Consider the following 46,069-nt stretch of genomic DNA (forward strand, 5'->3'; position numbering starts at 1 on the left):
AATTTTGATACATAAATAGCGCTCCTTTCTGATTGGGTTTTGTCACTTTAATCATATCAAGGAACGCTATTTTTGTGTACCCTAAAACGCAAAAAAGGTGGGATAAAAGCAGATTAATTATCTACTTATGTCCCAACCTCGAATTAATTATGAAATTGATTCAATTAAGGATTACAAAAGAAATTTTTTATAATATAATTGGAGTACAAAGGAAGGTGTTTAGTGTGAAAAGAACTATTTATTTAATTTTAGGGTTTGGTCTTTTAGTTTTTCTCTCTGCTTGTTCTGAAAACAAACAAGAGTTGATAGGTAACAATGTTTCAATTTCCAGTAGTTCAAAAAAGAAAGAATCAAAAACCTTTAGTTCGGATTCGTCTAGTATGAATTCGTTGAAGGACGGTAGAATACCAATAGACTCTTCGAGTAAAAGTAATACTGAGCAATCTGGTTCAATTCAAGCCAATAGTGAAAGTAGTTTAAGTTCATACTCCGATGAACAAATAGAGTATTCACGAGTATGGTTAGTTAAAGGTCTGCAAACTGATATTGATGAATTAAATGTATTAAAAATACCTGCTGGTACACTAATAAATCCCTTAGATGAAAGCAGTTCTAAGTATCCTACAGACGTAATTCAATTAAGTGGCTCTCGTTTAGTAGATGGTTCGATTACTTATAAGAGTAATGGGGATGGGTCAATTACCACATATGAAATTCCTTCACGTTGGGAGTCTAACGTTCCAGACAACATAGAGAAGAGTTATATGAGTAAACTTACTCAAAGTATGATTGATAATGGTCAAACAATTATAATTCCTGTAGGAAATCCAGACGAAGTTATCAGGTTAATTAACATTGAAAATATTCACTGAGATTTTTGTGGATTAATCAAATGACCTAATTTTATATTTATTTCCGATAGTTTAACGACATTTCTACCACTTAAAAAATGTCATCGGCCTATTGATATTGTGATAACTAGGAGACTCTAGAAAGAGGTTGTGACAAACACTCATGAGGGCTATAGCCCCCACCAAACAGAATGAAAAAGAAAGTGATCTACTACTAGTATATCAAGAGTTTCAACAAAAAAGGGAAAGAGCCATTTTTAAACCTCTAATTCTAGTGGTAAAACAACTTGATCCATGTTATAATTTTGATACATAAATAGCGCTCCTTTCTGATTGGGTTTTGTCACTTTAATCATATCAAGGAACGTTATTTTTGTGTACCTTAAAACGCAAAAAAAGGTGGGATAAAAGTAATTTAATTATCTACTTATGTCCCAACCTCGTTTATTTTTGTACATCTATTCTTATGAGGTAAACATCAAATATTGAAATTCCTTTCTGAATAAGATCTGAAGTGAAAATCTGAAGGAGGGAAAAGGAGTAAGAGTTTGAAGAAACTTAATAAATCGTTAAGCAGGCCGTGGCTAAGCTTCTGTCTTTAAACAATGACTTTGAGCTAGAAAAAGATTTAATGTTATAATGTATAGGATGAAAATTCCCAACCTATTACTATACAATATATAAATTAGGTTACAAAGAAAAGGTAGTAACAAATAATTTTTTTTGAATGTAAGCAATTAAATACTTCCACGATTTAATATCTGTGACACGTTCAAGGTAAAAGAACTCAGCATTGGATGAATTAGTTTAAGAACAATCAGAAATAATTAAATCCGCATTACTTGGATTGTTAATGAAAGTTATCAGCGCTGGATTAAAAAAGGCTAACAACTTCTGTTGTATCATACTTTCACCGCGTATGTTCATAGAGAAATGCGTACAAATAGTGAGTCTTTCTTTTTTTTGACTATTGAGAATGAGTGTTGTTAAAAAAAGTTCAACTTGTTATATTTGGGGGGCAATGGATATTTTAGATGAAATTGTGACAAAAATGAGGATATTTGGTCCATTGTCACTCCTTGCAGTTGTAATTTTTTAGTGTGAAAAGAGAGTCATTCGTGAGTGTTGTAAAGACAGTTGGAAGGTCTGTTTTTGAGTAATCAGCATAGACGTAAAAAAGGACATATTGATACAAGAAAGAATATCTCTGAGTAGACAATAAAGTTAAATTGAAGGTCGTAATGGTTTCTGAAAGAAGAGCCTCACTTCGCTTAATGAGTGGATCCATCGTAAGCAACTGTTGGGAAATTCGATTAATACTGTCTACAGAGTCTAGACCAGAGACAGTAAAACGTAGAAAAAAGTTGAGAAATAATTTTTCATGTATCAACTCTGTCGGATTGATTTGTGAAGAAAAAGAATCCAATACGTGCCCTAGATCATTTACTGATTGAAATACTGTCATAATATCACGAATATATTCATCCATTTGGATATATTTTTTTCTATTTAGGACTATATAAAGGGTAATACTCATGAAATAATCGACTTGCTTTTTTTGATGAAAGGACATACGACGGTATTGGATAAGTTTGTTCGTCTATCATTTGAATGTAATCTCTTTGTTTCATTTTTAGAAGGGGCCAATCTAATCCTTTATAAGTAAACCAATGAAAGTAATAAATAAAGACACGTAGATCCTTTTCTTCGCCTTCAAAATTAACAGACTCTGTAGAGGTAGAAAAATTAAGGGAGATATTGAATTTTTTTAGAATTTTCTGTATTCGCTGTAAATACTTATAAACGGTTGATTGCCCCATAAAAAGAGAATCGGACAGTTTAATTACAGTCGGATATTTTAGAGTTATTAACAACTTGATAAGGTTGAATTCAACTGATTCGTTTACATAGAATTAATGTAAGGAAGTGAAGAAGGGGAGAAGATTAAAACAATATGTCCTTCTTCTTTTTTTATTAGGATTTCTTCACTCTGAAAGGCAGAATGGATGTCTGTCTGTAATTCTTTGATATAACGTGTAAGAATGTCTTTGGATACGCCTAATTGTTTAATAAAAAGGTCGACATGAGCTTCTTTATGAACTAATAGGTAACGAAAAAATAGTTAGTTTGTTTTTTGAAATAGGTGTGATAAACAGCATACCTAGCGCCCCTTTTTCTTTTTAAGCTCAAGTATAGAAGGGTTATTAGTTGTTGTCCAATAATTTGCTAATAATAAAACATGGAAGTGATCAAAACAGGTGACGATGCGGAATCTGACGCAAGTTAATATGGTGATAGATGGAGCATATTGATACGCGACACACTCGAGCAATTTCAGAAACAGGTATGGTTGAGTATGAGTACAAAGAGAACGCTTGTTCTAATTGCTGATTGTCTAGAGAGGGACGCCCAAGTCGAATACCGTTTTTCTTTGCGATGTTTAAGCCGGAGGTTATTAATTCTTTGCTGATCTCTGTCTTCATGTCAAGAAAAGCTTCTAGGATGTTAGAACCCATTTTTCCCATAGTGGGGATAATATCAAGATTATCTTGGATGCTAATAAACCGCCCATTTTTTTTGAGAAAACGTATTAACTAATAAAATAAGTTGCTTGGGATTTGCCACTAAGCAGACTAATTTAGCAATGATGAGTGTGTCTCCTGACTGTAAGAAATTTAATAATTCGTCACAATCGTTATCTTGTTTGTTCATTGTTAGTTTATGTTCTTTATGAATGTCGTCTACTCCGTATTGTTCTAATATTCTGACTTGCGTATCAAGTGGTAAATGTAAAAGATGACTGCAGGCATATCCAATAACTGTCATATTGATTCCTCCCATAAACTGTATGCTCAGAATTATATCTGAGAAATAGCACCCAAAATTCTCAAGTTGTGAGGAATAACTACAGCAACATGAGAGAATACACTGATAGATCAAGGGATTACCCTAGGTCAGTTCGACAGGGAATTCCTCTCTTTTTCAAGTTGTAGTAAATGGTAGGAGCGGATATGTGGCATTGTTTAGCAATATCATTAACCGCTATCTCTGTCTCCTGATAAAGCTTAATCGCTTGGTTGACTTCTTTTGTTCGCTTAGGACGCCCTAATACAGTGCCGTTCTGTCTGGCTGCATCTAGTCCTGCGGTTATACGCTCTCTAATTAATTCGGCCTCCATTTCAGCGAAAGCACTCATGACAGTGAAAAAGAACCGACCCATCGAAGTAGAAGTATCAATATTGTTTTGAATACTGACAAAATTAATACCACGTTCACTGAAGCTTTCTAGTAATTGTAATAGCTGCCGAGTATTGCGTGCCAACCGGTCAAGTTTAAAAATTACAAATGTATCACCAGGAACTAAAGCATCTAAGGCTTTAGTGAGTTCAGTTCGCTGAGTCTTTCGTCCACTTTCAAATTCTTTATAAAGTGAATCTACTCCATAAGCATGTAGTGCTTTTTCTTGAGAATCAAATTTTTGGTTGTGGGTACTTACCCGCATATAGCCGATAGTTGTCATTGATGAGGCTCCTTTTTGTTTAATAATAGAAATCAGTGAATCGGTAGTTCAATAAAAGAACATAATCAATAAAAAAATGCCTTTTATAGGAATGTAACTACCATAGAACGAGAGGAGTCAATTATTTTTACAATGTTCAAAATAAGCTGAAAAAAAGTCTTGACAATTCCTATACGTCTATAATAAACTATAGTTTTTTACACATTTAAATAACTGACGTTTTCTTATGCTCTTTTACCTAACAAATCCCAATTTAACGGGATTCTGTTTTTTGAAAAAAGAGCTTTTTTGCGTTTTTCTTGTGTGAACAACTAACTATAGTTTATTAGACATGCTGATTAGCGCTATATTAGGCTTTTCGGAGGACCAGGAAATGAAAAAAATACGGAGCTGAGCATGTTGTGTGTAAAGTCGAAAATGTGTATGTCGTCTTAAGTCAGTTGCCGTTTTGAAGCGTCCAGATGTTTATAAATGGTAAGAGGGTTAGAAAAAAAGCTGTCTCAAAAAGTTTTTCTAGTAGGGACGTATTAGTAAAAGGGAAGGAATGGGAAAAGTGCGGCGAAAAAAGAAACAAAGACGTTCGTTGTCAACGCATAAACAACGGCGCTCGACTCCTAAAGTGATACCGAAAAGTCCCGCTAAGCACCTATTAAATCTTGTATGGAATGTTGTGTTTTATATTTGTGTTATAGGGGTTTTTATAGGGGCATTACTATTTAATTTTAATGACTCACCTGATAAATCGTTTTATGGTTACCGATTTATGACGGTTAAAACTAATTCGATGGCGCCTAATCCAAGTAAACCAAAATTAAAAGGTGGATTTGTGGCAGGTGATTTGATTGTAATTAAGCAAGTTGAACCAGATTTGTTAGTTAACCACGATATCATTACCTTTTATCCTGTAAAAGGGAACAAAAAGGCTTACTTAACTCATAGAATTATTGAGGTTGATACCCCTACTTTGAATGACGAAGGCGAAGAGATTTTAGGGCTAACGACCCAAGGTGATGCTAATACAGGAAAAGATATGCCGATTCAAAAATCACAGGTGGTGGGTAAAGTAACTGGGCATGTGCCAGGGATGGGCTTAGTGATTCAATTTATCCGGGATAAAATAGTGGTCGTGTTGGTTTTAATTATCGTATTATTTGCGTTTAGCTTGACATTGAAATACTACTTAGGTATTCCGAAAGTTGAAGAAAGAAAACGCCGAGCACGAGCTTAAGACAAACGATTAATTGTAGTATATGAAGGTTCCGTTAGGAATCGTTAATATAAAAAAAGAAAACTATAGGAGGTTTTTTTCGATGAATTTTTACGGAAAAAATAAGCAAAAGAAGAAAAAAGCTGTCGTAACACTGGCAGCACTTGCAGTTATTGCAATGATTGCCGGGACATTTGCCTGGACATCATATGTGGATTGGAAAAAGAACCACATGCAATCGCGTGGGTTTGAATCAGGAGAGGTTACTATTACGGAGGTATTCCCGAAATCGGAAATCACACCAGGGGCAAAGATTCAAAAGGAAGTGAGTGTCGTAAATTCATCTGATAGCAATGTTTTTGTTCGCTTGTCATTTGAAGAGATGCTACATAAATTAGCCGACGATGCTGAATTAAAAGATTATGCGTCTTTAACAGCTGCAGGTTTCCCAGTTATTATTGACCCATCTGAGTATGTCAAGGAAGGGACTTTGTGGTCGGATATAACAGCTAGATTGAGAATTGATGGTGTTGCACCAACATCAGCAGTAGCTGAGGATGTTGGCTATAAGTTATATGAGAATGATGGTAATGTTGTTTTGATGTATGTTAAGAAAGCATCAGTAGCGTCTTTTCCAGCTAAGTTTGAGTTTAATAGAATAGGATCAAAAGTTCCCGTTTTCTCAGGTTCGTTTGATGCTGATGATGCGCAAATAGCTCAAAAAATCTCAGGGCAAGCAACAAAACAAGCAGACAATACTTATAACTTTACGACGACCGCTGAGGCTGAGGGTAAGTTGAAATATTATGGTTACGGTGTAGGGCTTGGAGCAAAAGCTGAAAGTAACTGGGCTGGGGACTCAATCAAGCTAGATGATAAGACATTAGCTGCTTCAAAGCCAGCTATAAAAGATGTAAAACAATCAGCGCTTGATAACGAGCTAGCATTTGAAATGACTACAGTGGGAACAGATGAAACCAACATTGGTGCGCAAGATTGGTACTATAACGCAGGCGATGGATACTTTTACTACACTAAGAAGTTAGAACCGACTACTTATACTAAGTCTACGTTACTTGCATCGGTTGCGATTCCTAATAATGACACATACGGTATCTCAAGTTACGATTTGTGGATTGGGATGGAGGCTATTCCTTCTTACTTAGCAGCAATGAAAACGGGAGTTGACAAAGCTCAAGAGGGTAAAGGTTCAGGCGGTTGGGGCTTAACAGATGATAGTGCCGTCTATAAATACTTTGCAACTATAGCAGATCCGGAGTAAGTTCTAGTTAAGTAATGGAGGAACGTTGATGATTAAAAAGAACAGTTATCTGTCTCTTTTTATCCTTATCAGTTTGTTCTGTCTCTTCGGTCGTAGTCCCTCTGTTTTTGCAACAGAGGGACTACCGCCAGGAGTGATAGTCGGGGATGATAACGGATTACAAGTGGGAGAAGATGGTAAATATTTTATTGAGCATACAGATATTAAACCGGGACTGACGTTTGAGAAAAGTATTTCAATTAGTAATTACGCCCAAAAGGAAGGGGCATTTACTTTACGTTTAGACATGAAGGCGGATCAAACCAGTGGAGAGGTTAATTTGCTAGAAGCGATTAATGTCAAATTGGTATTAGAGGGTGACCTTATTTATGACGGTAATTTAGAGGGCGTTTCGGTGACAAAGAAAAAGAAATTGCCACTTGAGCTGGGAGAATATCCAACAGGAACGACCCGTACCTTGACTGCGACTTTCAGTGTGTCAGATGAGTATCCTGAAAGCATGTGGAAAAAAGTCAATGATGCAGAATTTTATTGGGTATTTTATGCTAGTAATGAAACGGAACCAACAGTTGATTCTAAAGAACCAAAACCAACTCCTAACCCAAAAATCAAACCAAAACCATCACCTTATTTACCACAAACAGGGGAAGAATGGCGCTGGGCATTGATTGGCGGAGTAGTTGGTTTAATGATGACTATCATCATTTTGATTATTGCGAAGAAGCGTCAAGCTAAGCGAGTCGACTCATGATGATCCGTTTACTCCTATCATGAGTTGAGTGGAGGACTTTGTTAGAAATGTCATTCATTCAATTGATGATAGGAAGGGAGGAGCAGTGTGGCTATAAAACAGCGAAATATGAAACGGAAAGGGTTATCTTTACGAGAAAATAAACGATTTTTTGGGCTATTCATGGGGTTATTGAGTGTGGTGTTAATTATCAATGCGACCTTTGCTTGGACGAGTTTTGCCAAGTGGCGTAAAAATCATATGCAAGGTAATGACGAGCTTCTTGTACCTGAGATTGAGGTTAAAGGGGAGTTTGGTGGATTATTAACTCATCAAGCATCACTATCGCCTCAAATAAAAGTGGTCAATACAGGGCCCATACCTGTGTTTATTCGAGTTAGTTTGAAGGAAGTGCTGTTGACATTAGAAGTGGATACGATTGATCAGACAGGGAACGGTCACTTGAAAGAGTACTCGTCATCAGGAGAGAAATCCGATGTGTTGCTAGAGTATCCGTCAACATGGAAAATTGATGGGCGTTTTACGCCTGATGAGGTGACCTATTATCAGACGGAAAAACTGTCGACGTATCTTTTCCGAAAAAATCAAGAGGGCCGACCAACGGATTTGACATTCATTAATTATAAGTGGGGCACAGGGGACTGGTTGTATCAAGAACAAGGTCCAGAAAATACAGGGTATTATTACTATTCTAAAGTTGTTGAACCGGGAGAAGCAACCACTGTGTTATTGGATCAAATAGAGTTGACTGCCGATGCACCGAACCGCTTAAAAGGTAGCTTACACCGAATCGACGTTAATGCAAAGGCTGGTGAAGTAACAGATGGCGTCTTTGGAGAGTGGCAGATTCCAGAAATAAAAGGCAATGCAGTATATGAGGCCTTTGAACATGAGTTGTCAACACGCTAAGGAAAGAGAGGAAAGACAGTGAAGCGAAAGAAATTCCCAATAAAAACAACTATCGCAGTGGCATTAGGACTTTATCTGATGTGCCTGAGTGTGACCTTCCCCGAAACCAATGCGTATTTGACTGAATCCGATCTTAAGCAGACGAAAGAACAAGTGGGAGATCTCTATGTGTCGTTAAAAGATTCAGGAAAGGGTGGCATAATATCCCTACCTGCGGATCAAGAGATTAAGCGACAAGTCAGTGTTGAAAATAAAGGAACAGAGGCGATGTTTATTCGTGTGATGATTCATCCTGTCTTAACAGATGCTATAGGCCGTCAAAAAGCTGTGAGTGCAGCAGATATTATAGTTGATTTAAATCAGACCGACTGGATTGATGGTAAAGATGGGTATTACTATTATTTGAAAAAATTAGGCATAGAAGCTTCTGGTGAGACTGCTTCGATTTTTACAAAACTACAGGGGAGTTCAACGATGGTTGCAGAAGATCAATTAAGATTAGTGATGAAGGTTGAGGCAATTACAACAAAAGGTCATACTTATCGTCAGGCTTGGTGGCGAGGTGATACCCCCGTTGAGGCCGAAGCTCCGTCTTACCAAGTGGACCAGATTTTGGCTGGGCTAAAGGATTAAATAATTGAGAAGCTTATGTAATGAGTGAGTATCATGATGAGTTAAGGAGAGAAAAGAAATGAAGATTGGCTACAGTAAGAAAACTTCGTCAGTTATAAAACATCAGTTAGTTGAGTTCGGAGCTGAAAAAGTGATTCAAGAAGGTAGCAAACATCGAGGAAGTTGGACTACACGTCCACAATTTCAACAATTGTTAACAGAATCTCAAGCAGGGGATTGTCTGTTAATTCAATCTTTGGATGATCTTAGTCCTTTACCTGATGAGTGGTTAGCCATTTTGGAAGCTATTGACTCTCGTGGTCTTCATTTATCTGTGATGGAATATTCTGAATTATCAATTAGAGAGTGGCGTCAGTTGATGAGGTGGACGATTAAGAGTGCTCACTCAGCCGGAAAAGGCTTAAAAATAGTTTCAGTAGGACAGGAAAGTAGCGAAGATAAAGTGTATTATCGTGCTTTTTCTAAAAGTGAGAGTGGAAGAAAGGCTTATTGGGAAATGTTTAATGCGCTATTACAGAACTACTCATTGAGACGAACAGCAAAGCTCTATGATGTTTCTCAGGCAACTGTTTACCGCATCAAACAACAACTAACGCAAGTTAAGCATATTAGTTGGTTGGTGGGGACTTTTTTAGTGACCTTGGTTAGTCTACAGATAGCTCGTAGTTATTCAGACAGTTGGTGGTTACAACTAATAATCGGGGCTGTGGCGACAGGGTCAATTATTTATTTTACTTACTCAGATACAAAAGAGGAATAAAAAGCTAGTTCAATTAGTGTGTAGTTCATTTTCGTAGAGTTATTACTAAAAAAAGTGTCTTTACTTCTCTTTAAATTTAATGAACGAATTAGTTACTATTTTATTGTGAAATGAGAGGCGTGATGGTTAATGGCTATTTATGGGTATGTTAGAAAAGGTTTTCCAATGAATGAAACGGCGCAATTGGAAAAAATAATGAAGTATGAATGTAACGAACTTTTTTTTGAAGCGGAATCTTTATTCGAAGAGGTAGAATTGACTAAACTGCTTGAAAGATTGACAACCAAAGACACAGTAGTGGTTATGAGTCTGCAGGTATTTGGTAAGTGTTTACGTCAGCTTAAATCGATGATTGAGTTATTTGAAGAAAAAAGGATTCGTCTGATTAGTGTAGAAGATCACTTAGATACTGAATCAAATTGTTTTTTTTATCCATTTTTTGAGTTACTAGCAAAAAACGATACTGAATGTAAAAGTGAGAGAATGAAACAAAAAATCATGAGGGCACGTCAAATAGGCAAATCAATCGGCCGACCAACATTAGATGATGAAACGATTGATCGGATTTCATTTTTGTATCATCAACAAAAATGGTCAATGAGACGAATCGCAAATGCGTGTGAGGTTTCATTAGGGAGTGTCTACAAATACACACAGCGAAAAGAGCTCCAGCAAATGAAGTAGAGGCTAAGTTGGTTTGTAAGAAGAGTAAAGAACTACTAGCTTGATGATAGGAAAGAGAGGCCGATGAGAATGTATATGAAAAAACAGACCTTAGTCAGAATAATAGTGTTATGTATTCTCTCCTTAGTCGTTATAATTATTGGCGGTTATAGTAGTAAATCGAATGTATTGATGGCTAAACCAGAAGCTGGAAATGCTAAAAACCCAGTAATAATTGATAAAAGTACTGCCAATGAATACAAGATTCCGTTTGATGCAGAAAAATTATTGGATAATAATCTTCAAGGGAAGTCGGCCTATGCGACCTATGTGAATGGAGATCAATACACGCCGTTTATATTTCCTACAGAAGATATTTGGGCGGAGCGAAGTGAAAAAACAATCCAATCAATCCCGTTTGTGGCAAAAACGAAAACTGGTAATGTATTGATGGTGCAGATTCATTCAAATTTGACGGCTGCTTATTTCAATAATGCAGAAGAAACATCAGAACTAATATTAGTTTCACCTTCTGGAAAAGTCGTGCAGCAAAAATGGCTAAGTGAATTAGTAAGTAGCTATTCAAATCCACCAGTTATTGATGAAAAAGGCTTCCCTCAAAGTTTAAATTGGGGAAGGCCTGGTTATGGTGTTGCTCCGTTACATCAAATAGTGGATCGAGATTATTCTATTGATGGTTTTTTTAAGATAAAAGGTTTGATTGAGGAAGTGGATGGCTCATATACAATCTATGGATTTGGAAAGGTTGGAATAGGAAGAGATAGCAGATTTTCGACAGCATTCAATAAATATGAAATGGTAATGATTAATATTAGTGACCAGCTTCAACTTCAAGATTTTGAAATCTTAAACACCGTAGTATTTGATAGACCTGAAGATGGATGGGGAATGACCGACTCAGGGAAGCTTCATACTGGATTTTATGGAGAAGAAGTTTTAGGACTATCTAAATATAAGTTTTATAGTAAGTCTAAGCTTGAGGATAGTTTATCAACTGAGAAGCCCTATATGGAGTTAGAATCTTCGAATTGGAAAAGACGGCTCCCTGCTGAAATAGTATCTAAACTTCAGAAAATACTTCAGGATGGGGATTCAACTCAAAAAGCTGGAGCGACTGCCTTGACATCTTACTCTAGGGTGAAACAACTTTTCCAACATCAAACGAGTGTTCAGTATGGAACAGAATCAATAGAGGCTTTCGGAATAATAGATCCTACAGATATGCCTTTAGAAAGTGTTACAATCTGGGATAGAAACGGACGCGTATTAAATAATATGCCTGCGGATTATAGGGAAACAAATACTCTTAGTACGAAGGGGAATAAGATGAAAGTAACATTTTTTCCTAGTGCTAACTCTAATGATAAAATCTATTTTAACATGATTTCTCCTTGGAGTAGTCGTCTAGTTGTTTACGATATTAAAAGTAATAAATTTACTATTAAACAGCTAGGAATTGGAGATCAACTTTTTATTACTAGAAAAAATGATGAACTTCTATTCTTTGGTCAAAGCAATGATTTATCTAATATTGATGCTTCATTAACTGGTAGCGGATTAGTAACAGGGACTATGGATGAGAATTGTAATATAAAGAAAATTGTAAGTGATGAAACGATAACCGGTTTTTCGCCAGTTTCGATGCTAAAGATGAGTGAGGACCGTTACTTTTTAAACATGAAATTGATTGGAAATAATCATACATGGATTCCTAATGAAACGAATCGTGGTTGGGCAGAGAGAGTAACGACTAAGTATAGTCAGCCAATGCAGGAATTGCCATTCTTGGAAACTGGCGTTGCTTGGGGCTATTTTAACGTGGTACAAGATTGGGCACCAGCAATTGATCAACCTAAAAATAACATTGTTGTTGATACGTCAGACCCAGATTGGTCAGATTCAACAAAGGATCAAGAGGGCTGGACAGTCAAAGATCGTTGGCTAATTACCGGGGAAAAGGGAGGAACCTTTGCTTCTCCAAAAGCCATCAAGATGTATGATTTTGCAGATGATAAGTACCATGGCAACCCCAAAGTAGACTCAGAAAAACAGATCAATCGTAACCCTCTTAAAACTGATCAAGCGATTGATTGGCAAGGGCTAGGATTTGAAAAAGAAGATCGTTATGGAGCCAATCTAGTGACGTATTTTGCAACAGATAGTCAAAAACAGGTCACCAGTGTGTCCAGACCCGTTAATAAAGTCAATGATCAGGTTGATTATGATGATTCCCATGGTTTAGGAGCGGAAAACTTTGATTTAACGTATGTATTGGCTAAGTCAATTAGTGAAGAAGAACTAAAAGAAAAGGCTAAAGCCTTACTATGGCGGTTTTCTGATGGCAAGGCGTTAGATTTAACAGATATTTCATTAGACATGGAGCAATTGAAAGCCATACGTGCTGTAACCGAAGCGTATAAGAATAAAGAAATAAGCGCTGAATTTCCTGGATTTGTGGACTTCTCTGAGCTTATCAAACCTTATCCGTTGACGCTGACTGCAACGGTTAAAGATCAGGGCGGTGGAGTGGTTAGTGAGCTGAAACGAACGGTGACGGTATTTATCACTAATGACACCACTCTGGTTGATCAAAAAAATAACACCGTTATATATGGATTTAATTTCAGGTATCCATTGAAAAAGGCTGGTAGTTTAACTGACACACAAATAAGCGAGTTAGCCCATGCAGCTGCCTGGTCATACGATAATAAGTGGGGGGAAGGGATCGCTGCCACTCATTTGACAACGAATCGTCAAACAGCGTTTAATCCAACGGATGAGCGATTATCAGGGCTGAATTTTGCCCGTAAGCCTAGAAGTGATTATGCGTTAAACTTGAGCGTTAAAACGGTCAAGAATACGTCAGTGAGTGTTGAACTTTATTCAGAGCTAGTAGGGCTGCATCTTCGTCAAATTGTACTTAAACCTCACTCACAATTAGTCGTTCCAACGGAAGGGTATTTCAATCTGATTAATGTTCCGACGCTTGAAAGGAAAATTACGCCATACGAGGACCCGCAATGGCCAGAAGAACCAACCCCCTTGCCAGAAGAAGAGGTCGGTCAAAATATTCCTACTGTATCAGAATCAGGAGTGGACGAACAAAAGGTGGCATATAGTCAGATTGAACTACCTGTTGGTTATGGTTACTATGCCTATCAAGTTACCGTTGTTATCCCCGAATATTATGACTATGCGGGGTATATGTTGACTGAAAAGGAAAATGAACCAGCTTCGATAGCTCAGGGGACACCTTCAATAGATTATAGTGATCAAAAAGATGATTACTGGTTGACCGTCTATATTAAGCCAAGTCTTCCGTCGATTGATTCGCCACGTTTTTATGGCTGGAGCTATAATCATCCATAAAAACGGTGACTGAAGAGTAAACCGAGAAATGATAAAAACTTCTTTCTTTTTTTGTTAGAGGTCAGTCTAATGCCACTATATAAGAAGTTATTTATATAGTGGCATTTATTGTCTAGTTGAAGTGTTATTAAGTCAGCTTAAGGAAATCGCTGAGTGGCATCATAGATTAATTTAATGGTGAAGAGGGGAATAGAAAAGAGATGGAAAGAATGAAAAAATTTAAGTGGCTAATGATCGTGTTAGGTTTATTTATGGTAGGGCTATGTTTATATTTTGTCTGTCAAAGCGCCCTTTTTTCAACTAAGGACGAGGTGACTAAGAAAAACCATAAGGTGGAGCAAGTTCGCGAAACACGCACAAAAGTACACTCAAATAAAACCGAGATATTTATTGAAGATCAAGAGGGGGAAGAGCCGTGAATAGGATTAAAAAAAGCCGAAAAAAATGGCGGTTGCTATATTTTACTGCTGTGTTGTTGTTAGCAAGTGTCGGGCTATTTGTGTATAAATCTCAGCTGGAACAGATAAAGGCTGCGACATTGGTAGATGAAATCAGAGAGAATGTAATTGTTAATGGGTTAGTGATCGATGAGTTTAAAACAGGTACTGCCTACCCCTTAAACGATAGTAAATATGAGGGGATGCCAGGATATGATACATCATTGGATGATGAAATAGTCAGAAGTAATGATTTTGTGACGTATAAGCTTAAAGCAAGTGTAAGCGCGGTAACTGGCACCTATGAAAATGTAACTGTTCGAGTAGAAATTATCTACCCAAACGCGATTCAAAATGGTCGTGGGGTAGTTAACTCAGATACTGGTACTAGTTGGAGTGTGAATAATACCACCAAGGAGTTTACACGTGCATTCAACTTGTCTTACACGTCGACAGGACAATCAGCAGAAGGGGCTGCAAGGGTTGGATTTCCTTATGCACCAAATGGTTTAGAGTTTCAACCTAGAATTAGAGCGGCAGTGACAGGGGCAAATGGTGTCGCGATTCCTGCTGGTAGATTAGTGTGGACTGAAATAACTGAAGCAAAGGTCCCAAAAGTTAAAACATCAGCATCGCTTAACTTGATTCCAGTAATTGATCCGAGAAATACTAGTGAAACAGCGAATGATGCAAACTTTTCAACCTTCCCTAAAATTACAGGAATTACGGATAAGAGTGATCCGTATTATCAAGGGTTAATCAAACATGTCGCTGTTGGCTTGCGTTATGAAGCGCTGGAAGGGAATAGAGATCTAAAGCCACCACCAGGTTACTCTAAGCTTCACCTAACACTTTTAGGGCAAACTTATCCAGATACCAAAGAGAATGCTGGCCCTTATAAAGTAAAAATAAATTTTTCCACTAGCATTGAAAATAATCAAGGACTAGTGAATGATACACAAAAAGTCTACCGAATTGGTAATTATTTAGGGGATTATGACTCAAAAACGGATTTTGACTCTTATAAGTGGGATGAGAGTGGTAAAGATAAAGATATCCAGCTACCTAAAGTTAATGCCGCGGCATATCGACTTCAGTATCCTACAGCATTTGATAAGCAATTTGGTGCTACTTATTATAAAAGTCCGGCTCTAACAGAGGATGAAGAGGGGAAGGGGAAGTATTCAATTGAATTTGAGGTCAAAAGGACGCCGAATATTTCTGGATTTTATGGTGTTATTACGGCGGGCTTGATGATGTATGTCCCAACTACTGACTATCAAGATTTTTTAAAGTATAAGATGGAAGCAGAGAGCTTCAGTATAACTGGTTCGGAAACGGAACAAACAAAAAATGAGATAGATGAGACTGAATTAACTGAACCTAACCAAGGGCTAACCAAGGGTGAATGGAAGTATGTGAAGCCCGAGTGGGGAGAATCAAAGCTAACCTTTGTTACTCGAATTTTAGGACCAGTAGTGAAAAATAATGCAACAAATAATGCTCTACTGGGTTTTTATCATGATTGGTCTGCAAAGTATGTTTATACACCGCATTTTATTGTTAAAGCCCCAAAAGGAGTACCTATCACAGCTCTGGGAGAAGATGCTCTTCCTTTTTATTCGGATGGTCTATCGAAACGGCCTGCTCATATCCGTGTGGGGAAGCTGAAAGCTGAAAATAATGATGATTATTCGGCTAAAAAGCTATTGAGCTATACCGAGGAAGATTATGATTGGACAGATGTGGCTGTTGGAGGAGATACCTTAGGTGGAGAATATTCAGCGGCTATGTATTACTTTGAAGAAGAGGACATGGTTTCTTCAGAACTCAATACGAGGGAGTTAAACAGGTACATTCGTCTTAATAACTTAGAAGAAGGGAATTTTGTCAATAAGGATAAAAAAGAAGAATATACGTTAGCTTTGTATGCATATGGCTACACAGACGAAACAAAGCAAAAAAAGATAGAGACATATAACCCCAGTGAAACTAACCCGGATATTCAAAACTATCAGTCGCGACAATGGGGGATTGAAGAGAAAAATGGGGTTCGACAAGTTGTCGAGACGCAAAAGCAACAGCCATATAATGTCTGGGAATTTCCGGTAGTTAGTAATATATATAGAGCTCATGCGACAAACTTTTATCCATATCGTCAAGGTAGCCTTAACGTAAGTATGGCTCAGGTGAATGGTACGTCATTTGGTCGTGATAATTCTAATCCTATTCTCGGGGCCGGAATAAATTACGCCGCTTTGGAAAAGGTTGGTAATTACCCGTTCAAGATGTCAGTTACGTTACCTAAGGGGCTATCCTATGATCCAAGCACGAAAGAATTTACCTATCCATCTGAAGAACTGGCGACATTTGATAAAGAGCCTGTCATCACTAAAGACGAAAAAGGAAAAACAACAATTGTGTTTAAAGGGACTTTTAAGAATATACCAGCGGAAAAAGTTCAGGGGTTTAGGGTAGAGTTTGGGACAAGTATTGACGAAAAAGCGCTCGATTATGGTGTATCTGGCCAAAATGTTATTTCGACTTTAAGGTGGGATACGTCATTAGAAGTAGAGACTGGTGAGCAGATGGTGACTAAAGGACTTACTAACAACAGCTTAATGAGATATTCGGTTCTGCAGCTCTGGGGATTGAAAAAGACCGTGGATAAAAAAGTGATTGAAAATAACGGAACTATTCAATATGATTTAGAATCGGATAATTCGGCTGACACAGACATGGTTGATTTTCGGATACTAGATGTTTTACCAAATGACGGTGCTATTAACAATGATTTCTCTGGAGATTATGTAAAAAGTATTGATATTGTGTCTAATCGAAAAGACATTGATATTTATTACGCGGATGAAACAAATAAAGTGGAGCGTGGGACAAATCCGAATGATATAGATGTGACAGATGGCACTTGGACTAAATATAATTCTGGAGAATTACCAAAGGGAACAAAAGCAATACTAGGAATAGTGAAAAATCCAATTAAGAGTTGGGTTCAAGGCTACGAGCAGATTACCATCCGAATTAGAATGGTAACAAGTGGTAATCGAGGGAGTAATACATACTATAACTATGCGACTGCTAACTCAAAAAACGGGAATAATATTGTTAAAAGCTCTAGTGTTGAAACAAAAGTAATCAGGAGAACTATTACGGGTCTGGCTTGGTTTGATTCCAATTATGATGGAATTAAACAGACTGATGAGCCAATTCAAGCGAACACCCCTGTCCATCTTTATAAAAAAGGTGATGATGGTAAGTTGACAGCTATTACTAAAAACTTGAATGATGAGGATTTAACAACGTATGTAACAGATAGTCAAGGTAATTATAAATTTGATTATTTACCTTATGGCACGTATGTGGTTGGATTTGATGTGAAATCGCTGTTGAATCAGGATTATTTCATTACTAAAGAAGATACTAACCCACCCAATGAGCAAGAGATAACGAATAAATTTTCACCTTCGCGTATGGAAAATGATGATTTCATTAGTAAGGAAGTCTCGTTGCCTAAAGCAGAAGATTCTCAAAACAATCCTGAACCAACTATTCCCAATATTAATCTGGGGTTGACTCATGCGACCAATCTAACGGTAGAAAAAACTGTTTTGGATGATAAAGGGACAGATATCAATGGGAAAAAAGTAAAAGTGGGGGATAAAGTCACCTACAAAATTGCTGTTAAAAATCTACAACAGCATTCGATTGTTAAGAATATCACTGTAACAGATACGCTAGTAGAAGGGCTTGATTATTTGCCTGGGACTTTAAAGTGGCACCAAGCGAGTGGCAAGACAGTTAATTTACCTGATACTCATTTTAGCAATAAGGAATTAAGTGTTGAGGTTGGAGATTTATTAGGGCCAACGGAGTCACTGGTGATAGAATTTGAAGCGAGTATTAATAAAAAGGCTTCGGGTTCTGTGGTAAATATAGCTTATGCTGAAGGAGAGCACATTCAAGTAAGTGATAAAAAATCTTCTGAGGTAGCCAATGATGTTCCACCGTTACCTAAGTTGACGAAACTAGTTGACAAACCTAAATCGCACTACGGCGATACCGTTCTATTTACAATTATGGCGGAAAATCTTAAAGGTGGAGGGCTTATGAAAGAGACGACCATTAGGGATCATTTGCCAAAAGAATTAAAACTGATTCCAAATACAACCACCATTGACGGTGTTTTAATATCAGATGAAGCTATCTGGAATTCGACTAAGGATCAGGCTGAATACATTAAGGGAGACTTTTTCTCAGAAGACAAATTGGAGATTAAATTCCAAGCAAAAGTTATAGACAATCCTGAAAGTAATAAAATTACTAACAGAGCAGTTATTGAAGGAAAGGATTTAGATCCTAAAAAAGTCTATAAGGAAGAAGCCTCTGCAGATATTGATATCGTGACCAATAGCCTCCACTTGAGACAAGCAATTTTGTCTCCTAGCGATCAATTAGTGGTTCCGAATTCGGGGTATTTTGATTTACTAGCAAAAACGCTGGATCAAACAGACATTAAAATGAATGTTCGTGCGGATTCATCAGTAAAAGATACTGCTGAAAGTGTCAATAAGACACTTTTCTCTACAAGTAAATTGGATGCTTCTAAGGTGAGCGATGGCCGGTATCAGTTGACTGCTGTTATTCCTGAGTATTATAAAGTTGTAGGGTTTGTAAAAAGTACTGATGGAAGTAAGGTTAGTAGCCAGCATTTATCAATGTATAAACAGCTTGGGGAGATTGATCTTAGCTTTGATAATCAGCCAGAATATTGGGTGACAGTGTATCTTACCCCAACAGTTCAACACCCAGCATTTTATGGATGGAGTTATGGCCGTTAGAAAATGATGAGACAGGAGGGGCGAGCCTTTGGGTTGTAAGCGAGATAAGTAATTGATTTTAAATTGAAATGGGCCTCTGCTAAAAGCTTTGCAATGACAAAGAAGTGAAGCTGGGACATTGAAATTTACTCGCTTAGCCTCTAATTCTTAGTACTTAGAAGTTAATGGGATCGGAACGTAGTGAGCAGACTTTTGGAGCGCGTTTATCACATAATATTTGTGAAGCAAGTGGAAGGTGGGACTTTTGTCTCACCTTCAATATAATGTTAGATAGAGATAGAGGGGAAGGTAGCCAAAGGTCATGGTAAAAATTAAGCTGACAATTGACGAGTATCGTACTTTACGACAATCAGTGAAAAATTTAACGTGGATATGGGATCAGTATACGCGTAAAAATCCAGATGGATGGTATCACTTCAAATATCAGTCTGAGTTACGGTTTTTTCTTGAAAAAGAAGAGGGAAAGCTGTTGTTTAATCAGGTTAAACTAACGCTATTTAAGAAACGAGTGAAGATGTCGCGAGAGGTGTATGCTGAATTGATGAACTGGGCATCTATTAGTGATCAGCTTCAAGATGTGCTAGCTCACCCTCCTTATGGTAGTTTACTCATTAGCGATGAATTTATATAGAGGGAAAGTAGTGATAACGCTGATAAAGCGAACAGACAACAAGATAATGAGTAAAATACCCAGTGAGAATAATACTGGTTGAAATGAGGCGTAGAAGATGATTATTGGATACACTACAAACTATGATGATGAGCATGTTAGGTTGAGAGATGAAGCTGGTTGTGAGGAAGTTTATAAAGCAGATGGGACAACTAACCCGCAATTATTGGATCAATGTGAAGCGTTCTTACGGGCTCATCCTTTTGATAAAATTGTGTTGATAGATAGTGCTAGCATTGGACTGCCAATTAATCGTTGGGAGCAAATTGGTACGTTGATTTTAAATAACAATATGAATGTTCATTTTATAGATAAGGAGTTAGAAAGCGACCGTGCCTATGTGTTATTGTTAAAGAAATTTGGCAAAATTGAGCGGCAATTAATGACGAAACGGACTCATATTGGATTAAATAAAGCGAGAGCTAAAGGGGTTTTTGGTGGTCGACCAACTATTGATGATGAGACAGTTCAACAAATTGTTTATTTAGCATGTAAGGAAAAAAGGACTCTACGTGAAATATCGCAACTAACGGGCGTTTCATTAGGGACTGTCCATAAATATATTAAGCTGAGTCGCCCTCAATAAGAAAGAAAAGAAGGTGAGTTATGACTATTTATGGTTATGTAAAGCGAAACTATCCGTTGCCGACGAATGATCAGTTGAAAATTGTGTCAGACTATCAGTGTGAGGCCATTTTCATTGAACAAGCCAGAGATGATCGACAAGTGGAATTTAAGACATTAGTAGCGATGCTTATGCCAGGGGATATGGTGGTAATTGCAAGTCTTGAGGTATTTGGAAAAGAGATTACCACAATTGCCGATGCTTTAAATATTTTACGACATAAGCAGGTTCGGCTAATTAGTTGGAGTACTCAATTACATTTGAATTATTATAAACGCACATCTGGTCTTTTGTGAAAAGCTATCAAAGAATAGGTATATGAAAAAGAGATTAAAAGTAATAAAATAGGCTGAGATTACCAAACTTAGGAGATGATAATGAAACGAATAGTAGCATTGAGTATAGGTTTAATCCTTTTAGCAGGGTGTGGGGCTAAAAAGAGTGATGAAATTGACAATCTTGCCAAGTTTAGAGAGAGCTTTTTAGAAGAATTCTTGGAAGTAATAGCAGGGGAAGAAGAGGCAGAGTCGGTTTCTTCAATCAATTAAGCTGGAATGACTGGTGAGCGGTTCTTAGGTCGGTTATATTTTTTAGAATCAAGGGATAATTATCTGATTATTGCTGCATCAGTGGAAGAAGCTTATTTTGAAGATGAGACTTGGTTGACATCAATGTTAGATACTTTTAAGAGTGACGAATAAAATAACTGTGTCAAATTAAAGAGATGGTCACTAATTGGGAGAGTTTTTTTAAGTAATGGCACTTAAGAAGAGTATATCGTAACTTTAAAAATTAGTAACTTAATCTATACAATTATAAATAAATTGAGGCATAGAGAAAGTGTACTTATGACCAATACCAAAATCGACTATCGTTATCAAAAATCAATTTCTGATTATACTTTAATCTGCCAGTATTTTTTTAAGTAAAAATGGCTTTTAAACTTGTCATAATGAGAGGTGCTGAAAAATTGTTTAATTTTTCAAAACATGAACTTAGTTCAAAAATATTCCCTATAAAGTTATCTAATTTAGGGGAGGTCAATGAGTGGCAAATTTAATGAGTTTTTTAGTAGATGAGGTTATCTATTAAAAATAGTCAAACTTGATTAAAAAGGAGAAACTTGTGGCACAAAAAGTGAAAATAGGTATGGTATATTTGGTAATATTAGTGAGCTTCGTACTTAGCGGATGCGTGGTTAAGGAAACGAACCAAACGGTCACTTATACCAAGAAAGAAAAAGAGGGACTGACTAGTTTTCAGTATGAGTACGAAGGAGATCGGGTGACGACTATTACAATTACTTCAGAGATAGACGGTGCATATGATGTTGTAGATGGTAAGAGGGGTGAAAAACTGACAGGCAAAGAGTTTGAATCAGCTAAAAGATCGATGGAAACTCTTGCAACAGTTTATGAAAAAATAGATGGTATGAGCTATGAAATCAGAATGTCAGAAGATGAGTTTTATGAAAAAGCTAGCTATGATGTGACGAAGCCAACAATGATTGAGTATTTAAATCCTCCTTCAGAAGAGCTAATCGACGGCGATAGAACTAAAGGATACAGCTTAAAAAGATGTGTTAAGCGATTGAAACAAGCAGGATATAAACAAGTGGCCAATTAATACGGAATCAGAAAGGGAAGCTGATGCTAAAAAAAACAAACCTAGTATTATTACTCGTCATTGCTTCAGTAATCATGACGGGCTGTTACTTTAAGAAGATAAAGATGAGTGGACAAAGTATGGAGCCCGCAATAAAAAATGGCGCTATTTTTTTTGTGGATTTAGAGGGGGAAATTGATCGTTTTGATATTATTGTGTATCGCCAGAGTGAGAGAGAGAATATAACGCTGTTGGGAGAGTCATTGGCTTACCTAATGAACAAATTAAGTATGTGAATGACCAACTATACATTGATGATAAAGCGGTATCGGAACCATTTTTGGAAGAAAACAAACGAAATGCCGAAATTGGAATATTGACGCTTGATTTTGAGTTAGAACAAGCCATTCCTGCCGGTTATTATTTTGTGATGGGTGATAATCGGATATTGGCAAAAGATAGCCGAGTGATTGGCGCAATTTCGTCTAATCAGGTTATCGGTGTCAAAAAAATTCCCCAAAATTAAGTAAAAACAGTATTATTGAGAGACTATTGAAAGAAAGAGGAATTGAGTTAGTTTTATGATGAGTTTGGAGCTATTCCAACTTTAGTGGTGATTAGTAGGGGATTGTTTATACAAGATATTCATGTTAATTTGGAGAACAATGAGCAATTAGTTGCTGAGGATGAGTAGACATTGGACAATGTGACACTTATCTTTACATTAACCTTAATTTTTCTGCTATTACTAATTTTAAATGGCTTCTTGATTATCAGAGGCAGTTGCTTTATTGAGTAGTTCGAGAAAGAATCCAAGTGTTGTTTCTTTCAGGATGTTAATTGAACCTATAATAAGTTACTATAGGTTCAAACATCTTTTTTTAAATTGAGAAAAATCAACCATACTTGGCAAAGTATCTTCCAGGTAGTCCGATGCAATTTTTAATTGTAGAAGATAAAATTCCTATATTTATGGTGGTTTATCGGTTTTTGTTGGGATGGTGTTATTGGTGATGATTGTGAGGTAACTTTTGGTAGTATAAACAATTTAAATCTAAAAAAGCGTTAGGTAAAGGAGGTAGTGACACTTGAGATGGATATGGATAGTAATGAGGGCCTTTTTTGTGACAGTTTTACTTTTTTCCTTAGAAGGGATAGTTTTTTTTACAGCTATGTCGGTTTTACCTATTTATTTTCAAGAAGCAAAGTTTTTTTATGTGACTATTTATGAAGCTCTTTCAAGGGGAACAAGAATTTTTGAAGACCTTGCGTTAAAGCTTTTTTTGGGGCAGGCAATTCTTATAGTTGCGATTCAGCTTATGATTCCTAAACTTAAAATAAAGTTAGACCACACATTTAAGTTTAGGAATCATAAGGCAAAAAAGGTGAAAGTAGGTATTAGCCTGTTGCTCACTAATATTTTATCTACTTATAACAAATTTCGATGTAAATAGACACATAAGAGAACGTTATAAGTAGATATGTAATCGCATTACTTAGGAAACGTGGGTGCCATCTTTCGAATTACTTATTTTTTGATCGACACTTTTTTGATAGATTTAAACAAAGATTCAACAATATTAGGAATAAATAAGCTTAAAGGAATGATGAGTAAGAAAGCTAGAAACCAAGCTTTTAGCCAAACATACCACAGAAAACTGGTTATTCCTTGGTTGATTAATGTCAGAAAAAAAGATAGGACGCCAGTATTAATAAAACCAACAACTAGTTTTTGGATTATTTTGTTAGTCAAGTTTTGCCATCCCATTTCGCCAGCTAGAGTACGTTAATCTACCGCCATTTTTTTAAAATTTTTTGTTTGAAGCACCTCGCTCCCAATTGTTTCGTTCATTAATCTTTGGTGGTTTATTTACTTTTAGTTTATCGGCATAAAATTTTGCCCACTGATCGGCTGCAATTGGTTCATCGTCAACGATATTGTAGGTTCCTGACTTCCAATCAAGTGCTTGAATGGTAGCTCCGACTGCATCATCAATGTGTATAAAAGAAGTGACTCCTTTACTGACACTAGCTGTTCCATCCTTGAATTGATGATAGATAGCTCCCTTTTGATCATATCAGGTATTTTCTCCATAAAGGGTACCGTAGCGCAAAATAATATAATTACTGATTTCCTTCGTTTTTTCTTCTAAAGCAATAATTCCATCAATAGTTGTTTTTCTCGGTTCTATAGCATTTATATCGAGTGCGGTTGTTTCGTCTGCTAATGATTCTCCGGGTTCATATGCCCATGAAATGCTTTGAGAAAGAATTCTTTTTACCTTATTCTTAAGAGCCACATTAACTATGTTAGTTGTTCCAATAGTTCGAATAGTCGAATTATCTTTACTACTCATGTTTTTTAAACTAGTTATTTGATGGATAATGATATCGGGCTTAAAATCAGCTATTGTGATCTGTATAAAATCTTCATCGAAAACATCACCTAAATAGGATTGAACTCCCAGTTCTTTCAAAAAAATTTCCCCGTTTTTAGAAGTTGTCAGTCCGGCAACCAGATAACCTTTAGTAACTAATTCTTGAACTAATTTTTTGCCAATAACACCAGTTGCACCAGTGACAAATATTCGTTGTCTATTTTTCATGCTTATCTTCCTCCTTGTACTGTAAATTTATTGTAGATGAGGAATAAGAATAGTACAATGAAAAGAAAGCTTATCTGTATGGGGACAGCAAGGGGGAAAAAATGAGAAAATATCAAGAAATAATTAATTTTTTGATAGGAAAAATCAATAACGGTGAGTTAAAAAAAGGTGAAAAAATACCTTCTATTCGAGTGCTGAGTGAAAAATTTGGTTGTAGTAAAGATACCGTACAAAAAGCATTACTAGAGCTATCATATCAGAGTGTTATTTATTCAGTAAATAGGAGTGGTTACTTTTTATTGACAGGAGCAGATGAAAATGTTCAAGAAGATAAAAAACTGATTGATTTTGGCAATTCAATGCCGGATCAAGATCTTTTTCCCTATGAAAACTTTCGCCTTTGTCTGAATCAAGCTATCATAAAAAAAGAAAGCCAGCTTTTTACTTACTATCTAAACCACAAAGGTTTGGATGAGCTAATTTATTCTCTCTATATTCTTCTAGCGGATCAACAAGTATACACTAAAAGAGAAAATATAGTGGGGACTTCAGGCATTCAACAAGCTCTCTTTATACTAGCTACTATGGACTTTCAGAATGATAAAGAAACAATTTTGATTGAACAACCAACTTATCATATGATGAATAAAATTATTGAAGAACAGCAGTTACATTATTTGACAATTGATCGCCATGATAAAGGTCTTGATTTTAAACAATTAGAAAATGTGTTCCGAACAAAGGATATCAAATTTTTTTACACGATTCCAAGGTTTCAAAATCCATTAGGGACGGCCTATACTGTTGAACAAAAACAAAAATTGGTCTATTTAGCTGAAAAATATGATGTTTATATTGTTGAAGATGATTATTTGGCTGATCTTGATAAAAATAATATGAATGCTCCGTTGTATTTTTTTGATACAAGTGAGCGTGTTATTTATTTAAAGTCTTTTTCCAAGATTATTTTCCCAGGATTACGAATCGGATGTGCTGTTCTTCCACCCTCTCTTATTAATTTATTTGTTAGAAAAAAAAGATTATTGACTATGATTCAAATCTATTATCGCAAAAGGCACTTTCTATCTATATCAATAGTAATATGTTTACTAAGCATAAAAACTTGTTAGCAAATCTATATCAAAATAAGGCTCTCTGTTTATATGAAACGCTGAATGAACTAGGGTTAAAAAGAAAGATTCAAAGAAAAACACTGGATACAAAAATTGTCTTTAAATTAAGGGCTGACATTGATCCTGAAACTGTGAAGCGATTGTTACGCATTCAAAACATGGCGGTAGGTTTTTTAGAAACTAATTTTTTAGAACCACAGTCATCTCACTATATAAAAATTGATGTACGAAATATGAAACAATCTGATATTCATTCAAATGTATTGGCTCTATTTGAGATTATTAAAAATGATATTATTTTTGAATAAACTAACTTTTTTTATGAATGCCTAACTAATTTGAATGTTGCATAGAAGATGTTAAAAGGTAGGTCTAATCACATTCATCGCTTTTTATTCCTACTTTTAGTATAATAAATCATCATAAAATGTAACGATTGAGGAGTAAGAATGAATAAACGTTTAACAATGGCTCAAAGAGCACAACATAAAGTATCAGAAAAAATCAAGTACCGTTTGGTGATAGTCTTTAGTCTGGTGTTGATTGCTATGGGATGCGTGCTGGCTACGCCAAGTACTATTATCAAAGGTCTTTGGACCATTTCATTGTCAACTAATGTCTTGGTCACCGATTATATCGAAATAGCTGGTTTAGGGGCGGCGTTTGTTAATAGTGGTCTTCTGACTCTTTTAAGTGTCTTACTAGCGAGAGTCAACAAAGTTCGGATGAGTGGGCCTTTAATAGCGGCTCTTTATACGATGAGCGGCTTTTCTTTTTTTGGAAAGAATTTATTTAATTCTCTGCCGATTACATTAGGCGTGTTCCTATTTGCTATGCTTCAAAGGAAACCATTCTCCAATTATTTGATTGTGAATCTATTTGGGACAGCCTTAGCACCGGCAGTCAGTTTCGTGTCCTTTGGTATGGGGCTGTCTCCATTTTGGGGAATAGTGGTCGGTGTTTTAGTGGGAATTATTATTGGGTTAATTTTACCACCATTGGCTAGTCATTTTTTGAGCTTTCATCAGGGCTTTAGTCTTTACAATGTCGGCTTTACTGCAGGGATTATTGGAATGGTTATAACGGCGCTTATTCGACTGACTAAGCATGATATCTCGAATGTTGATTTGGTGTCAGCGGGAAATAATTGGTTGCTAGGTAGTTTTTTATATCTGTCATTTAGTGGCTTATTGGTGATTGGCTGGTTTTTGAATGAAAGAAGCTTCAGCGGCTTTAGGAGGGTTTTCAGCTCGTCAGGTAAGCTGGTAACTGATTTTATTGTACTAGAGGGCTATGGTGTGACGCTAATTAACATGGGTGTAATGGGCATTGCGGCTACCTCATATGTACTAGTGATTGGCGGTCAATTAAGTGGCGCGGTTTTAGGTGGTATCTATACAGTGGTCGGGTTTAGCGCTTATGGGGTGCATCTACGTAATAGTATTCCGATTGTTTTGGGCGTGTACCTGATGTCGCTTTTGACAGGTGGCGATCCGAGTAGTACCTCGGTTTTATTGACGACACTTTTTGGCACGACCTTGGCACCTATCGCTGGGTATTATGGTCCCTTAGCAGGCCTTTTAGCAGGTGGCTTACACCTTGCGTTGGTTAGTAATGTGGGCTTTTTGCATGGGGGGATTAATCTGTACAATAATGGTTTTTCAGGAGGGTTTATTGCCGCATTTTTAGTGCCAATTCTTGATAGTCTTGTTAAACTGAAAGAAGATCGTAAGGGTTAGGGATAGGGGGAGACATATGTTAGAAGAACGACGTAAAGCTGAATTAATTTCGCATGAATTATTGCGTTATTTTTTCATTCATCGAATTAATAATATTCAAATGAATATTGCATTTGAAGGGCCGCAGTTTGTGGTGAGTGTTCAAGGCGAAATTGCCGAACCGCCAGCGGATTTAGAGGATGTGACGTGGTTATTAAGTGTAGAGCGAGACCCAGATCTGGACGAATATGTTGAAGGCTTGGTTGGAACTCAACATGAAGCAGAAGATTTTTCGTTATTGGGAATTATGACAGATGATGCCAAGGTAGAGTTTCTTAATGGCGAGTTAACGATCAAGCTATACCGAACATTAAATCCTCGTAGATAGGTTTAAGTAGCAGATTTCTAAAAAAATCCGTCAAAGGTTACAAAAGCATTAATATCCTCTCATATTGGTGAGTTCTCCTTTTAAAGTTTAGGTGAACGTTCTATAATAAAGTCACTAAGAACTAGGAGTGACTAATGGAACGATGGACGACCTTAGAGAGAAATTGACTAGTAATGAGTACACGACAAAACTAACAGTGGCGTTACTTTATGCTTTGTTTGCGTCAGTGGCTTTAAATGTTTTCTGGCGACCGGGAAATATTTATGCCAGCGGGGTGACGGGTTTAGCACAAATTATCACGACGTTAATTAGGAATGTCAGTGGCAATGAAGCACCTGTGTCGGTCGTTTATTATTTACTCAACGTCCCTTTGTTTCTACTTGCTTGGAAACGAATTAGTAGAAAGTTCACCATTTTTACGATCATTACGGTAACCCTATCATCCTTAGCTATTCAGTTGATGCCTGTTACGCCCTTATCACCTGATCCGATTATTTGCGCAATATTCGGAGGAGCGGTGAATGGATTTGCTGTTGGATTTGCTTTGAAAAACGGGATATCGTCTGGTGGCTTAGATATTTTGAGTATCACGATTCGCAAAGCAACAGGCAAAAGTATCGGATCAATTGCGATTATCTTTAATGGGCTAATCGCGCTAACTGCTGGTTATTTGTTTGGTTGGCCTTTTGCTTTCTATAGTGTTCTTTCAATTTTTGTTAGTGGGAAAGTGACAGATGCTGTCTATACCAAGCAGAAAAAAATGCAGGTAATGATTATTACCAAAAATCCCGATCGTGTGATTCACTGTGTTCAGGAGCGCTTACGTCGCGGTATTACGATTATTAATGGAGCGGAGGGTGCCTTTGACCATCACAAAAAAGCGGTCTTGATGACCGTCATTACGCGGTATGAGATGCACTCTTTGGAAAAAGCGATGGAAGAATCTGACCCGAATGCGTTTGTCAGCATTGCAGATAATGTAACCATCCTCGGTAACTTTTATGATCCCGGGATGTAAAATAATAAAACTAAGACCTCTCAAATGAAACTGTTTGAGAGGTCTTAGTTTTGGTGTTAATTTACGGGAATTGGTTAGTACACATCGAGCCAATGGTGTGGTTGAAGATCGTGGAGCTTGGCGAATTTTACATCCAAGGTGTTTTCAGCAGTCAGAGCGCACAAAACATCCTTTCCCCCAAAATTTAATCTTTCTAAACAAATTCCACAAGGAGCGAGAATCTTAATTGGCGAATTTTCGTCATCTCTAACGAGACAAATTGAATGAGTAATGTTCTTATTTTGATTGGCAGCCTCCAACATTGCACCTAATTCCATACAAACACTAGAGCCTGCGTTTAGAAAATCAGGAGAGATACTTAACAGTATTTCGTCAGTATCTAAAAGGACACCTGCCACCCCAACCTGTAGGATATTGTTGAATAAGCCTATCGGTTACGGCAGTAAGTAGCTTAACTTCGTTTGTCAAAACGATCATTTCCTTTACTATAAGAATAGTCCATCTACATATATTTTTTCAAAAATTTAAGCTTTTCATGACGAGCAAGTTGTTTAAACGCGTATTCAGCCCGCATGGCCTCGCTTTTTGTCTCAAAAGCTTCCGTATAAATCATTTTCATGGGGCGGCGACTTCTAACGCGCGTATATTTGGCGCCCACACCCTCATTATGTTCGTTCAATCGTCGCTTTGGTTCAGTGGTATAGCCACCATAAAAAGTATCGTCTGCACAGTGCAGAACATAAAAATAAAATGCCTTAGTTTCCATATAACATGCCTCTCACTTCTGGGTAATAGTTGTTAGTCTCATCGTAAACAGTTAGTGGCGGGAGGATTTTTAAGCCATCTGGTCGTCCCTTGTGGATGCCTTCAACTAATAACGTATTGGCCTCTTTCCCCACTTTTGGATAGACAAATTGGATTCGTTTAGGAATGATGCGGTGTCGCTGCATCGTATCTAAAATATCAACCAAGCGCTCAGGTCGATGGACGAGAGCGAGTTTACCATTGGATTTTAGCAGTCCAGCAGCCTCTTTGACCACTTCTTCCAAATTAGTTTCTATCTCGTGACGAGCAATTGCTAGATAAGGATTAGGATTTTTTACAGTAGTTGGTAGTCTTTTAAAATAAGGGGGATTACAGACGATTAAATCAACGGAATCTTTTTTGACTACCTCTGTTGTTTTTTTCAAATCTAGAGTATGTATGGTTAGCTGATTTTCGAGTTGGTTGAGTCGAATGCTTCTCTGTCCCATATCAGCAAGTCGTTCTTGAAGCTCGATCCCGACAATCTCTGCTTGTGTTTTTTGGCTAATAAAGAGCCCGACAGCCCCATTGCCAGCACAAAGGTCAATAATTCGACCGCGCTTAGGTAGACTGGCAAAATTTGCTAATAAGACAGCGTCTAAGGAAAAGGAGAAGACCTCTTTACTTTGGATTATTTTAATCCCATCGGCATATAATTGATCGATGCGTTCTCCTGCTTTTAATAAGTCTTCCATATTTATTACTAACTCCTCATTTTTAATCAAGTCGTTTAACATTATAACATGAACCATCAAATTAAAATAAAAAACTTGCAAGAATGGGGATTATTCGTCATACTATTAGGGAATAAGGAAAAGTGAGGAGAAGCAAATGTTCTTTCGATTTATGCGTCAAGTTGTGCGCTTTCTACTGTTTGTAATAAACGGTCGGGCGAGCTACGAACAGCGCGACAAGCTACCAAAAGATACTAACTATATACTTGTTGGACCACACCGTACGTGGTGGGACCCACTATACTTCGCCGTTGCTGCCGCTCCTAAGGAGTTTAGCTTTATGGCAAAAGAGGAATTATTTAAAAATCCTATTATTCGTTATATTTTGGTTCACGCACATGCCTTTCCAGTAAAACGTGATAATCCTGGACCGAGTGTGATTAAAACACCGATTAAAAGTTTAAAAAATTCTGAGTTGAGTTTAATCATGTTTCCAAGTGGCACTCGTCATTCAGAGGAATTAAAAGGTGGTGCTGCCTTGATTGCTAAGATGGCAAAGGTGCCGATTGTTCCAGCTGTCTACCAAGGTCCTTTAACCTTGGGTGGGCTTTTTAAACGCCAAAAGGTCACGATTCGTTTTGGTGATCCAATCGATATTAGTGACGTACCAAAGATTAATCAAGAGGGAATCGATGAAGTTGAGCGCCGAATGGCGACTGCTTTTGCGCAACTAGATAAGGAAATTGACCCAAATTTTGTGTATAAAATAGACCCTGAAAAAGCAGAGTAGAACTAGCCTGTGAAAGAAACGATATTCTTTCACAGGTTTTTTGTTCTTTCTTTTCTTGTCTTTTCAGTTTTTAATGAAAATTTGGTATAATGGTTGGAAGAAGTTTTTTATGGACGAGGTGAAAAGGTGAAGTTTTTACATACTGGAGATTGGCATATTGGCAAGAAGCTAAATGGGTTTGATTTATTAGAGGAACAACGCCATGCTTTTGATGAAGTCATGAAGTTGGCGGCTAAGGAGCAGGTTGATGGCATCATTATTGCAGGGGATCTGTATGATCGATCGGTTCCGGCAGTTGAAGCGGTTGAGTTGTTTAATCAGATGTTAGTTGAGATGAATTTAAAGAAAAGTTACCCAGTTTTTGCAATTTCTGGCAATCATGATAGTGCGACACGTCTGGAAACGGGGGGGCCATGGTTTGAGGCTCTTAATTTTCATTTGCACACTCGTCTCGAACAGGCCTTCACGCCAATTGAAGTGGGCAATGTTCAATTGTATTTATTGCCCTACTTTGAACCCTTTGAGGCTCGTCGATATTTTGAGGATGACAGTATTCGGACGATTGAAGTAGCGATGGAATCAGTTGTAGCAGAAATGCGTCAAACCTTTAAACCAGAGATGCAGCAGGTGCTTGTGGCTCACTTTTTTGTAGCAGGCAGTGAGAAATCTGAGTCAGAAACTAAGCTAACGGTTGGCGGTTTAGACGTAGTCCCATTGTCTCTTTTAAGTGATTTTGATTATATTGCTCTTGGGCACTTACATTATAAAAATGCGTTAAATGGTCAAAATGCAAGATATAGCGGGTCTTTATTAAAGTATTCAACCTCTGAGGTGACACAACAAAAAGGGGTCTGGATTGTAGAAGTTGGAACTGAAACGACCTTTGAGTTTCACGAGATTCCGTTTTTGAGAGATTTGGAGGTTCTGGAGGATTCTTTTGCGACGTTGATGGACCCGACTTATTACAATCAGATTCAGCGGGAGAATTATTTGGCGATTTCTTTGACGGATCGCGGGGTTATTCCTAACGTGATGACTCAGCTGAGAACAATTTATCCGCGAATTATTCAACTTGAACGAGCTTACGGTAGGGAACAAAAGCAGGCTAATCGGCGAACGACTGAAACAATTCAGGTTAGCAGTCCTGTAGAATTGGTGACGAATTATTTTCAAGAGACAACGGGGGAGCCGTTATCAGAAAAGCAAGCCGGTTGGTTAGTTGATGCAATGAGTGAATTAGAAAGGGAGTCTTAAACAGGATGAAACCAATTTCGTTGACGTTACAAAATTTTGGCCCGTATCAGTCTGAAACGGTTGATTTCAGTCGTTTTCATCAGAGTCCGCTTTTTTTGATTAGTGGTAAAACGGGTGCAGGTAAAACGACTCTTTTTGATGGGATGACCTTTGCTTTATACGGGGAGACGACAGGTGGAATCCGTCAGGGGAAAGAGATGCGTTCTAATTTTGCTGCGGCTAGTGAGACGACTGCAGTTGCTTTCGAGTTTTCTCACCGTGACTATCGTTATTTGGTTGAGCGAGAGCCAGAGCAGGTTTTAGCCAAAAAAGTTGGTGAGGGAACGACCACCAGACCTGCCAAGGTCAGATTGACGGTTTTTGATGCCCATGATAAGGAACTAAAACAGCTGACTAAGGCTAAGGAAGTTCAACTTTTTTTAGAGGAATTACTTCACCTTAATGCGCATCAATTTACCCAAATTGTGTTACTTCCTCAAGGTGATTTTCGGAAGTTTTTAAATGCTAATAGTAGCGATAAGGAAGTGGTTCTGCGTAAATTATTTAATACCACACTTTATCGCCAGTTAGCAGAGAGTCTTAAGGAGCGTAAGAAGGCTTATCAAAAAGAGTTAGAGCAAGCTGGAAGCGCGGTAAAGTTATTGCTACAGCAGTTGAAATGGCAAGCTGAATTTAGTGAACAGGCAGCTGCTTTAGAGGGCGTGGATGATCAACTATCTTTAGGGGCTGAGCAAGCGAAAAGTTATGAAAAGGTGATAGCTAAAACAACAGAGGCGTTAACTGATTTCAGGCACAATCGTCAACAGGTAGAAGAGCGCTATAATCAAAAAAAGGCTACGCTGAGCTTATTTAACGAGCAGGCGGAGCTACAAGTGACTCTTGAACAGTTGGCAGTTGAAGAAACACAGATTAGGACGCAAGAAGCTCGTTTGGCTCAATTATTGTGGGTTGGAAAACAAGAACGAGACTTACTTCGATATGAGGAAAGCTCGGTCGAAAGCCAACGCTTAACTCAACTGTTGGGTGATGAAAGGAACGAGCTCGCCAAATTACGTGAGCAACAACAACAAGCGAGTGAGCAAAAAGCAGTACTTTTAAAGCAAGAGCCAGAAATAGTGCAACAGCGAGCTGAGTTGAGTCAGTTGACGCAATTAATGCCACTTTTGGCTGAAAAAGCAGAGTTATCTGGACAGTTTGCGTCACTAAAGGCTGAGTTGGCTCAAGTTGAAAGTCAGCAAGGGCGTTTAATTGAAGCAAAAAATCAGACTCAGACGCAGATAACTGAAGCGACTCAGTTATTAGCAACAAGCGATGAGTGTCAGGCTGAAAAAGAACGTGTAACGGCTGAACTATATCAGCTTGACCTTGCCAAGGAGCATGGTCAAAAAGGGCAGGCTGTGATGGCTGATTTAGAGACTAACGTGCAGCAAATTAGTCAAGAGAATCAGCAATTAAAGCAGGCTAAAGCAGCGTTACCTAGAGTAGAAGCAGATGTTAGGCAGGCTAAGAGTCAGGTTGCTGGCTTACAAATTGCTCGTTTAAGCATGGACTTATTACCAGGTGAGCCTTGTCCAGTCTGTGGCGGGACAGAGCATCCATTCCCTCATAGTCAGCAAGGGTGGTCCTTAGAAGAGATTAAAGTAGCAGAAGCGGCCCTCGAGACAGCAGAGCAAGCGAGTCATCAACAAAGTCAGCTAGTTGCTAAGCTGGAGCAAAGTATCGGCTATCTAACAGGGGAGCAGGAGAAGTTACGGGAGCAATTAGCAAGTGAGGAAAAGTGGTTTAATCAGCAACAATCTGTTTTGGAGCCAATCCTTGATGTGTCATTGCTTGTGGCAAATGGACAGTGGGAGTCAGTGCTACAAGAGGTTGTCGATTTTAGAGATAAGGTGAGCTTGCGCCAACGTGAGATTGGAGAGAAGTTAGCCGAATTAGTTCAAGTGAAAGCTAGACTTCAGCACTTACAAGAGGAGCAGCAGACAAATGAGAGCCTACTTGAAAAGGTTAAGAATGAGGCTCTGAGCTTGGCGAGCGACTGTTTGAAAGTCGAGACGACGATTACAACATTAGCGCAACAATTGCCAGAAAAATGGGCGATGTTACCTGATCTTGGTCAAGTTAGAGATGAGCTGGCTAAGGGGATTGCTACTTGGGAACAGACCTTTGAAGAAGCTTCTGCCAATTTGACGGAGTTGAATAATCATGTGTTGGTGGCAGAAAGTCAGCTGATGCATCTAACTCAGCAGTTAGCTAAGGAGTCACAGCTAATTGAGCAGTTAACAGCGAATTTACTTGAGCAGATTGGGACTAGCCCTTATGAGTATCAGTTGCCAGAATTACTTGCGGAGCTGAGGTGCTTTCCTGAGATAGAGAGGCTAAGGGAAACAGTCGAGGCGTTTAAGACGAAGCAGGTGAAGCTGCAGGCTCAATTGGAACAAGTCAGCAGTAAGCTGAAAGAGGCGGAACGTCCTGATCTAAGTAGTGAGGAGCAACAATTAAGTGAGTTGACGCAACAAATTTTGACGACGGAGCGTTACTTAGTTGAGCAGGAGCAGATTTTGACGCACAATCAAGAGATTGTCAAAGAGGTACGGAAGCAACAAGCTGAGTTAAGTGATAAGTGGCAAGAGCTGGCAGAACTGAATCAGCTGTCAGAAGTCACAAATGGCGATGGTCCTTATAACAAAATGAGTATTGAGCGTTATGTTCTTCAAGCCTATTTTGAAGAGATTTTGCGTGTGGCCAATCAGCGTTTGATTCAGCTAACGAATAATCGCTATAGCTTTGAGCTCAATGAAGCTCAAGGGTCATACAAAAGTCAGACAGGCTTGGAAATTAATATTTATGATGATAATGTAGGAGCGACTCGCAGTGTCAATACTTTATCAGGTGGCGAAAGCTTTATAGCCGCGTTGTCGTTGTCCTTGTCATTAGCTGAGGTGGTACAAAATCAAGCAGGTGGCATCCAAATTGATGCGATGTTTATTGATGAAGGCTTTGGCTCTTTAGATGAAGAAGCACTCGAACAAGCGATGAACGCACTTGAGTTGATTGAGGGACAGGGGCGAATGATTGGAATCATTAGTCACGTACGAGAATTGAAACAACGAATCCCGCAACAACTACAAGTCGTCGTAAGTGGCACAGGTATTAGCACAATTCGTTATCAGACAGCAGAATAAGAAGAGGCGGAAAAAAGATGAAGTGGACCATTCCTGAAAAAATTATTCAAAGAGGTCGAAAATATGCGGACGAGGGCCGAGTAACGGCTATTACCCAAGACTTGACGCAGGAAGTGTGGCATGCGGAGGTGATCGGCTCAGCTATTTATCAAGTTGAGTTGGATGGGACTCCTCGGGAAAAAGATGTCTGCACCTGTCCTTATTGGCAAGAGAATGGCTATTGTAAACATACGGTGGCTGTCGAATTAGCGCTTCGAGACAAAGGCTTGAATCGCGTGTTGAAGCAGAATGATAATTTAAAAACAACCTATAAAGCACCCTCACTTTCAAAAATTGTGACTGATAGTTTTGCTAAATGGCAGGATAAGGAAACAAAGCAGGCATTGGAAGAGGAAGCGCCATTAAAAGTAGACTTTATCGTTGAGAGCTTGGAAATTTCTAATTATCATCCAGAAAAGGCTGTTTTTGGATTGAGTTTTAAAGTGGGCTATCAAGATGGGCGGACCTATGCCGTTAAGAATGCTGGAGAGTTTTTACAAGCATTCGCTAAGCAGGAAAAATTTCGACAAAGTGACAAGTATTTATTTTCATTGGCGTCTTTCAATTTTTCAGAGACTGATTATCAGTTATTGACGGAAGCCTTGGAAATTTATCAGAACAATCAAATGGTGGCAAGTAGTGGCATTCAATTGAAGGGGAGCGTCAAACAACGCTACTTGTTGTTGCCTGTGAAAGAATTGAGGCCGTATTTAACTAATTTACTTCGACATGAGAAGCTTCATTTAATTATGGGGGATAGAACAACTCGTAAGTTGTTTTTCGCGACGGGAAAGTTGCCAATTGTTTTTGAAGTTGAGCCTCAACATACTGGTTTTAATTTGAAAATAACGAATGGGATCGATCGTTTTTGGGAGACCTATCATTGGGTGAGTCGAGGGGTTACGTTTTATGAGTTGACGCCGTCTCAACAAGAAATATACCAAACCTTGATTCAATTGTTAAAGCGAGTGGAAACGCCGATTATTTATTATGAGGCGGAAGAGGTTGCTGATCTCTTTTCTTATGTTCTACCTGCTTTGGAACAAATTGGGTTGGTTAAGGTTGATGAGAATTTACAGACCGAAATGATTCAAGTTCCCGTTAAAACTGAGCTGTATCTGTCAGCGGTTAATAGTCAGCTATCGATGCGAGTGGATTTTAGGTATGGTAAAGAGGTCTTTTCAACAGATGACGCCTTCTCAACTAAAACAGCTAAAACACCCTTGGTTATTCGTAATCAAGTTCAGGAAAGTCGCATTGAGAAGTTATTGACGCGTTACCACTATACGAAGCGAGCAGTTGGTTATAGTAAGCCACTGCCAGAAAAAGCGGAGTTGTATCAATTATTTTCGACGGAAATTCCGTATTTACGAAAATTTGCAGAGGTTGAGATTGCCAAGGATTTAAGCAGTCTGTATTTAGATGCAGTTCAGTTTCAACCGCAAATTGAGGTCTTTGAGGAAGGGTCTTGGCTAGATATTCGATTTGATGTTTCTAATATTGCCGAGAGTGATGTTGACGATATTTTATTAAGTTTACTGAATCAGGAAAGCTTTTATCAGTTATCGACGGGGCAGATTCTCTCATTGGATTCAGATGCCTTTCAACAAACAAGTGAGGCGTTAGCTAAATTACGAGGTCAGCTCAAGTATGAAAATGGTAAGTTCTTAATACCAAAATATCGTGGATTACAAGTTGAAGAGGCGCTAGAAGAGGTTGCGAATACAACATTTAGTGATGATTTTAAAGAGATGGTTCAGAAGTTAACGCAACCAGAGAAACTAGAGGATCAAATTCCAGAGAACTTAGAAGCGGAATTACGTGATTATCAAAAAGTTGGGTTTCGCTGGCTGAAAATGCTGAGTGATTATCAATTTGGTGGGATTTTGGCTGATGATATGGGGTTAGGGAAGACGATTCAAGGGATTACCTATTTATTGTCAGAAAAAGAAAAGCAGGTGACAGCACCGTCCTTGATTGTTGCACCTGCCAGCTTGATTTATAATTGGCAAATCGAGTGTCAGAAGTTTGCGCCAAGCTTGACGACCTGTGTCGTAACGGGAAGTAAGGCTGAGCGGGAGCGAGCACTTATTGAAGAGGCAGATTGCGATTTATTGATTACCTCCTACGCCAGTATTCGCCAGGACATAGAGCTTTATCAAGAGATGGCGATTCATTGTTTGATTTTAGATGAAGCCCAAATGGTCAAAAATTCAGCGACTAAAACTTTCCAAGCGATTAAGGATCTGAAGACTGCCCACCGATTTGCTTTTAGTGGAACGCCAATCGAGAATGATTTAGAAGAATTATGGGCCTTATTTTATATGCTGATGCCAGGCTTCTTTCCTTCAAAGGCTAAATTTAAGCAGTTGGAAACAGAAGAAATTGCCAAGATGATTCAGCCGTTTGTTTTACGGCGTGAGAAGAAAGAGGTGTTAAAGGATTTACCTGATAAAATTGAGTCTAATCTTTATAGCACTTTAACAGAGGAACAGAAAAAAGTTTACTTGGCTCATCTACGTCAAATGCAAGAATCTATTGCTGGTATGAGTGCCGATAGTTTTAGGAAGAATCGGATTTCTGTTTTGGCTGGTCTGACTCGTTTACGCCAAATTTGTTGTGATCCGGCACTCTTTATCGATGATTATAAAGGGGATTCTGGCAAATTGGAGCAGGTGAAGGAGCTTGTTATTGCGGCAAAGGAAAATGGCCGTCGGGTCTTATTGTTCTCTCAGTTTACAAGCATGCTGAGTATTATTGAGCGAGAATTTTCTGAGCTCGGTATCGAAAGCTTTTATTTGCGAGGGAGTACGAAGCCTAAAAATCGAATCGAGATGGTCGAAGCGTTTAATAGTGGAGAAAAAGATGTCTTTTTAATTTCTTTAAAAGCTGGTGGGACTGGGCTGAACTTAACGGGGGCAGATACGGTTATTCTGTATGATTTATGGTGGAACCCAGCCGTTGAGGAACAGGCAGCTGGCCGAGCGCATCGAATGGGACAAAAGAAAGTGGTTGAGGTTTGGCGCTTAATCGCTGAAGGAACGATCGAAGAGAAGATGAATCAGCTACAACAGGAAAAGCGTGAACTCTTTGATAAAGTAATGAATGCCGAAGAGGAACAGCAGTTAGCGAAATTAACGGAAGAAGACATTCGCGAAATTTTAAGTATAGGTATGACGTAATAGGAGGACAACGCTTTGTAAGCTTAGTTTAATGGAGTAAATAGATTATTAATTTCGTGTTTGTTTAATCGAACTAGGCTAGCTGCTATATTCTAGTCTAGTGTCTTTGTGTTAAAATGAAAGTCATAATAGGAGGACAGATACCATGAAGCATCTACTTGAACACTTTTTAACAACTGCAAGAGCTGAGAATCGGGTTATTAACGCTGTTCAGATTCATCAAGCTGGAAACCTAGTGGCGGACTACAATCGGTTTGCTGATAAGGAACGATTTCATAGCTTTTCGGCAAGTAAGAGCGTAACCTCAATTGGAGTCGGGATAGCTCTTGATGAAGGGTTAATTACCTTAGATGAAAAAATAGCTGATAGCTTTAGTGATTATCTAACAGTAGAGTCGGATCCAAAGGTTTATGAGATAGCAGTGGAACATCTGCTAACAATGAGCTGTGGCTTGAAGGAGCCGTTATTCTTTTTCAGTACGCCAGAACGTTATCAAACGACGGATTGGCTTAGTCATTTTTTTTCGGCAGAGTTTGCACATCAGCCAGGCACTCATTTTTTATATTCCAATTTTAATGCGTATTTACTAGGGTGTTTGATTGAGAAAAAGTCTGGGCAGAACCTATGCGCTTATATGACTGAACGGTTATTTGAGCCCTTAGATATTTACAGCCCTGATTGGTTTGAATGTCCTATGGGGCATACGACTGCTGCAAATGGGTTGTTTTTGACGATTGATGAGATGGCTCGGTTTGGGCAACTGTTGATTAATAAGGGAACTTACAAGGGTCAGCGCCTCGTTTCGGCTTCTTATATTGAGGCCGCAACGCGTAATCATTATGAGGAAAATGGACCAGAGCATGGCTATGGCTACCAATTTTGGATCAGTAATGATGAGCAATCGTATCATGTTTCTGGCAAGTATGGTCAATTGATTTATGTGCTAGATAGAGAGGAAACCGTGGTATCCGTTCAATCGTTGGATGAACAGGATATTGAAACCTTTATTTGGGAAGGCTTAATCCGACCGATAAAGCAGGCTATTAACTAGTTGTTTACTAGTAGTGAGTCAGCAAGGGAATTATCTAAAAAAACGTTAATTTTTATTGGCTAATGACCACTGAGTGATAAAAGTAAGCTATGATGGTGATTAATCAAGTAGGAAATGAGGAAGGCAAATGAAAATTGTGGTTTTAGCAGGGGGCTTAAGTCCAGAGCGTGATGTGTCATTAAGTTCAGGAGCGATGGTGGCTAATGCTTTGATGAAAAAAGGCGACCAAGTCTTACTTTTAGATGTCTATGAAGGATGTGCCGACTGCCAAGAATTTGAGACGGCTTATGAAAAATATCAGCAGGAGTCATACACATATGATGTACCAGCTACGCCGCCTGATTTAGCAGAAATAGCGGCTGCCTTTCCGAATGGTGGTGCATTGATTGGTCCAAATATTTTAGCTATTTGTCAGAGTGCTGATGTGACCTTTTTGGCTTTACATGGTGCGATGGGAGAAAATGGCCAGATTCAGGCAGCTCTTGATTTACATGGGATTACTTATACAGGATCAGGCTATGCAGGTAGCTTGTTGGCAATGGATAAGGTATTGTCTAAGCAATTAATGGCAGCTTATGGTGTGTCTTCTCCTAAATGGCTTGAAGTAGATTTGAAGGTGGATGATCCAGTAACGATCTTTCAGCAGGTTGAGCTCCCATGTGTCATCAAGCCAGCTAATGGTGGCTCAAGTATTGGCGTATCTTTGGTAAAGACTGCCTCAGAATTTAATGAAGCGATTGAGTTGGCTAAACAAATTGATTCAGCATTACTAATTGAAGAGCTTATTATTGGGCGTGAGTTTTCTGTTGGGGTCTTGGCAGGTAAAACTCTACCAGCTATCGAAATTATGCCAACGACTGGTTTTTACGATTATAAAAATAAATATCAAGCGGGTCTTACAAAGGAAGTTTGCCCAGCTATGATCCATCCAGAATTAGCCGAGAGACTCAGTACAGAAGCATTAAAAGTTCATGAGCTCTTGCGTTTGGGTAGTTATTCACGGGTTGATTTCTTGGTTACTAAAGAGGGGCAAACCTATTGTCTGGAAGCCAATACTTTGCCGGGAATGACGCCTACTAGTCTTTTACCACAGGAAGCTGCCGCTGCAGGAATTGACTATTCAGAACTTTGCCACCAATTGGTTCAATTGAGCTTAAAATAAAGTTATATCTAAGAGGAAGCTATTTTATTTTCAATAGGTTCCTTTTTTTACTATCGAATGTAAGCGTTATTTTGGTAGGCTGATAGTAGTTAATAAACGAAAGGAGCAAGAAGAAATGAAAATTAAAGCAGCAGTTGTACAGGCGGAGGGTCAACCTTATGAGATTCAAACGGTTGAGTTGGCTGACCCACAGGGCACAGATGTATTAATTAGAGTGGTTGCTTCAGGTCTTTGCCGATCAGATTATGGGGAGCGATATGGTAATTCGCTACAATTTCCAAATGTTCTTGGTCATGAAGGCTCAGGAATTGTTGAACAGGTGGGCGCAGCTGTCACAAGTGTTGTACCAGGCGATCATGTGATTTTGTCTTATGGCTATTGTCAAGAATGTCAACGTTGTTCAGAAGGTCATCCATCCTCATGTAATCATTGGTTGGATATTAATAATGCAGGAACTAATAAACGTGGTGAATATGTACTTAAGCAAGAGGACGGGACCCTACTTAATAATTTCTTTAATCAATCGGCTTTTGCAACTCATAGCCTAGTAGATGAATCGAATATTGTCAAGGTGGATAAAGACATTGATTTACGTCTTCTGGGACCTTTAGGCTGTGGACTTGGCACAGGAAGTGGCGCTGTTTTAGATGTCTTGAAGCCACGTGTTGGCCAATCTATCGCGATTTTTGGTACAGGTGCAGTTGGCTTTGCGGCTTTGATGGCAGCTAAAGTAGCGGGGTGTCACCCAATTATTGCGTTAGATATTAATGAAGACCGTTTGCAGAAGGCTAAAGAACTTGGGGCGACTCATGTCATTAATAGTGGCGTTGACAGTGAGCAGGTTGTGGAAAAAATTCAAGCAATCACAGGACTCGGCGCGGATTACGTGATTGACACCTCAGGGGTTCAACCCGTCATGAATCAGGCCATGGCCGCTGTTTCTAATGGTGGGATATTTGTTCCTTTGGCAGTGACGAAGAAAAATTTTGAAGTGAATACGTTCTTTGATTTAGTTTTTGGCAATAAAAAAATAGTCGGGTGCTTGATTGGCGATACGATTCCTAAATATCATTTACCACGGTTAATTCAGTTATACAAAAATGGTCATTTCCCATTCGATCAGTTTGTTAAGTACTATCCTTTTGCTGAGATCAATCAAGCAGAAGCTGATTCTATTTCTGGCAAAGTATTAAAATCAGTTGTTGTGATGGATGACAGCTATTTACCGCCCAACTAAAGAAAAGAGGAGAAAATGATGGCAATTAAAGAATTAGTCGCAAATGCTCGTGTGGCAATGGAGCAGATTAAGGATTATACACAGGAAGAAACAGATGAGCTGACTCGTGTGATTGCAGAAGCTATTTTGGCACATGATGTTGAACTTGCAGAAGAAGCTGTTGCTGAAACTGGTTTGGGACGTGTCGATCACAAAATCGGCAAAAATCAAAACATGGCTAAAAATATTTATGGTCATTTAAAAGGGAAGAAGTCAGTGGGCATTATTGGCGAAGAACCAGAAAAAGGCTTGATTATGGTTGCCCATCCAGTCGGCGTGATTGGCTCAGTTGCCCCGACGACCAATCCGACAATTACTCCTCTTGGTAATGGGCTAATGGCATTAAAAGGTAAGAATGCGATGATCGTCTCTCCTCACCCAAGAGCGCTAAAGACGACGACTCATACTGTTGAAATTATGCGAGAGGCTCTCGCATCAATTGGCGCGCCAAAGGATTTATTACAGGTGATTAGCGAGCCGTCAGTTGAAAAATCTCAAGAATTGATGGGCTCAGTTGATGTCGTGGTTGCAACAGGTGGTCCTGGTATGGTAAAAGCCGCTTATTCGAGTGGAAAACCTGCTTATGGAGTTGGGCCAGGAAATGTTCAATTGATTTTAGATGAAGACTTTGATGTTAAAACAGCAGCGGAGTTAACGGTTATCGGTCGTTCCTTTGACAACGGAATTGTCTGCGCTTGTACGCAGTCCTTGATTTACCCTGAAGCAAAAAAAGAAGAGGTAATTGCCGAATTAAGAGCGAGTAAGTCATACGTGGTAACAGATGAGGTTGAAGTTGCTAAATTCCGCGAGCTACTTTTCCCAGCTGGCCGTACTAATCCAGCGTTTGTTGGGAAATCCCCACAAGTTATTGGGGAGGCAATTGGTGTTGAGGTACCAGCAGATAGTGAGATTATTGCGTTGAGCGTTAGAGAATATGGCGAAGCAGACTATTTATCAAAAGAGAAGATGTGCCCAGTTTTAGCTTTAATTGGCTATCAAACATTCGATCAAGCTGTTGCAATTGCTAAAGCTAATTTAATGGTTGAAGGACGTGGGCATTCGGCGGGGATTTTTACCCATAACCAAGTTCATGCTAGGCGTTTAGGAGAAGAGTTGCCTGTTAGTCGGATTGTCGTCAATCAACCGACTATTGATGCAGGCGGAAGTCCTAATAATGGGTTGAATCCAACGGTTTCATTAGGATGCGGCTCATGGGGAAATAACATTATTTCAGAAAATTTGAAATTTGAGCATTTGATTAATATTTCGCGAATTGCTAATTTTGTTGATAATTAACCAAGCGTGGAGCTGTGACAAAAGTCGCTTTGCTCCGCGCAACTGGAGGAAAACTCGATAAATCGGCCCTTTCGATTAAACGAGTTTTGTGAAGTTGTCGAAAGAGCAGACTTTTGGAACGCGTTTATCGCATAGTATATGTAAAATGAAAAGGGGACGTGACATTCGTCACAGCCCCTTGATTTAATCGGAAAGGAGAACGCCTATGCTCAAGGATTTTTCAGAGCTAATTGCTAAACAAATTAATCAACCAGTCAAGCGAGTAGCGGTTGTTAATGGAATTGATGATGCGAGTTTATTAGGGGTTTTTGATGAACGACTACGAGGAAAGGTCAAGCCGATAGTGATTGGCGATCAAGACATTATTACCAGTCGCTTAACTCAGCTTAATATTTCAGAAAAAGTGGAAATTATTGACGTACCAGAAAAGCAGGCTGCAATGATTGGCGTTGAGATGGCGAGGCTAGGACAAGTGGAGGTTTTAATGAAAGGGCATATCCAGACGAGTGATTTCTTACGTCCGGTTGTGGCAAAGGAGACAGGGATTATTGCTCAGGATTTGTTGACTCATGTGGCGCTTAATCAAGTAGAAGGCTATCCGAAGTTATTACTGACAACAGATGGTGGTATGGTGCCAGAACCGACTTATGCTGATAAACAGCTTATAATTCGTCACGGGTTAGAGATTCTTCAGCGTTTAGGCTACGAAAAACCGAAAGTGGCCGTTTTAGCTGCTGCTGAAACGGTTAATCCGAAAATTAGGTCATCACAGGAAGCGGATCAGCTTAGCCGTTATTTTAGTGAACAGTCATCTATTCCTTGTGAGATTGATGGTCCCTTATCATTTGATTTAGCAATAAGTCCGGAAATTGCCGTTTTAAAAGGCTATGAAAGTCCGGTTGCAGGTCAAGCGGATATGCTAGTAGGCCCAGATATGACGGCGATGAATTTAGTTGGTAAGAGTATGATGACTTTCGGAAAAGGAAAAATGGCAGGACTTGTTTGTGGGGCAAAGGTGCCAATCGTTATGACGTCAAGGGGGTCATCTAGTGAGGAAAAATATTTGTCTATCGTACTGGCATCATTAGTAGGCTAGTGATAGATACGAGATGACTTAAGCTGGGAGTGAAAAAAATGACAGATAAAAGGATTTTGACAATCAATCCAGGAGCTACATCTACTAAAATTGGTTATTTTCAGGGAGACCAGCTCCTTTATCAGCAGACGATCAATCATCCTATTGAGGAATTGGAAGTCTTTTCCCATGTTCAAGATCAATTAGACTATCGTTTAGGGATGATTTTGGCGGAGATAAAAGCGGAAAAAATTGATTTAAGTCAGCTGGATGGAATTGCTGCTCGTGGTGGTTTATTACCACCTGTTCAATCTGGTGCGTATGAAATAAATCAAGAGATGCTTGATTATTTATTGTATCATCCGCGAGTGGAGCATGCCTCGAATTTAGGGGCATTATTAGGTGAAAAAATTAGAGAAATGTCAGGTTCTCAGACTCGGGCCTTTGTGTATGATCCTGTGACGGTAGATGAATTTCCACCTGTTGCTAGACTTTCAGGGCTAAAGGGGATCGAGCGGGAGAGTATTGGCCATGCGCTGAATATGCGTGCTGTGGCTCGAAAAGTTGCTGAGGAGACTCATCACCATTATGAAGAGGTGACCTATATTGTAGCGCATATGGGAGGGGGAAATAGTATAAGTCTTCACCATCAGGGAAAGATGATCGATTTGATTTCTGATGATGAGGGGCCATTTTCTACGGAGCGAACAGGAGAGCTGCCTGTAAAGCAAGTGATAAAATGGTGTTATGAGCATAGTCAAAATGAGATGTTGACCCACTACCGAAAACAAGGAGGACTTAGATCTTATTTGGGGACAAATGATGCGCGTGAAGTTGAGGCACGGATAGAGGCTGGCGATCAAGAAGCAAAGTTGGTTTATGAGGCTATGGCTTATCAATTATCTAAAGGGATCGGTAGCTTGGCGACAGTGGTCGCGGGCCAAGTTGATGGGATTATTATGACGGGAGGGCTTGCGTATTCGGATAGGTTAATGTCAGCTGTCGAAAAGCAAGTACGTTTTATTGCTCCTGTCTATCGCGTACCAGGTGAACGAGAATTAGTCGCTTTAGCCAAAGGTGTGGCTCGTGTTCTTGGGGGAGAAGAGAGTAGTCATCAGTTTACGTGTTAAGGTGACGTGTGACAATTAAGCCAGCTATAAAAAGGTCAAGTAAAAACTGAACTATTTTAAAATTGTTTGTTGTGATTTTTAATGCAACATAAATAAACCTAGAGAAGAATACAAATTTTTTCTAGGTATCTG

40 protein-coding genes and 2 pseudogenes are annotated in these 46,069 nt (G+C 38.6%); 34 read left to right on the plus strand and 8 right to left on the minus strand.

What is annotated here, in order from left to right; translation table 11 throughout:
- The first annotated feature begins 224 nt into the window (after positions 1-224).
- Positions 225-872 carry a YdeJ family lipoprotein gene (locus AC5KOD_RS08745; RefSeq protein WP_496914169.1) on the plus strand — a complete coding sequence of 216 codons (648 nt, stop codon included), beginning with the start codon at positions 225-227 and terminating at the stop codon, positions 870-872.
- A 1,484-nt stretch (positions 873-2,356) separates the two neighbouring features.
- On the opposite strand, the pseudogene AC5KOD_RS08750 reads toward AC5KOD_RS08745, so the two are convergent.
- The 3 genes and pseudogenes from AC5KOD_RS08750 to AC5KOD_RS08760 all read right to left on the minus strand — a co-directional run.
- Positions 2,357-2,749 (minus strand): annotated as a pseudogene (locus AC5KOD_RS08750) (helix-turn-helix domain-containing protein); the annotation flags it as partial.
- Positions 2,750-3,407: 658 nt separating this feature from the next.
- A complete protein-coding gene (locus AC5KOD_RS08755; RefSeq protein ID WP_496914170.1) occupies positions 3,408-3,677 on the minus strand; it encodes a hypothetical protein in 270 nt (89 codons plus the stop codon).
- Positions 3,678-3,795: 118 nt separating this feature from the next.
- Complete coding sequence (locus AC5KOD_RS08760) at positions 3,796-4,371, minus strand: recombinase family protein (RefSeq protein ID WP_496914171.1); 576 nt, start codon at positions 4,369-4,371, stop codon at positions 3,796-3,798.
- A gap of 544 nt (positions 4,372-4,915) precedes the next feature.
- On the opposite strand from AC5KOD_RS08760, the gene AC5KOD_RS08765 reads away from it, so the two are divergent.
- The 18 genes and pseudogenes from AC5KOD_RS08765 to AC5KOD_RS08850 all read left to right on the plus strand — a co-directional run bounded on the left by AC5KOD_RS08765 (position 4,916) and on the right by AC5KOD_RS08850 (position 23,613).
- Positions 4,916-5,599 carry a signal peptidase I gene (locus AC5KOD_RS08765; RefSeq protein ID WP_496914172.1) on the plus strand — a complete coding sequence of 228 codons (684 nt, stop codon included), beginning with the start codon at positions 4,916-4,918 and terminating at the stop codon, positions 5,597-5,599.
- A gap of 82 nt (positions 5,600-5,681) precedes the next feature.
- The gene (locus tag AC5KOD_RS08770; RefSeq protein ID WP_496914173.1) at positions 5,682-6,860 is read left to right on the plus strand and encodes a hypothetical protein; all 1,179 of its coding nucleotides are present in this window, start codon (positions 5,682-5,684) and stop codon (positions 6,858-6,860) included.
- Between the two features lie 28 nt (positions 6,861-6,888).
- A complete protein-coding gene (locus AC5KOD_RS08775; protein WP_496914174.1) occupies positions 6,889-7,611 on the plus strand; it encodes an LPXTG cell wall anchor domain-containing protein in 723 nt (240 codons plus the stop codon).
- Between the two features lie 87 nt (positions 7,612-7,698).
- Positions 7,699-8,520: a hypothetical protein gene (locus AC5KOD_RS08780; RefSeq protein WP_496914175.1), complete on the plus strand. Its 822-nt coding sequence runs from the start codon at positions 7,699-7,701 to the stop codon at positions 8,518-8,520.
- Between the two features lie 18 nt (positions 8,521-8,538).
- Positions 8,539-9,153 carry a hypothetical protein gene (locus tag AC5KOD_RS08785; RefSeq protein ID WP_496914176.1) on the plus strand — a complete coding sequence of 205 codons (615 nt, stop codon included), beginning with the start codon at positions 8,539-8,541 and terminating at the stop codon, positions 9,151-9,153.
- A gap of 58 nt (positions 9,154-9,211) precedes the next feature.
- Positions 9,212-9,913 carry a recombinase family protein gene (locus AC5KOD_RS08790; RefSeq protein ID WP_496914177.1) on the plus strand — a complete coding sequence of 234 codons (702 nt, stop codon included), beginning with the start codon at positions 9,212-9,214 and terminating at the stop codon, positions 9,911-9,913.
- Positions 9,914-10,042: 129 nt separating this feature from the next.
- Entirely contained in the window at positions 10,043-10,597 is a 555-nt protein-coding gene (locus AC5KOD_RS08795; RefSeq protein ID WP_496914178.1) for a recombinase family protein, read from the plus strand.
- A gap of 75 nt (positions 10,598-10,672) precedes the next feature.
- Positions 10,673-13,966: a hypothetical protein gene (locus AC5KOD_RS08800; RefSeq protein WP_496914179.1), complete on the plus strand. Its 3,294-nt coding sequence runs from the start codon at positions 10,673-10,675 to the stop codon at positions 13,964-13,966.
- 209 nt (positions 13,967-14,175) lie between these two features.
- Positions 14,176-14,385: a hypothetical protein gene (locus tag AC5KOD_RS08805; protein ID WP_496914180.1), complete on the plus strand. Its 210-nt coding sequence runs from the start codon at positions 14,176-14,178 to the stop codon at positions 14,383-14,385.
- Positions 14,382-19,259, plus strand: coding sequence for an isopeptide-forming domain-containing fimbrial protein (locus AC5KOD_RS08810; RefSeq protein WP_496914181.1), 4,878 nt, complete (start codon positions 14,382-14,384; stop codon positions 19,257-19,259). Before AC5KOD_RS08805 ends, AC5KOD_RS08810 begins: the two co-directional genes overlap by 4 nt.
- A gap of 301 nt (positions 19,260-19,560) precedes the next feature.
- Entirely contained in the window at positions 19,561-19,890 is a 330-nt protein-coding gene (locus tag AC5KOD_RS08815) for a hypothetical protein (protein WP_496914182.1), read from the plus strand.
- 97 nt (positions 19,891-19,987) lie between these two features.
- Complete coding sequence (locus tag AC5KOD_RS08820; protein WP_496914183.1) at positions 19,988-20,515, plus strand: hypothetical protein; 528 nt, start codon at positions 19,988-19,990, stop codon at positions 20,513-20,515.
- A 20-nt stretch (positions 20,516-20,535) separates the two neighbouring features.
- The gene (locus AC5KOD_RS08825) at positions 20,536-20,850 is read left to right on the plus strand and encodes a recombinase family protein (RefSeq protein ID WP_496914184.1); all 315 of its coding nucleotides are present in this window, start codon (positions 20,536-20,538) and stop codon (positions 20,848-20,850) included.
- An 81-nt stretch (positions 20,851-20,931) separates the two neighbouring features.
- Positions 20,932-21,102, plus strand: a complete 171-nt coding sequence (locus AC5KOD_RS08830) for a hypothetical protein (RefSeq protein WP_496914185.1) — start codon at positions 20,932-20,934, stop codon at positions 21,100-21,102.
- Positions 21,103-21,108: 6 nt separating this feature from the next.
- Entirely contained in the window at positions 21,109-21,255 is a 147-nt protein-coding gene (locus AC5KOD_RS08835; protein ID WP_496914186.1) for a hypothetical protein, read from the plus strand.
- A gap of 424 nt (positions 21,256-21,679) precedes the next feature.
- Entirely contained in the window at positions 21,680-22,180 is a 501-nt protein-coding gene (locus tag AC5KOD_RS08840; RefSeq protein WP_496914187.1) for a DUF1307 domain-containing protein, read from the plus strand.
- A 74-nt stretch (positions 22,181-22,254) separates the two neighbouring features.
- A pseudogene (lepB, locus tag AC5KOD_RS08845) lies at positions 22,255-22,685 on the plus strand (signal peptidase I).
- A 562-nt stretch (positions 22,686-23,247) separates the two neighbouring features.
- A complete protein-coding gene (locus AC5KOD_RS08850; RefSeq protein ID WP_496914188.1) occupies positions 23,248-23,613 on the plus strand; it encodes a hypothetical protein in 366 nt (121 codons plus the stop codon).
- 74 nt (positions 23,614-23,687) lie between these two features.
- On the opposite strand, the gene AC5KOD_RS08855 is transcribed toward AC5KOD_RS08850, so the two are convergent.
- From AC5KOD_RS08855 to AC5KOD_RS08865, 3 genes are all read right to left on the minus strand, one after another.
- A complete protein-coding gene (locus AC5KOD_RS08855) occupies positions 23,688-23,927 on the minus strand; it encodes a DUF2798 domain-containing protein (protein WP_496914189.1) in 240 nt (79 codons plus the stop codon).
- 108 nt (positions 23,928-24,035) lie between these two features.
- Positions 24,036-24,188, minus strand: coding sequence for a hypothetical protein (locus AC5KOD_RS08860; protein WP_496914190.1), 153 nt, complete (start codon positions 24,186-24,188; stop codon positions 24,036-24,038).
- A 49-nt stretch (positions 24,189-24,237) separates the two neighbouring features.
- The gene (locus AC5KOD_RS08865; protein WP_496914191.1) at positions 24,238-24,765 is read right to left on the minus strand and encodes an NAD-dependent epimerase/dehydratase family protein; all 528 of its coding nucleotides are present in this window, start codon (positions 24,763-24,765) and stop codon (positions 24,238-24,240) included.
- Between the two features lie 101 nt (positions 24,766-24,866).
- Here AC5KOD_RS08865 and AC5KOD_RS08870 point away from each other — a divergent pair, with 101 nt between their 5' ends.
- The 5 genes from AC5KOD_RS08870 to AC5KOD_RS08890 all read left to right on the plus strand — a co-directional run bounded on the left by AC5KOD_RS08870 (position 24,867) and on the right by AC5KOD_RS08890 (position 29,022).
- Positions 24,867-25,895, plus strand: coding sequence for an aminotransferase-like domain-containing protein (locus tag AC5KOD_RS08870; protein WP_496914192.1), 1,029 nt, complete (start codon positions 24,867-24,869; stop codon positions 25,893-25,895).
- The gene (locus tag AC5KOD_RS08875; RefSeq protein ID WP_496914193.1) at positions 25,889-26,206 is read left to right on the plus strand and encodes a hypothetical protein; all 318 of its coding nucleotides are present in this window, start codon (positions 25,889-25,891) and stop codon (positions 26,204-26,206) included. Before AC5KOD_RS08870 ends, AC5KOD_RS08875 begins: the two co-directional genes overlap by 7 nt.
- 141 nt (positions 26,207-26,347) lie before the next feature.
- A complete protein-coding gene (locus AC5KOD_RS08880) occupies positions 26,348-27,637 on the plus strand; it encodes a DUF1576 domain-containing protein (RefSeq protein ID WP_496914194.1) in 1,290 nt (429 codons plus the stop codon).
- Between the two features lie 16 nt (positions 27,638-27,653).
- Positions 27,654-28,004 carry a hypothetical protein gene (locus AC5KOD_RS08885; protein WP_496914195.1) on the plus strand — a complete coding sequence of 117 codons (351 nt, stop codon included), beginning with the start codon at positions 27,654-27,656 and terminating at the stop codon, positions 28,002-28,004.
- Between the two features lie 142 nt (positions 28,005-28,146).
- A complete protein-coding gene (locus AC5KOD_RS08890) occupies positions 28,147-29,022 on the plus strand; it encodes a YitT family protein (protein WP_496914196.1) in 876 nt (291 codons plus the stop codon).
- 502 nt (positions 29,023-29,524) lie between these two features.
- Here AC5KOD_RS08890 and AC5KOD_RS08895 read toward each other — a convergent pair.
- Both AC5KOD_RS08895 and AC5KOD_RS08900 read right to left on the minus strand, forming a co-directional pair.
- Positions 29,525-29,788 carry a GIY-YIG nuclease family protein gene (locus tag AC5KOD_RS08895; protein WP_496914197.1) on the minus strand — a complete coding sequence of 88 codons (264 nt, stop codon included), beginning with the start codon at positions 29,786-29,788 and terminating at the stop codon, positions 29,525-29,527.
- Positions 29,778-30,521 carry a tRNA1(Val) (adenine(37)-N6)-methyltransferase gene (locus tag AC5KOD_RS08900; protein ID WP_496914198.1) on the minus strand — a complete coding sequence of 248 codons (744 nt, stop codon included), beginning with the start codon at positions 30,519-30,521 and terminating at the stop codon, positions 29,778-29,780. Before AC5KOD_RS08900 ends, AC5KOD_RS08895 begins: the two co-directional genes overlap by 11 nt.
- A 136-nt stretch (positions 30,522-30,657) precedes the next feature.
- Here AC5KOD_RS08900 and AC5KOD_RS08905 point away from each other — a divergent pair, with 136 nt between their 5' ends.
- From AC5KOD_RS08905 to buk, 10 genes are all read left to right on the plus strand, one after another.
- Complete coding sequence (locus AC5KOD_RS08905) at positions 30,658-31,290, plus strand: lysophospholipid acyltransferase family protein (RefSeq protein ID WP_496914199.1); 633 nt, start codon at positions 30,658-30,660, stop codon at positions 31,288-31,290.
- Positions 31,291-31,416: 126 nt separating this feature from the next.
- Positions 31,417-32,544, plus strand: coding sequence for an exonuclease SbcCD subunit D (locus AC5KOD_RS08910; protein ID WP_496914200.1), 1,128 nt, complete (start codon positions 31,417-31,419; stop codon positions 32,542-32,544).
- 5 nt (positions 32,545-32,549) lie between these two features.
- A complete protein-coding gene (locus tag AC5KOD_RS08915; protein ID WP_496914201.1) occupies positions 32,550-35,726 on the plus strand; it encodes an AAA family ATPase in 3,177 nt (1,058 codons plus the stop codon).
- 17 nt (positions 35,727-35,743) lie between these two features.
- A complete protein-coding gene (locus AC5KOD_RS08920; protein WP_496914202.1) occupies positions 35,744-38,947 on the plus strand; it encodes an SNF2 helicase associated domain-containing protein in 3,204 nt (1,067 codons plus the stop codon).
- Between the two features lie 145 nt (positions 38,948-39,092).
- A complete protein-coding gene (locus AC5KOD_RS08925; RefSeq protein WP_496914203.1) occupies positions 39,093-39,998 on the plus strand; it encodes a serine hydrolase domain-containing protein in 906 nt (301 codons plus the stop codon).
- A 127-nt stretch (positions 39,999-40,125) separates the two neighbouring features.
- On the plus strand, positions 40,126-41,160 hold the full coding sequence (locus tag AC5KOD_RS08930; protein ID WP_496914204.1) for a D-alanine--D-alanine ligase family protein: 1,035 nt from the start codon (positions 40,126-40,128) through the stop codon (positions 41,158-41,160).
- A gap of 115 nt (positions 41,161-41,275) precedes the next feature.
- Entirely contained in the window at positions 41,276-42,397 is a 1,122-nt protein-coding gene (locus AC5KOD_RS08935; protein WP_496914205.1) for an NAD(P)-dependent alcohol dehydrogenase, read from the plus strand.
- 18 nt (positions 42,398-42,415) lie between these two features.
- Positions 42,416-43,732, plus strand: coding sequence for an aldehyde dehydrogenase family protein (locus AC5KOD_RS08940; protein ID WP_496914206.1), 1,317 nt, complete (start codon positions 42,416-42,418; stop codon positions 43,730-43,732).
- Positions 43,733-43,937: 205 nt separating this feature from the next.
- Complete coding sequence (locus tag AC5KOD_RS08945; protein ID WP_496914207.1) at positions 43,938-44,828, plus strand: phosphate acyltransferase; 891 nt, start codon at positions 43,938-43,940, stop codon at positions 44,826-44,828.
- Positions 44,829-44,866: 38 nt separating this feature from the next.
- Positions 44,867-45,937: a butyrate kinase gene (gene buk, locus AC5KOD_RS08950; protein WP_496914208.1), complete on the plus strand. Its 1,071-nt coding sequence runs from the start codon at positions 44,867-44,869 to the stop codon at positions 45,935-45,937.
- Positions 45,938-46,069 lie beyond the last annotated feature (132 nt).

Source organism: Vagococcus sp. WN80Y (genome assembly GCF_059621045.1).

Bases quoted from the DNA above. Each gene is read 5' to 3' on its own strand.
- AC5KOD_RS08795 (WP_496914178.1), top strand. From the start codon at position 10,043: ATGGCTATTTATGGGTATGTTAGAAAAGGTTTTCCAATGAATGAAACG.
- AC5KOD_RS08870 (WP_496914192.1), top strand. From the start codon at position 24,867: ATGAGAAAATATCAAGAAATAATTAATTTTTTGATAGGAAAAATCAAT.
- buk (WP_496914208.1), top strand. From the start codon at position 44,867: ATGACAGATAAAAGGATTTTGACAATCAATCCAGGAGCTACATCTACT.
- AC5KOD_RS08770 (WP_496914173.1), top strand. From the start codon at position 5,682: ATGAATTTTTACGGAAAAAATAAGCAAAAGAAGAAAAAAGCTGTCGTA.
- AC5KOD_RS08930 (WP_496914204.1), top strand. From the start codon at position 40,126: ATGAAAATTGTGGTTTTAGCAGGGGGCTTAAGTCCAGAGCGTGATGTG.
- AC5KOD_RS08900 (WP_496914198.1), bottom strand. From the start codon at position 30,521: ATGGAAGACTTATTAAAAGCAGGAGAACGCATCGATCAATTATATGCC.
- AC5KOD_RS08755 (WP_496914170.1), bottom strand. From the start codon at position 3,677: ATGACAGTTATTGGATATGCCTGCAGTCATCTTTTACATTTACCACTT.
- AC5KOD_RS08905 (WP_496914199.1), top strand. From the start codon at position 30,658: ATGTTCTTTCGATTTATGCGTCAAGTTGTGCGCTTTCTACTGTTTGTA.
- AC5KOD_RS08925 (WP_496914203.1), top strand. From the start codon at position 39,093: ATGAAGCATCTACTTGAACACTTTTTAACAACTGCAAGAGCTGAGAAT.
- AC5KOD_RS08790 (WP_496914177.1), top strand. From the start codon at position 9,212: ATGAAGATTGGCTACAGTAAGAAAACTTCGTCAGTTATAAAACATCAG.
- AC5KOD_RS08885 (WP_496914195.1), top strand. From the start codon at position 27,654: ATGTTAGAAGAACGACGTAAAGCTGAATTAATTTCGCATGAATTATTG.
- AC5KOD_RS08890 (WP_496914196.1), top strand. From the start codon at position 28,147: ATGGACGACCTTAGAGAGAAATTGACTAGTAATGAGTACACGACAAAA.
- AC5KOD_RS08825 (WP_496914184.1), top strand. From the start codon at position 20,536: ATGACTATTTATGGTTATGTAAAGCGAAACTATCCGTTGCCGACGAAT.
- AC5KOD_RS08760 (WP_496914171.1), bottom strand. From the start codon at position 4,371: ATGACAACTATCGGCTATATGCGGGTAAGTACCCACAACCAAAAATTT.
- AC5KOD_RS08935 (WP_496914205.1), top strand. From the start codon at position 41,276: ATGAAAATTAAAGCAGCAGTTGTACAGGCGGAGGGTCAACCTTATGAG.
- AC5KOD_RS08830 (WP_496914185.1), top strand. From the start codon at position 20,932: ATGAAACGAATAGTAGCATTGAGTATAGGTTTAATCCTTTTAGCAGGG.
- AC5KOD_RS08920 (WP_496914202.1), top strand. From the start codon at position 35,744: ATGAAGTGGACCATTCCTGAAAAAATTATTCAAAGAGGTCGAAAATAT.
- AC5KOD_RS08835 (WP_496914186.1), top strand. From the start codon at position 21,109: ATGACTGGTGAGCGGTTCTTAGGTCGGTTATATTTTTTAGAATCAAGG.
- AC5KOD_RS08855 (WP_496914189.1), bottom strand. From the start codon at position 23,927: ATGGGATGGCAAAACTTGACTAACAAAATAATCCAAAAACTAGTTGTT.
- AC5KOD_RS08805 (WP_496914180.1), top strand. From the start codon at position 14,176: ATGAAAAAATTTAAGTGGCTAATGATCGTGTTAGGTTTATTTATGGTA.
- AC5KOD_RS08775 (WP_496914174.1), top strand. From the start codon at position 6,889: ATGATTAAAAAGAACAGTTATCTGTCTCTTTTTATCCTTATCAGTTTG.
- AC5KOD_RS08815 (WP_496914182.1), top strand. From the start codon at position 19,561: ATGGTAAAAATTAAGCTGACAATTGACGAGTATCGTACTTTACGACAA.
- AC5KOD_RS08915 (WP_496914201.1), top strand. From the start codon at position 32,550: ATGAAACCAATTTCGTTGACGTTACAAAATTTTGGCCCGTATCAGTCT.
- AC5KOD_RS08945 (WP_496914207.1), top strand. From the start codon at position 43,938: ATGCTCAAGGATTTTTCAGAGCTAATTGCTAAACAAATTAATCAACCA.
- AC5KOD_RS08880 (WP_496914194.1), top strand. From the start codon at position 26,348: ATGAATAAACGTTTAACAATGGCTCAAAGAGCACAACATAAAGTATCA.
- AC5KOD_RS08895 (WP_496914197.1), bottom strand. From the start codon at position 29,788: ATGGAAACTAAGGCATTTTATTTTTATGTTCTGCACTGTGCAGACGAT.
- AC5KOD_RS08940 (WP_496914206.1), top strand. From the start codon at position 42,416: ATGGCAATTAAAGAATTAGTCGCAAATGCTCGTGTGGCAATGGAGCAG.
- AC5KOD_RS08765 (WP_496914172.1), top strand. From the start codon at position 4,916: ATGGGAAAAGTGCGGCGAAAAAAGAAACAAAGACGTTCGTTGTCAACG.
- AC5KOD_RS08865 (WP_496914191.1), bottom strand. From the start codon at position 24,765: ATGAAAAATAGACAACGAATATTTGTCACTGGTGCAACTGGTGTTATT.
- AC5KOD_RS08800 (WP_496914179.1), top strand. From the start codon at position 10,673: ATGAAAAAACAGACCTTAGTCAGAATAATAGTGTTATGTATTCTCTCC.
- AC5KOD_RS08820 (WP_496914183.1), top strand. From the start codon at position 19,988: ATGATTATTGGATACACTACAAACTATGATGATGAGCATGTTAGGTTG.